Genomic DNA, 57,671 nt, shown 5'->3' on the forward strand with positions numbered 1-57,671 from the left:
CGATCGAGACCGTCGGCGCCAGCGTATCGCCGCCGATCGTGGCGGTGTTACCAGCCGCTCCGGCGTTGCCGGACAGATCGGCATAGCTCCACGCATTGACCTTCACCGAACCGGTCTCGGTGTCGCTGACATCGGGCGTGAAGGTCGCGGTGTAGACATCCCCGCCGGCACCATTGAGCCCGACGTGGACCAAATTGCTCAGCGCGCCGCCATGCACGGTGGTGTCGCCCAGGGCGAAGCCGGACACCGCCTCCGAGAAGGTGAAGGTTGCGACCGAGAGGTCGCCGGCCAGCACCGCGTCGGGATTGAGCGAGACGGAGACGGTCGGCGCCTTGGTATCGCCGGTGAAATTGATCGTGTTGCTGATACCGCCGGCATTGCCGGCCGTGTCGCTGTAGCTCGATGCGTTGACCTTGACCGATCCGGCCTCGATGTTGGTGACATCGGGCGTGAAGGTCGCGGTGTAGATGTCCTGACCGATGCCGTTGACGCCGATATGGACAAGATTACCCAGCGCGCCGCCGCTGACGCTGACATCGCCGAGCGCGAAGCCCGCGACCGCTTCGGAGAAGGTGAAGGTCACCACTGCGGTCTGGCCGGCGAGCAGCGCGCTATGATCTGCCGAAACCGACACCGTCGGCGCCCTGGTATCGCCGGTGAAATTGACCGTGTTGCTCGACGACCCGGAATTGCCGGCGACGTCGCTATAGCTTGAGGCGTTGACCTGCACCGAACCCGCTTCGGTGTTGGTCACGTCAGGTGTGAACGTCGCAGTGTAAACGTCGTGGCCGGAGCCATCGACGCCGACATGGATGAGATTATCAAGCGTGCCGCCGCTGACGCTGACGTCGCCCAGCCCGAAACCGGTGACGGCCTCGGAGAAGCTGAAAGTCACGACCGCAGTATCGCCGGCCGCGAGCGTGCTGTGATCGGCAGTGACCGACACCGTCGGCGCCTTGGTGTCGCCTGAGAAATTGATCGCACTGCTGGCCGCGCCGGCGTTTCCAGCCGCGTCCGTATAGCTAGCCGCGTTGACCTGCACCGAACCCACCTCGGAATTGGTCACGTCAGGCGTAAAGGTCGCGGTGTAGATGTCCTGGTGCGCGGCGTTGAGGCCGACATGGATAAGGTTATCAAGCGTGCCGCCGCTCACCGTCGTGTCCGCAAGCGCGAAGCCCGTGACCGCCTCGGAGAAGGTGAAGGTGACGATCGAACTCTGCCCGGCCAGCAGCGACGTCGAGCTTGCCGCGACCGATACCGTCGGCGCGACCCCGTCGATCACCAGATGCAGATCGGTCGCCGCATGGGTGACGTCGGCGTCCTGGCCGCCGGGATCCTTGATCGTGCCGCCGTTGAGCGACAGGCTCTGCACCTGAAGATCAGAGCTGCTGTCGCCGTCCTGCACCGTGTAGCTGAACACGAGTGCCTGCGAGCCGCTGCCGCTGACATAGGTCGCGGCCTTGCCGTCGCTGAGCAGCAGTTCCGGCGCACCGGTCACGGTCACCGCATTGCTGAAATTGACCGTGATGGTCACCACCTTGCCGGTATTGAGCAGCGTCAGGTGACCGGTCGTGTCCGCGGTCAGCGAAGCAATGCTGGCCTGCGACCTGATCTCGAGGTGCGGCGTGGCCGAACCATCCGAGGCGAGGCTCAGCGAGCCGAAGGTGGCGCCCGCGCCGAAACCCAGATGCAGCGAGGCGAGCGTGCTGCCGCTGCCGCTCTTCACCGTCAATATGCCGTTCGCATAGGCCAGCGTCGCCGTCGCGTCATAGGCGAGATTGCTGAAATCGATGGTATCGCCGCCCGCAAAGCCGGTGATCGACGTGCCGAACGAGGTGCCGGAGAATGCCGCGGCATCGAGCACGAGCTTCTCGGTAGAGCCGCCGGTGAAGGCAATCGCGCCGGTACCCGCCGCACCGCTCGCTGCGAGCTCGAGGATCGAGCCCTTAATGACGGTGCCGCCCGAATAGGTGTTGTGCGCGGACAGCACGAGCCGTCCACCGCCGGTCACTTCCACGTCGCCCGGCGTCGCGCCGTCCGAGATGATGCCGCTCTGGGTGACGGTCTGGCCGGCCGCGACGTTGAAGACCGGATCACCGGCGACGGTGATGTTGCGGGTCTGCGTAAAACCGTCGGTGAAGCTGATGCCGGTGCCGTCGCCGAGCTTCAGCACATTGGTCACCGCGCCGAGATTGACGTTGGCGGAGATCGATACCCGTGTGCCGGCGCCGCTGAGCGTGGTGTTGCCGGTGTAGGTGTTGTTGCCGCCGAGGATGACGGTGCCGCCGCCACTGATCACGAGACCGCCGACGCCCGCATTGGCGCCGGTGCCGCCATTGCCGCTCTGGTCCGCGATATCGTTGGCGACCGTCAGCGTCTGGCCGCTGGCCGGTGCGAAGCTGAGATTGTTGGTGCCCTGGATGAAGATGCCTGAGCCGTATGCCGATCCGCTGGCCTGGCCGGCACCATTGGTGCCGCCCTTGACCGCGTTGAAGCCGGAATCGTTCGAGAGCGAGCCGCCCTTGATGGTCAGCGAGCCGCCTTGCTGAACGAAGACGGTGCCACCAGCGCCAAGGCCGCCACCGCCACCCGCCGTGCCACCACCGCCGCCGAAGCCACCGAGCCCGCTGACGCCACCACCGCCGCCGAAGCCGCCATTGCCGCCATAGCCGCCGCCACCACCGAAGCCACCATTGCCGAACGCCCCGCCGCCACCGCCGTAGCCACCATTGCCGCCGTCGATTGCGTTGCCGCCGCCGACGCCACCGCCGGTACCGTGCGCGCGGTTGTTGTTGCCGAGGAAGCCACCCGCGCCGCCGCCGCCGCCATTGGCGCCGCCCGTTCCGCCATACCAGTAAAGCATGGTCCCGCCTCCGAACGGGATCAGGTAGCCGTCGACGCCTTTGCCGCCCCCCGCGGCGCCGGGAACGATCCCAGCGGCCCCGTTCTGGAATGCAGCGGAGTTCGCACCCTGCGCGTGAAGGCCGATGCCGCCACCGCTGCTGTTGCCGCCCCGGCCGCCCATGCCGCCACCACCGCCGAAGCCGTCGAGGTTGGCGTTGCTCGCGGTGCTGCCGGTTCCGCCATTGCCGCCGATCGCGGCACTGTTGTGAAACACGACATTGTCGAGCGTGGCGCTGCCGTTCGCCGAGACGAACAGCGCACCGCCGAGCCCGGCGCCACCGCCGCCGCCGCCCTGGATGACGCCGCCGCCGGCCGCCACCGTGTTCTGGATGGTCAGGTTCTCGAGATTGACGTTGCCGGCATAAACGAAGAACCCGCGCTGGGCGTTGAGGCCGTCAATCGTGTAAGCGCCGCCGTGACCATCGCTTCCGTTGATGGTGACGCTCGACCCGCTCAAGAGATTGAGCGCGTACAGCTCCGACGAGAGGCTGAAGCTGGCGGTGATGTTGATGGTGTAGTTGGCATTCGGCGCGGCGTTCTGGCCGCCGGAATCCATCTGCAGGATGGCTGCGTTGAGCTCGGTGACGTTCGAGACATTGAAGACGCGCGTCGACACAAGCTGCACGATCGTGCCGCCATTCGCATCCTGCGAAAGCTGGAAGCGGGCGCCGCCGTCGAGCCCGTTCACCGTCAACGTATCCGTCACCGTGCCGTTCGAGACCGTGAGGACGTTGCCGGAAAGGCTGACGGTGTTGAGCGAGGTGTTCTGGGTGTTGTAGTGCAGCCCGGTCAGGTCGATGGACTGGCCGGGATTGAAGTTGGAGATGCTATTGGTGAACGCGTTGCCGGTCAGCGCGGCATCGTCGATCTTCAGCGTGCTGGCGAGTCCTGTCGTGAACGAGATAGTGCCGGTGCCGGCTGCGCCGGCCGTGGTCAGCCATACCGTGCCGGAATAGATCGTCGTGCTGCCATAGCTGTTGGCATGGCTGAGCACGAATGTGCCGCCGCCGTCGATTCCGAGATTGCCGCCGCCACTGATCAGGGCGGTATCGGTGACGGTCGCGCCGGTCCCGACCGTCAAAACCGAGTTGCCGCCGACCACGATCGCGTCGTCAAAGGTTCCGCCCGTCGTCAACCCGAGGTGCCCGCCGCTCAGGTTGAGCGTCCCGGTCAGCCCTGCGAGCTGGCCGAGCCCGAGTTGCAACGTGCCGGCACCCGACAGCGTGAACGTGCCGGAGCCGCTGATCGCGCCGGCGTCGGCAATCGTGCCGGACGAGATGTCGAAGGTGCCGCCATTGGCGGTGACCTGGATGTCGTGCGTGAAGCTGTAGCCGCCGGTCGTGGTCAGCGTGCCGCCGTTGAGGATCAGTGCGCCGGCCGATCCGCCGATATTGTTGTCGGCGGTGATCGAGAGCGTATTGCCGGCATCGATCTGGGTGCCGCCGACATAGCTGTTGGCGCCGGTCAGCGTCAGCGTGCCGCCGCCGGAAATCTGCAACTTGCCGGTCGTGCCGGCACCGCTGATTCCCTTCTCGTCCGCAATCGTGTCCGCGATCGTCAGCGTGGTGACGGTCTGCAGTCCCTCGAAGACCGTGGAAACGGTGTGCGTCGGCGTGACGACCATCGTGCCCTGGATGAAGATGTCGCCATAGGCCGAGCCGCTGCTCGCGCCATTCGCGCCAGTGCCGCCGGTCTCGGTGGCACCGGACAGGGTGCCGCCGATCACGGTCAGCTTGCCGCCTTGCTGGACGAAGATATCGCCGCCGGCGCCGAGGCCGCCGCCACCGCCGCCGGCGAGCGAGCCATTGCCCGCGCCGAAGCCGCCGCTGCCGGGCGTGCCGTTCGACCCGCCGCCGCCACCGCCGAAGCCGCCATTGCCGCCGGTGTGCGCGTAGCCGCTGCCATTGCCGGATCCGCCGCCACCGCCGGCGAACCCGCCATTGCCGCCGCCATAAATGCCGCCGCCGCCACCGCCACCGACGCCACCTGCACCGCCGAAGCCGATCAGCGTGCCCGAAGGGCCGCCGCCGACCGAGTTGCCGCCACCGATGCCTCCGCCGCCGCCGCCGACGCCGCCGGCACCACCGCCACCATTTGCGCCGCCGGAGGCATGCGCGCCGTAGCCGATGCCGCCATAATTGTCGGCGCTCTGTCCGCCGCCTGGACCGACGACGGTCGCCGGCGTGCCGCTCGAGCCCTGCGCGCCTGTTGAAGGATGCTGGCTATCAGAGCCGGCTTCGCTGTAACCGTTCGCGCCGTTGCCGTGGTCGCCATAATAGTCGTGACCGCCGAAACCGCCGCCACCGCCGCCGCCGCCATTGCCACTGCCGCCGTCGGCACCGATGCCGCCGCCACCGCCACCGCCACCGGCAGGATCGACCGCACCGCCATCGCCGCCCTTCGCGGTGTTACTGCCGAAATTGACATTGTCGAGCGTGACGTCGGCGTTCTGCCCGACGAACAGGCCGCCGCCGAGGCCTGCACCGCCGCCGCCACCGCCGACCCCGCCATTGCCGCCGCTCGCAACCGCATTGACGATGGTGAGATTCTTGAACGTCACCTTGCCTGAGGTGACGACAAAGCCCTGATAGCCGCGCGCGTCGATGACGTCGCTGTAGTCCTGCCCGCCGAGCTGATTATTGTAGTCGGAGTTGCCGTCGAAGGTGAGCGTCGAACCGTTCATCAGGTTGATGGCCGGCAGATCGTCGAGCAGCTGCAATGTGCGCGCGCCTGACGAGAGCGAGAAGTTGATGACGTAATCGGTGTTCGCCGCAGCGAAGCCGCCGCCGACGCTGATCGCCGAGATCGCGTTGTAGAGCTGGGTGTAATCATGGAGGGGATCGCTGGTCGTCAGCGTGAGAACAACTGGGTTCGACACAAGGACCTCGGCAATAGGATTGAGCGATCGCAATCGATCGCTGTTTCTAAAAATTGCCGAATAGTTATCGTGCGCCGCAAATCATTGGCAATAATAACGAATTCTCATTCCGCGCACGGAGTTGAGATGGTCAATGGGTAAGGTTGACGGGCGCGCGGACCGCGTCGCGCGCGATTGGATGGCCATTTTCGTCACGGCAAGGGACATGCGAGGTGTGTTTGTCCCGTCGCGGCCACGCATCGATGTGAAACCAGCGGCGCGTGCATGCGCGCGATGAGAAGCGCTCGGAAAATTTGTTCGCTGAATCAAGGTGCCCAACGGGTGTCGTTTCGCTTGTGGCTCCGCGACGATCTTTCCGTCAGACTGCCTCTGTTGGCGGCCGCCGCTCGGAACGGAGCGCGCCGGAGTGAAGAGTGCAAGCATGACGCCTCCACATATTCGAGCATGGCAACGCCGTCCGCGGACGGTGACGATGACAGCATGCGCGCTCGCAATCGTCGCATGCATCGAACCTGCCGAAGCGGCCGGATGCAATTTCGAGATTCAAGGCGAAGGGCGCGTCGCCGTCGTGGTCGATGCACGCAGCTTCCGGCTCGACGACGGCCGTGAGGTCCGGCTTGCCGGCATCGAGGTGGCGGACAGGACGAACGCCATGGCAGCGCTGTCGGCACGGCTGGTCGGCCGCGAGGTGACGCTGCGCGGGCAGGACGACACGCCGGACCGCTACGGCCGGCAGCCGGCCTACGCCTTCGTCGAAGGTGAGGGGCTGCCCGTGCAGACCGAACTGCTGCGTCAGGGCCTCGCGCTGGTGTCGCCCGAGGTCGCCGACAAGGACTGCGCCGCGGCGCTGATGGCGGCGGAGGGCGAGGCACGGGTGGCCCGATCGGGAACCTGGGCCGAGGCCAGTGTCATAAAAAACGCCGAAAGTCCGGACGATATTTTGGCCGGGATCGGGCGTTTTATGGTGGTCGAGGGCAGGGTTTTGTCGGTGCGCCAGGCCGGGGCGACGACCTACCTGAATTTCGGCCGAAACTGGACTCGGGACTTTGCTCTGACTATTTCAAGGCGCATAGTCCCTGCGTTCGAGGCGGCCGGGCTTGCGCCCAAGTCTCTGGAAAATCGTAGGATTCGTGTACGAGGCTGGGTGGAAGCACGACGTGGGCCGCGAATCGAACTGCTCCGGGTGGGGCAGATTGAAGTGCTCGGCGGGAACTAGGGGGCCTTTGGCCACACCCCGGCCGACTCACGGGACAATTTGCGAGTTTTGGACGTGATGGTGCGCGCAGGACGGCGTGAAAATGGGACTGGCCGCCGGCTTTCGGCTGCGCCGGTGCTCGTCTGCGCCGCCCTGACGCTGTCGGCCTGCGGCAATGTCGGCCGATTCGAGCAGGTCACCCCGACTGCGGCGGCGGCGCCGGTGAAGCCGAACCGGGTGGTGCAGCAGACGCCCAACAGCGAGCGCGAGCATGAGCGCATCCTGTCGTCCTATGGCGGCGCCTATGACGACCCGAAGCTCGAGGCGCTGATCAGCAAGACCGTCGAGCGGCTGGTCGCCGCTTCCGAGCGGCCCGACCAGGCCTACAAGGTGACGATCCTCAACTCCGGCGCGGTCAACGCCTTCGCGCTGCCGACCGGCCAGCTCTACGTCACGCGCGGCCTGATCGCGCTCGCCAGCGACACCTCGGAGCTCTCCTCGGTGCTGAGCCACGAGATGGCGCATGTGCTGGCCAAGCACGCCGCGATGCGCGAGGACCAGGCGCGCCAGGCGGCGGTGGTGACGCGCGTCGTCACCGACATGAGCACCGATCCCGATCTCACGGCGCTTGCGCTCGCCAAGACCAAGCTGACACTGGCGAGCTTCTCGCGGCAGCAGGAGTTCGAGGCCGACGGCATCGGCGTCGGCATCGCCGCCCGCGCGCATTTCGATCCCTACGGCGCGGCGCGTTTCCTGACCGCGATGGAGCGCAATGCCGCGCTCAAGATCGGCAAGACCGCGCTCGATCCGCGCGCGCAGGATTTCACCTCGTCGCATCCGGCGACGCCGGAGCGCATCAACAATGCGCAGACCACCGCGCGGCAATATTCATCGCCGGAGAGCAACGATCGCGACCGCGAGACCTATCTCGCCGCGATCGACAACATCGTCTACGGCGAGGATCCCAGCGAAGGCTTCGTCCGCGGCCGCCGCTTCCTGCATCCGAAGCTCGGCTTCACCTTCACCGCGCCCGATAATTTCACGCTCGACAACACCGCGCAGGCGGTGATCGGCGTGCGCGAAGGCGGCAGCCAGGCGATGCGCTTCGACGTGGTGCGGGTGCCGGCCGAGCAGTCGCTCGGCGACTATCTGAATTCCGGCTGGATGGAGGGCGTCGAGAAGTCCTCGACCGAGGACCTCACCATCAACGGCTTTCCGGCGGCATCGGCCACCGCGCATGGCGACCAGTGGCAGTTCAAGGTCTATGCGCTGCGCTTCGGCAGCGACGTCTATCGCTTCATCTTCGCCGCCAAGCAGAAATCCACCGAGAGCGAGCGCAACGCGCGCGAGACCGTCAATTCATTCCGTCGCCTGACGCTCGACGAGATCCAGGCCGCGCGCCCGCTGCGCATCAAGGTGATCAACGTGCAGCCCGGCGACACCGTGGAATCGCTGTCGCACCGCATGGCCGGCGTCGATCATCCGGCCGAGCGCTTCCGCGTGCTCAATGGCCTCGACGCCCACGCCCAGGTCAAACCGCGCGACCGCGTCAAGATCGTGGTGGATTGATCGTCTCCCGGGAAACGTAGCCCGTAGCCCGGATGAAGCGCAGCGCAATCCGGGGACGTGCGTCCGCGAAGAGAAGATCCCGGATTACGCTGCGCTCCATCCGGGCTACAAGCAACCTTACTTCGCCCTCTCCTTGAGGAAGGCGATGATGTCGGCGCGATCCCTGGGATCCTGAACCTCGTAGAACATCTTGGTGCCCGGGACCATCGCGTCCGGACCGGTCAGCCATTTGTCGAGATTCTCCTCGGTCCACACGATCTTCGAATTCTTCAGTGCCGGCGAATAATTATAGCCCGCGACCGAACCGGCGAGGCGGCCCACCACGCCCTTGTGCATCGGGCCGACGTCGTTCTTCTCGATCGAATGGCAATCGCCGCAGCCCTGGTACAGCGTGGCGCCGCGTGCCGGATCGCCCGCCGCGCGGGCGCTGTTCAGCGCGAGCAGGATCGCGATAGCCGCCATCGCGGCGATTTTGGCCTGCCGCGGCGCCAGCGCGCCGGCGATCGAACGAATGCTCATTCCGGGTCTCCTGTTTGCCACCACAACAGGAGCCGCCGCGCTGCCATTCTATTCCCTGCCGCCCGGCCGTCATTGCACTGGACGCCGGCCGCTGGGATCGCCGACAATCATGCCTCGTGTTGAAGTTTTTTGCCGCCCCCGCGGAATAATTGCGCGGCCCCGTCGATCTTGATTGCGGCTGCCACCTCCGCAGCCGCGCCGCGCTATTGGAGCATCCCCAGTGTTTCAGACCAGGTTCGGCGCCGTCGCTCGACTTGCCGAACTCGGGTGCGTGCTTGCTGCGCTCACACTCGCAGCAGCCACCGCCGCGCGCGCGGACGGCTGTCCCAAACCGAGCGACGAAATTGCGACCGACCGGCCCGACGTCACCAATTCCAGTATCGTCGTGCCGGTCGGGAGCCTGCAGAACGAGAACGGCGTCAATCTGACCGGCCGCGACGGTGGCCGCAGCATCGACGGCAGCAACAGCCGCTGGCGGCTCGGGATTGCGCCCTGCCTCGAAGTACTGGTCGACCTGCCGAGCTATGTCGGCACGCTGAAATCGCCGGGCGCCTCCGGCTTCTCCGACATCGCGCCAGGAATCAAATGGCAGATCAGCCCGGTGCCCGGGAAGATCGACCTCTCGATCACCGCCGGCGTCGCGTTGCCGACCGGTGCTGCGGCCATCGCCGGCCACGGCGCGCAGCCCTACATCCAGCTGCCATGGTCATGGGAGCTGCACGACGGCTGGGGCGTCAGCGGCATGTTCACGGAATTCTTCCGTCCGGCCGAACTGACCGGCCAGCACATGTCGGAGGCGACGTTCGTGATCGAGAAGAAACTGACCGAGCGGATCAGCGTGTTCACCGAATATGTCGGCGACTATCCCGACGGCGCGCGGCCGACCCAGCTGGTCAATTCCGGCGGCATGTACCGGCTCACGCCGACCCAGCAGCTCGACCTTCACGTCGCGTTCGGGCTCAACCGCAACTCGCCGAACTACGTTGTCGGCTTAGGCTATTCGTTTCGCGTCGATGGATTATTCCGCTAGCCTGAGATTCGTAGCCCGGATGGAGCGCAGCGCAATCCGGGGGCAGAACTGTCCGCGGTCAAGGTGGCCCCGGATTTCGCTTCGCTCCATCCGGGCTACAAGACGAGGGAAACTGCGCCAGCAGTCTAATTCACTTCCGCTTCGCGCAGGCCGCTGAGCCACAGCGCCAGCAGCGTCCACACCGCCCCCGACAACAGGTACGCGCCGGCCGAGATCAGGCCGAAATGCGTCGCCAGCAACAGCGCGGCGAGCGGCGCGAAGCCGGCGCCGAACAGCCAGGCGAAATCCGAGGTGAGCGCGGAAGCCGTGTAGCGATAGTTGCGCGCGAAGTTCGAGGCGATCGCGCCCGACGACTGGCCGAACGACAGGCCGAGCAGCACGAAGCCGAGCACCATGTAGACGGTCTCACCGAACGCGCCGGCGTCGAGCAGCTGCGGGGCAAAGCCGCTATAGACCGCGATCGCGACCGCCGAGCCCAGCAGCAGCGGCTTGCGCCCGACGCGATCGGCGATCATGCCGGAGGCGACGATCGCCGCGACGCCGACCATGGCGCCGATCATCTCGATGATCAGGAAGCGCACCGGGCTTTCCTTGGTGAACAGGAACACCCAGGACAGCGGAAACACCGTGACCATGTGAAACAGGGCGAAGCTCGCCAGCGGCGCGAACGCGCCGAGCAGGATGTTGCGGCCTTCCTGCGCGACGGTCTCGCCGACCCGCGCCGGCTCGAGGTCGCGGCTTTCGAACAGTTCGGAATATTCATCGGTCGCCACCATGCGCAGCCGCGCGAACAGCGCCACCACGTTGATGGCGAAGGCGACGAAGAACGGATAGCGCCAGCCCCAATCGAAGAAATCATCCGCCGACAGGTTGCCGGCGAAAAACGCGAACAGCGCGCTCGCCACGATCAGCCCGAGCGGCGCGCCGAGTTGCGGCACCATCGCGTACCAGCCGCGCTTGTTCGCCGGCGAATTCATCGCGAGCAGCGAGGCGAGGCCGTCCCACGCGCCGCCCCAGGCGATGCCCTGCAGGACGCGCGCGGCGGCGAGCAGCCAGATCGCCGCAACGCCGATCGTATCGTAGCCGGGCAGGAAGGCGAGCGCGACCGTCGCGGTGCCGAGCAGGAACAGCGCGGTGACGAGCTTGGCGCCCTTGCCGTGGCGGCGGTCGACCGCCATGAAGATCACGGTGCCGAGCGGCCGCGCGGCGAAGGCCAGCGCGAAGATGCCGAAGGAATAGAGCGTGCCGGTCAATTCATTGGCGAACGGGAACACCAGCTTCGGGAATACGATCACCGAGGCGATCGCGTAGACGAAGAAGTCGAAGAACTCCGAGGTCCGTCCGATGATGACGCCGATGGCGATTTCGCCGGGTTTCGCCTGCCCGTGACCTGATGCGGTCGGGGTGCCGTGAGCCATTGCTGGGGCCTGTGCCATCGCCGGAAAACCGTCCTTTGGAGCCTGATCCGGGAAACCGAAGACCGGTTTTCCGAACCAATCATGCTCGAACAAAATGAGGCCACGGGCAGACGTTGCCACGCGGTCCACCTCACCTTCTGACGGTCTATCCCGCAGTGCAACATTGGACAAATTGTCCAATGTCAACTTTGCTGCATCGCAGCTACCCCTTGGCCGAACTCATAAAATTCAAGTGGGGTGAGCCGTGCGCGCCTTGAAATTATTGGCCTTATTGCCGTTCGCGGCGCTGCTGGGCGGGTGCGATTTCGTCGTCCTGGCTCCTGCCGGCGACATCGCCGCCCAGCAGCGCGACCTCGTCGTGATCTCCACCGTCCTGATGCTGATCATCGTGCTTCCGGTGATGGCGCTGACCGTGTTCTTCGCCTGGCGCTACCGCCAGTCCAACAGCCAGGCGCCCTACGAGCCGGACTGGGATCACTCCACCCAACTCGAGCTGGTGATCTGGTCGGCACCGCTGCTGATCATCATCTGCCTCGGTGCGCTGACCTGGATGGGCACCCATCTGCTCGATCCCTACCGCTCGCTCGGCCGCATCGCCGCCGACAAGCCGATCGAGAGCAAGGACGCCCCGCTCAATGTCGAGGTGGTCGCGCTCGACTGGAAGTGGCTGTTCATCTACCCGGATTACGGCGTCGCCGCCGTCAACGAGCTCGCGGCTCCGGTCGATCGCCCGATCCGCTTCCGCATCACGGCCTCCTCCGTGATGAACTCGTTCTACATCCCAGCCCTCGCCGGCCAGATCTACGCCATGCCGGGGATGGAGACCAAGCTGCACGCGGTCGCCAACAAGCCCGGCACCTTCCGCGGCTTCTCGGCCAATTACAGCGGTGCCGGCTTCTCCGGCATGCATTTCGATTTCAAGAGCCTGTCGAACGCCGATTTCGACAAGTGGATCGCGACCGCCAAGGCCAGCGCCAACATGCTCGGCCGCACCGATTATCTCCAGCTCGAACGTCCGAGCGAGAACGATCCGGTCCGGCTCTATCGCTCGGTCGATCGCGATCTCTACAAGGCGATCCTCAACATGTGCGTCGAGCCTGGCAAGATGTGCATGAGCGAGATGATGGCGATCGACGCCAAGGGCGGCTTGGGACGCGAAGGCTTCAACAACACGCTGCCGCTGACTTACGACAAATACGCCCGCCGCGGCGCGCCGCTCGGCTCCGAGCCGACCTTCGTCGCCGGCATCTGCTCGATGGACGAGATCAAGGATGCGCCGTCGCGCGAGGTCACCGCGCCGCTCGATCTGACGCCGCTGCGCGGCTTCGGGCTGCAGCGCCCGCCGTTCTCGCCGGCTCACCCGTCATCGACATCCCTGCTGCTCGGCCAGCGTCCGAAATCAGAGTCCTGAGGAGGACCGCATGAATCCCGATCTCGTCAAGATGATCTTCGGCCGCCTCAATCTCGAAGCGCTGCCGATCCATGAGCCGATCCTGGTCGGCACCTTCGCGGTGGTCGCAACCGGCGGGCTGGCGCTGTTCGCCCTCGTCACCTACTTCCGGCTCTGGAGCTATCTGTGGCGCGAATGGTTCACCACCGTGGACCACAAGCGCATCGGCATCATGTACATGATCCTCGGCATCGTGATGCTGCTGCGCGGCTTCGCCGACGCGCTGATGATGCGATTGCAGCAGGCGATCGCCTTCAACGGCTCCGACGGCTACCTCCCCGCCCATCACTACGACCAGGTCTTCACCGCCCACGGCGTGATCATGATCTTCTTCGTGGCGATGCCGCTGGTCACCGGTCTGATGAACTACGTGGTGCCGCTGCAGATCGGCGCCCGCGACGTCTCGTTCCCCTTCCTTAACAATTTCAGCTTCTGGATGACAGTCGGCGGCGCCGTGCTGGTGATGATGTCGCTGTTCGTCGGCGAATTCGCCCGCACCGGCTGGCTCGCCTACCCGCCGCTGTCGAACATCGGCTACAGTCCCGACGTCGGCGTCGACTATTACATATGGGGACTCCAGGTCGCCGGCGTCGGCACCACGCTATCGGGCATCAACCTGGTCTGCACCATCGTCAAGCTGCGCGCGCCCGGCATGACGATGATGAAGATGCCGGTGTTCACCTGGACCTCGCTCTGCACCAACGTCCTGATCGTCGCCTCCTTCCCGGTGCTGACCGCGGTGCTGGCGCTGCTGTCGCTCGACCGTTACGTCGGCACCAACTTCTTCACGAACGATTTCGGCGGCAACCCGATGATGTACGTGAACCTGATCTGGATCTGGGGCCATCCCGAGGTCTACATCCTGGTGCTGCCGGCGTTCGGCATCTTCTCGGAGGTGACCGCGACGTTCTCCGGCAAGCGGCTGTTCGGCTACACCTCGATGGTCTACGCCACCGTCGTCATCACCATCCTGTCCTACCTGGTCTGGCTGCACCACTTCTTTACGATGGGCTCCGGCGCCAGCGTCAACTCGTTCTTCGGCATCACCACCATGATCATCTCGATCCCGACGGGCGCGAAGATGTTCAACTGGCTGTTCACGATGTATCGCGGCCGCATCCGCTTCGAGCTGCCGATGATGTGGACGGTGGCGTTCATGCTGACCTTCGTGATCGGCGGCATGACCGGCGTGCTGCTCGCGGTGCCTCCGGCGGATTTCGTGCTGCATAACAGCCTGTTCCTGATCGCGCATTTCCACAACGTGATCATCGGCGGCGTGCTGTTCGGCCTGTTCGCCGGCATCAACTACTGGTTCCCGAAGGCGTTCGGCTTCAGGCTCGATCCGTTCTGGGGCAAGCTGTCGTTCTGGTTCTGGGTCTCCGGATTCTACTTCGCCTTCGTGCCGCTCTATGTGCTCGGCCTGATGGGCGTGACCCGAAGGCTCCGCGTGTTCGACGATCCGTCCTTGCAGATCTGGTTCGTGATCGCGGCGTTCGGCGCCTTCCTGATCCTGCTCGGCATCGGTGCGATGCTGGTGCAGTTCGCGGTCAGCATCCTCCGGCGCGAGCAGCTCAAGGACACCACCGGCGATCCCTGGAACGCGCGCACGCTGGAATGGGCGACCTCCTCGCCGCCGCCGGACTACAACTTCGCCTTCACGCCCGTGGTCTACGACAACGACGCCTGGTGGGACATGAAGCGCCGCGGCTACAGGCGCCCGCTGACCGGCTTCAAGCCGATCCACATGCCGTCCAACACCGGCACCGGCGTCATCCTCGCCGGGTTCGCGACGGTGATGGGGTTCGCGCTGATCTGGTACATCTGGTGGCTCGCCGCCGTCAGCTTCGTTGCGCTGCTCGCGGTCGCGATCGGCCACACCTTCAACTATCACCGCGACTTCCACATCCCGGCGGATGAGGTGGTGCGGACTGAAGACGCGCGGACACGCGTTCTTGCCGCGGGAGCCCAGTCATGAGCGTAGCGACGACCATCACCACTCAAGACTCCGAGCCCGTCTTCCACGTCGTCGACGAGCACGATCATCCGGAAGGCGCCAGCACCATGCTGGGCTTCTGGATCTACCTGATGAGCGACTGCCTCATCTTCGCGATGCTGTTTGCGACCTATGGCGTGCTCGGCGGCAGCTATGCCGCCGGCCCGTCGCCGAAGGACCTGTTCGACCTCAAGCTGGTCGCGCTCAACACCACGATGCTGCTGCTCTCCTCGATCACCTACGGCTTCGCCATGCTGACGATGGAGAAATCGAAGATCGGCCAGACCCAGCTCTGGCTCGCGATCACCGGACTGTTCGGCCTCGCCTTCCTCGGCATCGAGCTCACCGAGTTCGCCCACATGATCCATGAGGGCGCCACGCCGCAGCGCAGCGCCTTCCTGTCGTCGTTCTTCACGCTGGTCGGCACCCACGGCCTGCACGTCACCTTCGGCCTGGTCTGGCTGGTGACGCTGATGGTGCAGACCGCGCGGTTCGGCCTCACCACCGCCAACCGGCGCCGGCTGATGTGCCTGTCGATGTTCTGGCACTTCCTCGACGTGGTCTGGATCGGCGTCTTCACCTTCGTCTACCTCCTGGGAATGCTGCGATGACAACAAAAGCTCACGCCGAAGCTCATGCCCTCGAAGCCAATGCCGGACACGGCCATGACGATCATGGCGGCGCCGCTCACGGCTCGCTGAAGAGCTATCTGATCGGCTTCGGCCTTTCGGTCGTCCTCACCGCCATCCCGTTCTGGCTGGTGATGACCGGCACCATCGCCGACAAGGCGGTCACCGCCCTGATCGTGCTGGTGCTGGCGGCGGTGCAGATCGTGGTTCACATGATCTACTTCCTGCACATGAACACGCGGTCCGAGAACGGCTGGACCATGATGGCGATGATCTTCACCGTGGTCATGGTGGTGATCGCGCTGACCGGCTCGCTGTGGGTCATGCATCACCTCAACATCAACATGATGCCGATCCACGACATGAGCCAGATGCCGTGACGGTGCGATCTGCCAGACCACCGCTGGTGCTGCTCACGCTCGGCATGCTGGGCGTGGTGCTGCTGAGCGCGCTCGGCGTCTGGCAGATCGAACGCCGGACCTGGAAGCTGGCGCTGATCGAACGGGTCGAGCAGCGCATGCATGCGGCAGCGGTCGCGCCGCCGCCGCCATCGTCATGGCCGGCGGTGACGGCCGCCAGCGACGAATATCGCCGCGTCACCGTGCGCGGCACGTTCCTCAATGCCGACGAGACGCTGGTGCAGGCCGTGACGGCCGAAGGTCCCGGCTTCTGGGTGCTGACGCCGCTGCAGATGGCCGACGGAACCACGGTGCTGGTCAATCGCGGCTTCGTTCCGCCCGAGAAGCGCGATCCCGCCACACGGCGCGACGGCGCCCCGCAGGGGCCGGGTCAATGTCACCGGGTTGTTGCGGATTTCGGAGCCGAAGGGCGGTTTCCTGCGCAGCAACGACCCTGCGGCGGGCCGCTGGTATTCGCGCGACGTCGCCGGGATCGCCGCCGCGCACGGATTGTCGCACGTCGCCCCCTATTTCATCGATGCCGATGCGACGCCGAATCCCGGCGGCAGCCCCCTCGGCGGGCTCACGATCGTGCGGTTTCCCAACAACCACCTAATTTACGCGCTGACATGGTTTGCGCTGGCCTTTATGCTGGCGGGCGCGCTCCTGCGCATCGTCGGCAGGAGCCGCGCCGGCGCCTCCGATCCAGGGTGGAGTTCAAGACGCGCCGCCGTGCGCCGCTTGGTCGGCGCAGCCCGCAACCTGTCTCGCGACCCAGGCCCAGATGCTCGAGCGCACATCGGATCCGCATGAGGAAAATGCCGCGACCGGCACGGCTGTGATGCCGTCTGCTGCAGGCGCGGCCACCGGCATCCCGTTCGATCTCGCAAGCCCCGCCGACATCGCCACCAACCGCAAGAACATGGCCCTGCTGGTCCAGCTGCGCTGGATCGCCGTGATTGGCCAGATCGCCACCATCGGCTTCGTCCAGTTCTGGATGGGCATCGCGCTGCCGCTGCTGCCGCTCGCCGCCGTGATCTCCGGGCTCGTCGCGCTCAATGTCGTCAGCCTGCTGTGGCTGCGCTACCGCGCCGACATCAACAACCGCGAGCTTTTAGTCGCGCTGGCGCTCGACGTCGCGGCGCTGACCGCCCTGCTCTATCTCAGCGGCGGCGCGACCAATCCCTTCACCTCACTCTATCTGCTGCAGGTGACGCTCGGCGCGGTGCTGCTCGATGCGCCCTCGACCTGGTCGCTGGTGGCGCTGGTCTGCATGAACTTCGCCTGGCTGACCAGCTACTACCGGCCGCTGGAGCTGCCGCAGCAGGGCTTCGCCGATGCCTTCAACCTGTATATCGCCGGCACCTTCATCGGCCTCGTGCTCGACGCCGTGCTGCTCGTGGTGTTCATGACCCGGATCAACCGCAATCTGCGCGACCGCGACTTGCGCCTCGCGGCGATGCGCCAGCATGCCACCGAGCAGGATCATATCGTCCGGATCGGCCTGTTGGCTTCCGGCGCCGCGCATGAGCTCGGCACGCCGCTCGCCTCGCTCTCGGTCATCCTGGGCGACTGGCGCCGGATGCCGGCGCTCGCCTCCGACCCCGAACTGTCGCAGGACCTCGGCGAGATGGAGATCTCGGTGCAGCGCTGCAAGTCGATCGTGACCGGCATCCTGCTCTCAGCCGGCGAAGCCCGCGGCGAAGGCTCCTCGCCGACCACCGTCGCGGCATTCCTGAGCACGTTGGTCGAGGAGTGGCGGACGACGCGGCCATCGGCCACGCTGTATTTCCGCAACGCGTTCGGCACCGATCTTGCGATCGTGTCCGACACCGCGCTCAAGCAGGCGATCTTCAACGTGCTCGACAATGCCGCCGAGGTTTCGCGCGACTGGATCGAGCTGATGGCCGAGCGCAACGCCGACACGCTGGTGCTGTCGGTGAACGATCGCGGTCCGGGCTTCTCGCGCGAGATGCTTTCTCATATCGGCAAGCCGTATCAATCGACCAAGGGCAGCCCCGGCAGCGGCCTCGGCCTGTTCCTGGTCGTCAATGTGGTGCGCAAGCTCGGCGGCGTGGTGGCGGCGCGCAACCGGCCGGACATCGGCGCCACAGTCAGGCTCGAGCTGCCGCTCGCGACGCTTGCGATCGGAGACCATCTTGACGGATGAACGCCAGCTTCTGATCGTCGAGGACGATTCCGGCTTTGCCCGCACCCTGAAGCGCTCGTTCGAGCGCCGCGGCTACGGCGTCGCCGTATCCGCCTCGCTCGACGAGGTCCGTGAGCTACTCGAGCAGCAATCGCCCGGCTATGCCGTCGTCGACCTCAAGCTCGCCGGCGGCGCCTCGGGTCTTGCCTGCGTCGAAGCGCTGCATGCGCATGACCCGGAGATGCTGATCGTGGTGCTGACCGGATTTGCCAGCATCGCCACCGCGGTCGAGGCGATCAAGCTCGGCGCCTGCCACTACCTCGCAAAGCCGTCGAACACCGACGACATCGAGGCCGCATTCCAGAAAGCCGCCGGCAACGCCGCCATCGAGGTCGGCGCACGGCCGACCTCGATCAAGACGCTGGAATGGGAGCGCATCCACCAGACCCTGATCGAAACCGACTTCAACATCTCCGAAGCCGCCCGCCGCCTCGGCATGCATCGCCGGACATTGGCGCGAAAGCTCGAGAAGCAGCGGGTGAAGTAGCCATAGGCGAAAGTTTCTGACCGTCACCCTGAGGTGCTCGCCTCTTCGGCGAGCCTCGAAGGGCGACGGCCCCACTTCTTCCGCGAGCACCGGGATATATCCGCAGGACGATGCTGGTCAGGATCGTTTACGTAGCGTCGAGCGCCGTGGCCGTTTGCTCCGCTATCGTATGGCGACGCAGCGCTCGTCTTGAGTACAAGTGCCGCAGCAGGAGAGCAGTCAGTGTCACCGAGACGCTACCGGCGGGCCAGAAAGACCCCTAGCAGGAATGCAACGGCAAGTGATTGAAGTGGGGCGGCCTTGGTCGCCTCGCCCAGGTGATGCAGCCACCGGTCTCGTTGCGGCAAAGGTTCAAATACGCTGTGCTCAGCCATCTGACGGATCGCCTCTGACGCCTGCTCGATGCGTTGCTCAGGGCTCGTCGTAAAAGCAATGGAGGTTTCGTCAGTCATCACCATCAACGTTCCTTAATTCCGGACTGTTCCTCCATTCCTTCACCAAGTGACGCGCTCAGTCATTCCCGAAGAATTTCGCGAACGGACGGGGCGGGGAATCATCATCTTCAGATGCCATGATCGGAACGTCACGGCGGTCTACCTGTTTCAGGAGCACCGGAGCTTCACGGCGTTGGTCGCCTTGCTCGATGCGCCGCTGCTGACGTCTCGCCTGCTCGGACGCGATACGCTTCGCCTTGCGTTCAGCATACCGCTTGCGCCGCTCCCGTTCTTCCGCTGCAGGCTTCCTCGCCTCAGCCGCATCCGCCTGCTTCTCGACAGGCGCCTGGACGTCCTTCACCGGCTCTGGCTGCACCTGCGACGGCGGGGGTGGCGCGGCGGCTACTGCAGCGGCGGCCTCGCGCTGGCTCGCTGGCTGCGGTGCGAGCGCGGCTTCTGTCGTCGATGGCAGCACCACGCGTGCTGGTTCCGCGGCCGCCGGCGAAGAGACGCGCGTCTGGGGACCGGCGGGATCCTTGAGCGCCGAATTTGCCATCAGCAGCCCACCACCGAATCCGGCACCGAGGATGATGAAGGTTGTTCCGACGCCCGCGAAGAAAATGACTGCCTTTGATGCCATGGTCCGCTCTCCTCCAATGGCGAGCGAACGCGCGAAAGGTAGCGGCGTTCCGTTCGGGATAAACCGGCAATGAGGTGGGCGACATTTTGCCAAAAAACAAAAAGCCCGGTCTCGCGACCGGGCTTTGGTTTCAATCCGTCGAACCCTTTCAGGCGGCTTCGTCCTCGACGGCGGTGTCGTCGCCATCGCTGTCGGCATCCTCGCCGTCGGCATCGCCCTCGCCTTCACCCTCGGCTTCCGCCTTGGCGCCGCGGCGCGGGCTCTTGGCGAGCTGGCCTTCGATCTCCTTGATCGCTTCGGTCTCGGTCGAGTGCTGCACCACCGCGATCTCGCGCGACAGCCGGTCGAGCGCCGCTTCATACAGCTGGCGTTCGGAGTAGGACTGCTCGGGCTGCGATTCCGAACGGTAGAGGTCGCGGACCACCTCGGCGATCGCGACGATGTCGCCCGAATTGATCTTCGCTTCGTATTCCTGGGCGCGGCGCGACCACATGGTGCGCTTGACGCGGGCGCGGCCCTTCAGGGTCTCCAGCGCCTTCTTGACCAGCGCCGGCTCCGACAGCTTGCGCATGCCGACATTGGCGACCTTCGCCGTCGGGACGCGCAGCGTCATCTTGTCCTTCATGAAATTGATCACGAACAGCTCGAGCTTGGCGCCCGCGATCTCCTGCTCCTCGATGGCCAGGATCTGGCCGACGCCGTGAGCGGGATAGACGACGAATTCATTGGCCTTGAAGCCCTGGCGCTGGGTCACGACCTTCTTCGGCTCCTCGACGCGCGGTGCGGCGGCCGGCTTGGCGGCAACCTTCGGAGCAGCGGCGGGGGCGGCAGCCTTCGGGGCGGCCGGCTTCGGCGCAGCGGCAGTTTTGGGGGCGACCTTCGCAGCAGCGGGCTTCGCAGCTGCCGCTTTCGCGGCAGTCTTGGCAGTCTTTTCTGGCATCACGCTTCTTTTGTTCTTTGAGGACTTTGCAGCCGCGGCCTTCTTGGCGCCTTTCACAGGCGCCTTGGCACGGCCCTTGGTTGCGCTGCGAGCAACGACAGCGGCTTTCTTCGTCGTCTTTGAAGCACTCTTTTTACGCGTTTTCTGTGACACAGCCTGCGCGCGGAAACTGCCACGCCCCTGTTCGATGTTGCGGGAACCTCGAAGCCACAAGGTACGCATGGCAGGGGGTTCTTGGCCTGTAATGTGTCAGATATAGCACATTTTCCGCAAAAATCAATGGTTTACGCCCGATTCCGGGCATAACAGGGCATCCTCAGGTCATATGTCCGTCATTAGGGTTAAATTGGAGCGCCGCGGCGAGCCAAAGCCCGCCCTTATCGGGGTAATCCGGAAGATTGCTCGCGAACGCCAGCGAATCAGTCGCCGCTGCCCGGATTCGGAGAAAAATATTTCTCGAACTTGCCTTCCTTGCCTTCCCACTCCTTGGCGTCCTCGGGCGAGTCCTTCTTCTGGGTGATGTTCGGCCAGCTCTTGGCGTAGTCGCGGTTGACCTCGAGCCACTTCTCCAGCCCCGGCTCGGTGTCCGGCTTGATGGCGTCTGCCGGGCATTCCGGCTCGCACACGCCGCAATCGATGCATTCGTCGGGATGGATGACCAGCATGTTCTCGCCCTCGTAGAAGCAATCGACGGGGCAGACCTCGACGCAGTCGGTATATTTGCACTTGATGCAGGCTTCAGTGACGACGTAGGTCATCCAAAACTCCGGAACGATCGATTTTTCTGGGGTTGCGTAGCGCAGGAATACCGGGGCCGCAAGGGAAGCGGTCCCCGAAAAATGCCAGTGTTCTCACGTAACTGCCCGCCCAAATCGGAATAGCAAGCGCTAGATAACTACTCCTTGCCGGCTTGCAAATTGCCGGCCTGCAAATCCTCATACAGCACCCGCGCTGAAATCGCATCTCCGCGCCGCTCGGCGAAGGCGATCACCTTCAGCACGCGGACGCTGTTGTCGAGCGCGACGGTGACGACATCGCCCGCCTTCACCGCATGGCCCGGCGATTTCTCGCGCGTGCCGTTGATGCGGACATGCCCTGATGCGACGAGTTCAGCCGCGCTGGTGCGGGCCTTCACCAGGCGCGCGTGCCACAGCCATTTGTCGAGGCGCTGTCGATCCAAAAGCTAGACCAAGGGTTGGACTATTCCTTCCGGCCGGCGAGCTGCTCTTTCAGCGCAGCGAGCTTTGCGAATGGCGAATTCGGATCGATCGGCCGGTCACGCTCGCGCGGCGCGCTCGAGGCGTAGGGCCGATGCGACGGGCCGCTGTCGCGCTTGTCACGGCCGCCCTTGCCGAAATCGCGGCCGCCGCGGTCACGATCGCCGCGCTCGCCCTTGCGATCGCCGCCGCCGAACTTGTTGTCGCGGCGCCGCTCATTGTCGCGATCGCGGCCTTTGCCTTCGAAGCGCTCGCGGCGCGGGCCCTTGTTGTCTTTGTTGTCGCGGGCCTGCGCGCCCTCAGTGGGTGCGGCCGACGGATCCGCCGGCGCGCCGGGGCGCGGGGTGCGGAAATCCTGGTGACGGCGCGGACGGCGATGCTGCTCGCGCTTGGCCTCGCCCTCGCTGCCACCCTCCGCGGCCTGCGCGCCCTCGGCGGGCTTGCCCTGATGGCGGCCGCGGTTGCGATCGTGACCGCGATGATGCGGACGGCGCTCGTCGGAACGGCCACCGGGACGCCAGACTTCGACCAGCTGCGGCTCGGCCGGCGTCTCCACGGCGGCGGCAGCGGCCTCGGCGACAGCTTCAGCGGGCGCAGCGTCGACGCTTGCGGTCTCCGCAGGCGCTTCGGCAACGGCTTCTGCCGGCGTGTCTGCCGCGGCTTCCACCGCAGGCGCAGGCTCGGCCGCCGCTTCAGCAGCCCGTTCTTCAGCAGCAGCAACTGGCTCCGCGGCCGGCGCATCCACCGGCGCGGCGCGCTCGGCCGCCGCATCCTGATGGGTCTCGACCACGACCGGCGTCGCCTCGCTGGCAGCGACCTCGGCAAAGCCGACATCGGGCAGCAGCGCAGCCGACGGCGCCGGATCGCCGGACACCGGCTGATGATCGACCGCAGCCTCCGCCGCATCGGCAGCGACTTCGGCGGCGGCATCGACCGGTGCATCCACAGCGGCCTCGGACGTCGCCTCGACCGGCGGCGTCTCGGCGGCAACGGTCTCGGTGGTCTCGGCCGGCGCAGCCTCGACCGGCTTCGGCGGCAACGGCGGCCGGCGGTCCATGCGGTAGCCGAGCGCGCGCAGGATCGAGGCAAAATCCTCGCCGGCAGATCCCGTCAGCGAGGTCATCGCCTGGGTCACGACGAACCCGCGGCCGTCGAACGCACCGGCGGGCTTCTCACCCGGCGAGGTCTCGCGCCAGGCCAGCGCCGGCCGGATCAGATCGGCCAGCCGCTCCAGGATGTCGACGCGCACCGCGCGCTCGCCGCACTGGCGATAGCCGAGCACGCGATATCCGTCGCGCGGCAAGGTCTTGTCGACCGGGAACGAAGTGCGGCCGCTCGACGCCAGATGCTGCACGTTCGACAGCGCCGCCATGTCGACATTGCTTTGCTTCTCGGCCCACAGCAGCGAGGCCAGCGAGCGCGCCGCGGGCTTCAGTAGCTGCGGGAAATAGATGTGATAGGCGCCGAACCGCACGCCGTATTTGCGCAGCGCCGCGCGCGACGGCTGGTCGAGATCCTTCATCTCGGCCGCGATCTTGCTGCGCTCGAGCACGCCGAGCGCCTCGACCAGCTGGAACGCGATGCCGCGGGCGATGCCCTGCAGATCCTCGGCCTTGGCGAGCTCGAACAGCGGCCCGAGCAGCTTTTCGATATGCGTCTTGAGCCAGAGGTCGAGCCTGGTCTGCACCGCCTCGCGCGAGGCGCCGGTCAGCCGCTCGTCGGAAATGATGCGCAGGCGCGGATGCAGCGCGTCGTCGGCCGCGACCAGCTTCGCCACCGCATCGCCGGTCCAGCGGATGGTGCCGTCGGAGGTCAGCACGAACTGCTCGTCGGGGGCAGCGCCCAGTTTCTCGGCCCGCGCATCGATCTCGCGCGCCAGCACCTGCTGGGCGGCGGCTTGCAGCGCCTTGGCGTCGCTGCCGGCCTCGGCCGCATCGGGTGCGAAGGTGAAACCATCGAGCCGGCCAATCACGTGGCCTTCCACGATCACTTCACCGGTCTTGCCAATTTCCGTATTCAAAACTGAGTTCTCCCGCAGGCGGCGCATCAATACACTGGTCCGCCTGTCAACGAAACGCTCCGTGAGCCGTTCATGCAGCGCATCGGATAATTTATTTTCGAGGTCGCGCGTGATCCCCTGCCAGTGGTCCGGGTCGTAGAGCCAGTCGGGCCGGTTGGCAACAAAGGTCCAGGTCCTGATTTGCGCGATCCGGCCCGATAGCGTGTCGATATCGCCGTCGGTCCGGTTGGCCTGGTCGACCTGGGCGGCAAACCATGCGTCAGGGATACGCCCCTTTTGCATCAGGAAGCCATACAGCGTGGTCACGAGTTCGGCATGGGCGGCCGGCGACAGCTTTCGGTAGTCCGGAACCTGGCAGGCCTCCCACAGCCGCTCCACCGCCTTGGGCCCATGCGCCCATTCGCGCACCTCGGCGTCGCGTGCGACATGTTCGAGCACCCGCAAATCCTCGGCCACCGGGGCCCGCGTCAGTGCCTCATGATTAGGCGTCAGCGCCAGCGACACCTGCAACGCGCCGAGCGAGGAGAAATCCAGCCTGGCGTTGCGCCATTGCAGCATCTTGACGCTGTCGAAGGTGTGGTTCTGCAGCGCGTTGACGAGCTCCGGCTCGAACGGCGCGCAGCGTCCCGTCGTGCCGAAAGTGCCGTTGCGGGTGGCGCGGCCGGCGCGGCCGGCGATCTGCGCGAATTCGGCCGGCGTCAGCCGGCGGAACTGATAGCCGTCATATTTGCGGTCGGAGGCGAAGGCGACGTGATCGACGTCGAGATTGAGCCCCATGCCGACCGCATCGGTCGCAACGAGATAATCGACATCGCCGTTCTGGAACATCGCGACCTGCGCATTGCGCGTGCGGGGCGAGAGCGAGCCCAGCACCACGGCCGCGCCGCCATGCTGGCGGCGGATCAATTCGGCGATCGCGTAGACTTCATCCGCGGAGAACGCGACGATCGCCGTGCGGCGCGGCTGCCGCGTGATCTTGCGGTCGCCGGCGAATTCGAGCTGCGACAATCTCGGCCGCGTGATGATCGAGGCGCCCGGCAGCAGCCGCTCGATCATCGGCCGCATCGTCGCAGCGCCCAGCAGCAGCGTCTCGTCGCGGCCGCGGCGGTTGAGGATGCGATCGGTGAAGACATGCCCGCGCTCGAGATCGGCGGCGATCTGGATCTCGTCGACCGCGAGAAACGAGACGTCGAGATCGCGCGGCATCGCTTCCACGGTCGAGACCCAGAAGCGCGGCGCCTTCGGCTTGATCTTCTCTTCGCCGGTGATCAGCGCGACATTGTCGACGCCGGCGCGATCGACGATCTTGTTGTAGACCTCGCGCGCCAAGAGCCGCAGCGGCAGCCCGATCAGGCCCGATGAATGCGCCAGCATGCGCTCGATCGCCAGATGCGTCTTGCCGGTGTTGGTCGGCCCCAGCACCGCAGTGACACCCGCACCGGGCACGCGGTCATTTCCGAACGAAGTTGAGAAAACCATTTTTTGCAGGTGTTTCTTGAAGTCAGGTGTTTCTTGAAGTGTTGGAGAAACGCTCAATCCGTCATCCCGAGAGCTTGTGACGCACTGGCTTGCTCGGTGTCATCACCCGCGCATGCGGGTGATCCAGTATTCCAGAGACGGTCGTGCTTGAGCCGATAGGCCGCGGCGTACTGGGTCGCCCGGTCCCGTCTTCGCCAAGGCTTCGACGAGGCCATGACTCCCTGGCGCGCCGAAGCTTTAGCGAAGGCGGCAAGCCGGGCGACGACAACGGTGGATGAGGACAAAGCTTCACATCCTCTCAGGGTGACGGTTTGGCAGTGTGTTTCGCACCGGCAGAGTGTTTCGCAAAATCTGTCTCACAATGCGACGCTTGCTGCGTCGCCCTTAAGCTTCGGAACGACTTGAGAACGAATCGCGGCCGAATCGCTGACTCCGTTCCGGGCCTGAAACGTTCACCGCAACATCTCGGGTAGACCCCACGGCGGCGGCACTAGATCAAGTTTGAACGGGCTCCACAAGCAGGGGATATGCGGACTGAATTCCTTAAATTCCAGAGGCGGCCGAGTCGAATCAGAAGCGGGCAAGAGTCAACTGGATTCAGTCAACTGGATTCCGGTGACGTTTGTTGCATGCCGCGGCGCTCGCGAAGCCCTCGAAAGCACCCTCTCCCCTTGTGGGAGAGGGTGGCGCCGAAGGCGCCGGGTGAGGGGTCTGTCTCCGCGGAGAGAACCCCTCATCCGGCGTGGACTGCGTCCACGCCACCTTCTCCCACAAGGGGAGAAGGGAAGAGGCCCCTACTGCGTCTTCGCCACGCGCGGCGGCGCGGCTGTGGTGACGAACGAGGTCGCTTCCAGCATGGCCTGGCCGAGCGGGGTCGGGATCGTCATGCGGAACGGCACCAAGAGGCGGGTGCCGGCGATCGGCACGAAGGCGATCTCGATGTTGCGCTGGGCGGCGAGATATTTGATCACGGGGCGATCCGGGATGTAGCCCGAGATCGGCACGAAATAGAGCGCGCAGACCAGCGCCGGGCCGTGATAGCCGCGCTCGGCCTTGACGATCTCGACCCGCTTGAAATCGAGCTTGAGATCGTAGCGCATGCGGCCGTCGAACACGCCGGCGCCGGTGCGGCAGACATCCGGGCTCATCAATTCGGCATTGCCGGGCGCGCGCAGGAACGCGCCGGTCATCGGATCGAACACGTTCTTCTTTTGCGCCTCGGTCACCGGCAGGCGGTCGGCATCAACCGGCGGCTCCGGCTCGATCGCGGATTCCTTGATGCCGCCACCCGCCAGCACCATCCGGATCGTCTCCGACTTCTTCGAGGTGGTGGTGGTCGCGGTGTAGGACGAGGCCGCCAATGTCCCGTTGACGACCCGGCCCTGCGAGGCGCCCGAGCCGCTGCCGCCGGAAAACGCCTTCAACAGCCCCGCGGTGCCGCCCTGGGCGGTGGCCGAGAAGGTGTCGTCGCCGATTTCGATGGTCCAGGTGCCCTTGCCGACCGGAATACCGGCCAGGGTCGCCTCATACTGGGCGTCGAGCCGACCCTGCGCGCTGGCGCGCTCGGCACAAAACAGCAAAAGGGCACCGGCGCACAGGCCGAGGAGCCGGCCGAGCGGGGGCAAAATGGCAATGGCGGTCGTCACTTAACCTACCTGACGGTCCTGCTATCGGCGCTTGGTCCGTTGTCCACTTGCTAAGGCACATCGGCCGGACAACACGCGCGTCTTGTATGGAACCAAGACTTGCAGCCGAATACGCCCTTTATATGGTTGCCATTTCAGCCGTTAAGTGGCTGGAACGGCTTATGAACCGGCATTCCCCGATACCGCCATGCGGCGATATAATCTTGACGCTCGGGTGATCCGCCTCTATACACCCGCGGTTCCTGGAAAATGGACGCGAATTCAAAACCCCCGCGCGGGCCGTGCGATTGCACGCCTGGCAGAGCGGCGGGGATGCAATAAGGATTTTGTAAGATGTCCCGGCGCTGCGAACTGACGGCCAAGGGCCCCCAGACGGGCCACAAGGTGAGCCACTCCAACATCAAGACCAAGCGGCGCTTCCTGCCGAACCTGGCCAACGTGACCTTCATCTCGGATGCGCTCGGCCGCAACGTGCGCCTGCGCGTCTCGACCAATGCGCTGAAGAGCGTCGACCACAATGGCGGCCTCGACGCCTACCTGCTCAAGGCCAAGGCCGACGTCCTCTCGCCCCGCGCCCTCGAACTGAAGCGCGCGATCGAGAAGAAGGTCGGCAAGCCGGCCCCGGTGAAGAAGGCGAGCTGAGCGAGAACTGCGAGAGCGGAATTCGCGGAGAGTTTTGAACGGCCGGGTCGGATGACCCGGCCGTTTTTGTTTTGTGCCCTTAATAGGCCGAGTTCAGTAGCTCACTTGACAAACCAATCGGCTGATTGTCAATTTCTATTCATTCAACTCCAGCTAGTGACGATTTATGCCGCTATTCGCTGATTGGTGCGAATGCAGCACCAATTCTTCTGACCAAAAACACCTCCTCGAATACAAAGAGAAGGCCGGTGGCCGGGCCACCATTTCTTCGGCCTTACCCAAAATACTGCGATCTCACTACGATGACGTCGCCCGAATAGCTGACGACGTCGCACAGCTTGGTTATGCCAAGGCGGCGGCACTTCTCGCCGAGAGAATGCCTCGGTCAACGAGAGCACGATCGGGCGAGTTTGGAGAGATACTTGCTACTGAACTTGTAGAAGAAGATCTCGGTTACGAGGTGCCGATTCGACGGCTACGCTATAAAGACGGTCGTGAAATGGCTCTTCGTGGGGACGACTTTATTGGCATCGCAATTGACGCAGACGAACACCTTCATTTTGCGAAGGGTGAATCGAAGAGCCGCGAGACCCTAGGAAAAGCAACGATAGCGGAGGCTCGCTCGGTATTGTCGCGAGACCAAGGTCGCCCAACCCCGACCTCTATTCTATTCGTCGCGGATCGACTGATGGATCGAGGCGGTGAGCAGGAAAATCTCGGCAGGCTGATTCGAAATGAAATTGGCAATCGAGCCACACCCCCTGATCGAATCGAGCACATATGGGTCATGCAGGCACGGGCGCGGCTAGTCTGGAACAAATCCACTGCGACCCAACGGCGTAGCCAATTTGCTATGGGTGTTGGGTTGGACTCTGGATTGGTACTGGATGCCTTGGCGAAAGAGCTGACGACCCTTTTGGACAGCGCAGACTGGGCAGCTATGACGGGTAATTCTTCTGATCTGGCTATCTCGCTGACCGCGATGGCCAAACGAGTACTGACTATCCGACCTTTTATCCCCGATGCAGAACTTCCTGCAAATTGGACCGATATACTATGGTTTTGGCTCCAGGGGACTGATGTAGCAAGCATTGGCCTTGATAACATGCGCGTTGTTGAAGAGGCATTTGTCTACCGCCTCACGTGGGCGATTGAAGCAATTCGAATGAAGCGCCGGGCAGAAGGCGGGCAATCCGAATATATTGAGGGTAGCGCAGCAGCCTGTCTCGAGACAGGCCTACCCCACAGTTCGATGGCTATCTTGGTACGAGCGGGTTTGCCTTCGCGGATCGCGGCACAGAAGGCCATTGAGCAGACTCGTGCGACATTCTCGAATCTCACCGAGTTACACGTCTGGCTTTCCTCGAATGAGATCGTAGTCCTGTCGTCAGATCCAGATTTTCCTACGCCCGAGACTTCGGGCATTTGGAACCGCTTCCGTTCAGATGCACTCGCGACTCCTATTCAACGATGGAACAGCCAATCGTGGCGGATGCAAACAACTCCACCAGCTTGGTTTGACGTTAACCAACCCGCACGCATTCGTGTCGAGGAGACTACCAAGCGTGTTTCAATTACCACTGCTGATTATCGCGAGATCGTACGTATTCAGCAGACACTAAGCGATCCGGCTCCGTCGTTATTTCACGTGCATTACTCGGCGGACAAGAAATCGGCAGACATCCAACGCGTCGGCAGGGGAACCGCGAGTTGGAAGACGGGCTGATGCGTAACATCGCCCTTGTCCATCTCTGGCTGTGGTCTTCGACTACAAGCCTCACCACGGTTTTCAATGCGACCCCGTCCAGTCCTCGCGAAGAAAACGCTACTCTTCTCCGATCCCGCAACTCACGGTACAAGCATCGCATCCTGCCTCCTCAGACAGGAGCTCATCGCGACCGTTACGGACATTGGGGCGGGATTGCGATGGACGCGAGCGGTGCGCGAGATGAGCGCGCCACGTCGCGGGCGGCAAAGGCGTGTGGTCCTAACGCCCGAGTTGAAGGTGCGCGAAGTAGATTTTTCTTTGTGTGATTACGCACGAAGTAAGATCATCCATCGCGTCGCAAAAGGGGAGATGATTTTTCGTTCCGGCGTTCGCTGAAGCTTCCGGCTTCGCTAAACTACGGCGCGACGGGTCCGCCAGAGCCACTTCCGCTGACAACTGCCGCGAATGACAGCGGTGTCATCGCTCGCCACAGCGCGAATCTATGTTGATGCCTTCTAAGCGAGTGAAGAAACGCTTAACGCCCGCGCCTTAACCAACGTAGAAACCCTATAAATAAAGGCAAAAGCGGCTTGTCGCGCGGGTTAATCACAACATCACTGCGCATCATCACGAGCGCATGAGGCGCATGCAAAACGCCATGATCTCTTCCAGATGTTAGTGTGCAAACAAGCGCGCCCGACGCGTTTCCGATTCGATGTGGCCGCATCGTCTCGAAGACCGTGAGGGACATCACGGCCGGTACAACTGATTGTGAGGCATGCGCGCCGCACTCTTGGGAAGAAGCCTGGCCGTTCTTATGTCACGTCCAAAGAAGACCCCGATAAAGGAATTGATCAATGCAAGTTCGCGCAGCCGATCCGCGCGGAAGACTGGTGCCTGCGATCGCAACCGCCGCCGTGGCGGTGCTCGCGACAGCCGCCCTCGTCGTCCTCGAATTTCACCCGCCCAGGAACGTGCGAACGGGTGAGCCCGGGATGATCACCTCCGCCGCCGCCAGCCGCGCCGGCGCCACCGTGCTGCCGACCGATCCGGTGACGACCGGCAGCGTGCGGTATCGCTGAGGAGCGCGCTCTATCCATCATCGTCGTCCCGGCCGAGTGCGCAATTGCGCACAGGGGCCGGGACCCATTACCCCAGCTGTGTATTGGTTAGATCGCTGGGGCGGCATTCCGCTTAACGGCAAATATTAGTGGTTATGGGTCCCGGCCTTCGCCGGGACGACGGTAATAATTTCCCATCCCGCCGCATTTTCGCATCCCTGCCCCGGCGTCTCGCCGCAAGCCTGCCTGCCCCGACCTCACGTAAGCTTAGCCCGCGCGAACAACAAAAAACGCACAGGGAGGCTCACGATGATCTGGAAGGCCATTACGGCAGCCGCAGCGCTTGCGCTGGCGACGCAGGCGCACGCCGCCGAGAAGAAATACGGCACGGGCGCCAGCGACACCGAGATCAAGCTCGGGCAGACCTCGCCATTCTCCGGCGCGGCGTCGGCCTACAGCGTGATCGCGAAGACGCAAGGAGCCTACTTCAGGATGATCAACGACCAGGGCGGCGTGAACGGGCGCAAGATCAATCTGATCACGCTCGACGACGGCTACTCGCCGCCGAAGACGGTGGAGCAGACCCGCAAGCTGGTGGAGCAGGAGGAGGTCGCCGCGATCCTCAATCCGCTGGGCACGCCGACCGGGCTTGCGGTGCGCAAATATCTCAACGACAAGAAGGTGCCGCAGCTGTTCGTCGGCGCCGGCGCCACGCTGTGGGGCGACTATGCGCATTATCCGTGGTCGATCGGCTTCCAGCCGTCGTACCAGGCCGAGACCGCGGTCTACGCCAAATATGTGCTGACCCAAAAGCCCGACGCGAAGATCGCGCTGTTCTACCAGAACGACGACGCCGGCAAGGATTACGGCAACGGCTTCAAGAAGGGGCTGGGCCCGGAGAACACCGCGAAGATGGTGGTGGCGGAGACGACCTATGAATCGACCGATCCGACGGTCGACAGCCAGATCGTGAAGCTGAAGGCCTCCGGCGCCAACGTGCTGTTCATGCACGCGATCCCCAAGCAGGCGGCGCAGGCGATCAAGAAGATCGGCGAGATCGGCTGGAAGCCCGACCTGTTCTTCCTCGCGGCGACCTCGACCTCGGTGTCCTCGGTGCTGAAGCCGGCCGGCTTCGACTACTCCAAGGACATCATCTCGTCCTACTCGCTGAAGGATCCCAACGATCCGCAGTGGAAAGACGATCCGGACGTGATCGCCTGGCAGGAGTTCATGAAGAGATATTTCCCGGACGGCAATCTGCAGGACCAGCTGATCGTCTACGGCTATGTGGTGGCGGAGGCAACGGTGCAGGTGCTCAAGCAGTGCGGCGACGACCTCACCCACGAGAACATCATGAAGCAGGCCGCCAATCTCGACATCGCGCTGCCGATGTTCCTGCCCGGCATCAAGGTGAAGACCTCGCCGACCGACTACTTCCCGGTGGAAGCGATGCGGCTGCAGAAGTTCAACGGCGAGACCTGGCAGCTGTTCGGCGATACGATCGGGAATGATTGAGGGGGGATCCCCTCCAGTTCGTCGTCCCGGCGAAGGCCCATCGGCGTTAAAATAGGCTTGTGTGGCGGAATCGTTTGTGATTCCAGCATGGAATGACACACGAATCGCTGGTGAATGGCGACTGGGCGGGCGTCGTGACCCGGCTCGGTGGGGCAGAAGCACTCAATCGCACGGCACGTGAGACGAAGGCTTTCGTGCGTCCGCGCGAGATTAGGAGTGCGGTGGATTTGCTGCGGCTGATCCTGGCTTATTGTTTGAGTGAGCGGGGACTTCGCTCGACGGCGGCATGGGCGACATCGGTCGGCCTTGTCGACATTTCCTGCGTGGCGTTGCTGTATCGTTTGCGTCAGTGCGGAGATTGGCTGGCGCTGCTGGTGGGTCAGGCGCTTGCTGCCGCTGCCCCGAAGGCAAGCCGAGGTCGCTTGATCCGGATCATCGATGCTACCACGGTGCCGAAGAAAGCGCTGGATGCCAGGAAGAAGAACGAGGTGTGGCGCATTCACAGCGCGTTCGATCTTCCGCAGGAACGATTTGGCCACTTCGAACTGACCGATCAGCAAGAAGGCGAGACGCTCGACCGGATCCCGGTGGTTGCGGGCGAAATCCGTCTTGCCGATCGGGCCTATTTGCAGCCGGAACGCATGGCACGGCTGATCGAGGCCGGCGCAGACTTCGTCATTCGGGCTGGTTGGAAGAGCGCGCGCTGGCTCGATTGCAAAGGCTGTGCGCTGGACCTCATGGCTGAGCTGCGCAAGGCGGCGGAACGAGGCCTCATCGATTGTCCGATTTGGATCAAACCCAAGCACGGCGCGCCGCTCGCCGTGCGTCTGGTCGCCATCAAGAAGCCGCAACAGGCTGCTGCCGAGGCACGACGCAAGGCGCACCGGACCGCACAGAAGGGAGGCCATCAGCTCTCCAAGCAAACGCTTGAGGCCGCCGATTGGGTCATCCTGGTCACCTCACTTGCTCCGGATGACTTCACCGCGGATGATGTTCTCGCCCTCTATCGCCTGCGCTGGCGGATCGAACTGGGCTTCAAGCGACTGAAGAGCCTGATCGGCCTGAAGGGGCCGCCGGGAACTGACGAACGAACGGCCCGACCTCACATCCTCGCTCATCTGCTGGTTATTCTCTTGCTCGAGCCGCTTGTCGACGAACTCGAGGACTCTCCCCGCTTGGCGGACGCCGCCTGACCCGCCCCGGCGCGTGGCGCTTGCTCCGCCAACTCGTCGCCTCACTCCTGCAGGCGATCATTCCGCAGCCGACAATGGCTCGCCTTCGCCGATCTCTCTCCACTCTTCGCCGACACCTCCGCGAGCCCCCGAGGAAAAAGCGCCGCTATCAAACCATGTATCCACTACCTTAACGCACATGGGCGAAGGCCGGGACCCATTACCACCGCCGTTCGTTGTTGCAGCAGGCTGCGGCCCCAGCGCCGCGCCAAACATCCATTCGGGGTAATGGGTCCCGGCCTTCGCCGGGACGACGACGGCGGTTAGCTCCCCGTCAACAACGGCGAAATGACTCGCCCTTGGGGCGCGCACACACGCATTCCAGATTTCGGAATATTGGAAATGTACCCTTGAGTTGCCCGACGCGTCAAGCCGCCTGGTCGAAGGTCCCTGGCTACCGCCGGCTCCCTTTGCATGGGGTTGTTCTCGCTGTTTTGGTATCGGCCCCTCCGCCGGGCGGCGTTACACCCCCTTCTCCAGCAACAGCCTGAAATCCGCCCGCGCCCGCTGCGCCTCGGCGCGGGCGGCGTCCGACGCATCGCCGAGACCGAAATAGCCGTGGATGAGCCCCTCGCCGGTGTGATACGCGACCGGCACCCCGGCCGCCCGCAGCGCCATGGCATAGGCATGGCCCTCGTCGCGCAGCGGGTCGAACCAGGCGGTCGTGACCACCGCCGGCGCGACACCGGCGAGGCTCTTCGCGCGCAGCGGCGAGACGCGCCAGTCGGCGGCATCGGCCTTGTCGGCGAGATAATGCCCCGCGAACCACTGCATCGTCGCGCGCGTCAGGAAGTAGCCTTCCGCATTCTCATCGCGCGACGGGAATTTGGCGTTCTCGGCCGCGTCGGCATAATGGCCGACCACGTCGGTGACGGGATAGACCAGCAATTGCCCGGCGAGCCTGATGCCGGCGTCGCGGCAGGCCAGCGCCGCGGTCGCGGCGAGGTTGCCGCCCGCGGAATCGCCGGCGACGCCGATGCGCGAGAGATCGCCGCCGAACTCACTGAGCCGCGCGATCACGTCGCGGATCGCGGCGAACGCATCCTCGAATGCGCCGGGAAAGCGCGTCTCCGGCGGGCGGCGGTAGTCGACCGAGATCACGACCGCGCCGGTCTCGATCACCAGGTTGCGGGCCTGGCGGTCATGGGTTTCGAGATCGCCGGCGACCCAGCCGCCGCCGTGGAAGAAGATCACGGTCGGCGCGGTGCCGCTGCCGTTCCGGTAGAGCCGCGCGCCGAGCTTGCCGGCGGCGCCCTGCACTTCGATATCCCTGAAAACATCGACCGGCGGCGGCGGCACTGCCTTGCGCGCCTCGGCCAGCGCGCGCAGCTGCTCGCGGCAGCTCTGCGGCGTCATGGTCGAGGGATCGCGCAGCGGCAGCAGCGGGATGATTTTTTCGATGACGGGGTCGAGGGGAAGAACCATGGCTGTGCTTTCTCGGGAGCAGTTGCCGACCATCTGACAACATGCTCCCGGAAAGCACAACCATCATGCCGAGACTAGGCCAACGGCTCAAGCGAAAGGCTCACGCAACGTGTTGCTGACGCGCCTCCGGCTCGGCCTCAGCCGCGTTGGTCGTCTCATCCGCCTGCGGCGCCGGCACGGGCGCAGCGGCCGCAAGTTCCTTGGCCAAAGCGGTGGCGCCGACATAGTCGGTCTTGCCGGTGCCGAGCAGCGGCACCTTGTCGACCACGCGGATGTCGGCCGGCACCGCGAGCTCGGAGGCGCCGGTGCTCTTGGCCTGGCGCTGCATCGCGGATCGGTCGGCGTCCTTTTGCGTGGTGAGCAGCACGATGCGCTCGCCCTTGCGCTGATCGGGCAGCGTCACCGCGACCGACATCGCCTGCGGCCACAGCGCAGTCGCCATGGTCTCCACCGCGGATAGCGAGACCATCTCACCGGCGATCTTGGCGAATCGCTTGGCGCGGCCCTTGATCGCGATGAAGCCCTGCGCGTCGACCGTGACGATGTCGCCGGTGTCGTGCCAGCCCTCGGGCAGCGGCTCCAGCACGCCGGGATTCTCGGCACGGAGATAGCCGATCATCACGTTCGGGCCCTTCACCGACAGCCGGCCGCCTTCGGCGATGCCCGGGACCGGATCGAGGCGGTACTGCATCAGCGGCGAAATCCGGCCGACGGTGCCCTGGCGGTTGGCCATCGGCGTGTTCATTGCCAGCACCGGCGCGGTCTCGGTGACGCCATAGCCCTCGAGGATGCGGATGCCGTAGCGCTCCATGTAGTAGATCTGCCTTGTGCGCTCCTTCACCGCTTCCGCACCCGCAATCACCAGCCGCAGCGTGCGGAAGTCGTAGGCATGCGCCGAGCGGGCGTAGCCGGTGAGGAAGGTGTCGGTACCGAACAGGATGGTGGCGCCGGTCTGGTAGATCAGCTCGGGTACGATCCGGTAATGCAGCGGCGACGGATACATGAAGATCGGAATGCCGCCGAGGATCGGCATCATCATGCCGCCCGTGAGACCAAACGAGTGGAACACCGGCAGGACGTTGAACACCTTGTCGTTGGCGTTGGCATCGACCCGCGCCAGCGCCTGCGCCGCGTTGGCGAGGATGTTGCGGTGGGACAGCACGACGCCCTTCGGCGTGCCTTCCGAACCCGAGGTGAACAGGATGACCGCGGGATCGCTGGCATTGCGGGCGACGCGGGGCGCGATGCCGGCGCGGAAGCCCGCGATCTTGTCGGTGAGGCTGATGCCGCCGCGCACGTCTTCGAGATAGATCACGCGGGCCTGGCCGGCCATCGCCGCGATCAACCTGTCGAGCTTGCCCTTCTCGATGAAGGCCTGCGAGGTCAGCACGGTCTTCACCTGCGCCGCCTTCATCGCGGCCAGCACGTTGATCGGGCCGGCCGAGAAGTTGAGCATCGCGGGCACCCGGCCGATGGTCTGCAGCGCCATGAACACGACGGCGACGCCGGCCGAGTTCGGCAGCAGAACGCCGACATTCTCGCCCACCGAAGTGCCCTGCTCGAGCTTGCGGCTCAAGACCTGCGCGCCGAGGATCAGCTTGCGATAGGTCAGCTTGGTGCCGAGCGCGTCTTCAATGATCGGCTTGCCGGTGTCGCGGTCGCGATAGGCGTGGCCGAGGCCCTCGAACAGCGTCTGGTCGAGCATCGCGTTCTGCACCATGGCGTCGATCATGACGTCCTGCAACGCTGCGCCGGCAGCATTGCGGCGCGCCTTGCCGCGCAGCGACTGGTCGACCGGCAGCTTGACCGGCGGCAGGATCGAGATCGTCACCTTGGGAAACCAGGAGCGCTTGATCTCGCCGTTCTTGAGATAACTGAGATGCGAGCGCTGCGCGCCCTCGATGCGAACCGGCACGACGACCGCGTCAGCCTTGTCGGCGATCATCGCGGTGCCGTCATAGACCTTCATCAGCGAGCCGGAGACCGTGATGCGCCCTTCCGGGAAGATCACCACCGGCTCACCGGCGGCGACCAGCTTGATCAGGTCGCGCGCGGCCAGCGGCTTCGACGGATCCATCGTGTAGTGCTTGATCATCTTCAGGAACGGCTTGGCCCACCACGCCTTGGCGATGCCGGTGTCGACCGCGAAGCTCGCATCGATCGGCAAGGTGGCGTGCAGCAGCGGGCCGTCGACCAGGCTGACGTGGTTGGGCGCGATCAGCATCCGGGTGCCTGCAGGCGGCAGGTTCTCCATGCCGCGCACCTCGAGCCGGAACATCGCGCGGAACAGCAGCGCGCCGAAATCGCGCACGCCCTCCTTGCCCCACTTGTTCAGCACGAACCAGACGCTGCCGAAGCTCGCGATGCCAAGGCCGAAGAAGATCCAGGCGATCGGCAGTCCGACGGCCTGCAGGGCGCCGACGAACACCGCGCCGGCGACCATGAAGCCGGCCTGCAGGATGTTGCCGGCGGCGATGATGCGGGCACGCTCGGACGGCGCGGTCCAGGCCTGCACGGCGGCAAACGCCGGCACCACGAACAGGCCGCCGCCGATGGCGAACAGGAAGAAGTCGGCCAGCATGCGGAAGCCACCGAGCGAGGTGGCGAACGCAGCCGCGGTGACGTCCTTGCCGAGCGAGGTGGTGGCGATCGCAAGTGCGAGGTCGAGGCCGATCACGCCCATCACGATGGCACCGATCGGCACCAGCGCGATATTCGGGCGGACGTGGCTCAGTTGGGCTGCGAACAGCGAGCCGGCGGCAATGCCGATCGCGAACACGGCGAGGCACAGCGTGACTACGCCTTCGGTGCCGCCGACGCCTTCCTTGATCAGCGCGGGCAGCAGCGACAGCACGATCGCGCCGACCATCCAGAACCACGACACGATCACCATGCCGTCCCACAGCCGCGGCTCGGCATAGAGCGACTTCAACAGCCGCACGGTCGAGGTCCAGGGATTCCTGGTGATCGGCAGATCAGGCGCGGACGGCTGCGTGACCGGGATGCGCGAGGCAAATCCCCAGGACAAGATCGACAGGCCCACAACGGCGGCGCAGATCCAGCCCATGTGGCTGGCGCCCGCGACGAACAGGCCACCCGCGATGGTGCCGATCAGGATCGCCATGAAGGTGGCGCCCTCGACCAGCGCGTTGCCAGTGGCGAGTTCGGACACCGACAGCTGGTCGGGCAGTACGGCATATTTCACCGGGCCGAACAGCGCGGCGACGGTGCCGAACAGCGCCAGCGCGATGAACAGCAGCGGGATCGAATGGGTGAAGAAGCCGGCGGCGGCAAACGCCGCGGCGAAGATCTCGAAGAACTTCAGGCGGCGCGCAACGATGGATTTGACATAGCGGTCGGCGAGCTCGCCGCCGAGCGCCGACAGCACGAAGAACGGGAAGATGAACACCGCGCCCGCGAGCTGAACCAGCGCCGGCCCCTGCTCGTTGGCGATGCCGTACAGCAGCATGATCACCAGCGCGTTCTTCAGCACGTTGTCGTTCAATGCCGAGCAGAACTGCGACCAGAACAGCGGCGCGAAGCGGCGGGACGTCATCAATTCCTTGATCATGACCGGTTCCTTGGGTTAGCGCGCAGGGCGCTGGCAGGTCTGCGAATTCGGGTGGCAGAGAATGCTGAGCGTGGTGAAAATGACGGAGATGCCGCAGCCTTTAGTCTGTTCCGCAACGTATCGGTTCGAATCGGGGCGGATCGGCCGCACCGGAACGCCGGGACAATGCCCGGCAGAAATGTACGAGACCTTATCCAGAGTTGTGGCCGGTCGACGGCGAAACGGACTCGCGAGGGACATGGTGAGTGCTTTGTTGAGGTTTCGGCGACAATTGCGGCCCGGACCCGTCAGGTCAGTTCACCCAAGCCGCGGAACGGCGACCAGCGGCAGCTGCGCTGCTTGCAACGACCACCGGTGGCCATCGCCGTGCGCGGCGCGCGCCGGTCGGCGCGCCGCTGCTCCAGGACGCCTGCGACATCGCAGGCACGGGCGATCCGCTCGATCGGCGCCATCGCCAGGGCGAGGATGCCGCGGCCAAGGCCCTTCACGAGCTCGATCGCGTCATCGACAAGGGTGGTGGTCAGTTGAAGTGCTAGGGTCTGCATTTGAGTGGCCTCCTATGCCAACTTGAGCAACGCTCAAATTAGTAGCTCGAAAATGAACATTGTTCAAGAAGAATCGCGGCGGGATCGGAAAAAACTTCAGCGGCGCACTCTGCTGATCGAGATCGCGCGCCGGGTCATCTCGACTAAAGGTCTGAGATCATTGAAGGTTCGTGACGTTGCCGAAGCCGCCGGCTGCTCCATCGGCAGCGTCTATAACGAGTTCGGCGACTTCGATGGCCTGATCCTGACCGTGAACCGGGAGACCGTTCAGGCCCTGACCGCACGGCTCAAGGCGGTCCCGACAGACGATCCGCTGCGCCAGCTGCACGGGCTCGCCGACGCCTATCTCGGCTTCGCCACCGAGCACGCCAATCTGCTCCGCTCGCTGTTCGAGCACCGGATGGAGGACGACCGGCCGTTTCCGGAAGATATCCTGACCATGGTGATGGAGGCCTTCGCGCTGATGCATGCACCGCTGGTGCGGCTATTGCCCGATCGCGATTCCAGCGACGTCGCGCTGCTGTCGCGGATGATGTTCTCAGCGGTCCACGGCATCATCTCACTGGGCCTCGAGGAGCGCATGGTCGCGGTGCCGCCGGAGCAGCTGCGCGAGCGCCTTGCGCAGTTCGTCGACACGCACCTTGCCGGACTCGGCGTATCGCGCGGCGACTAGCTACGCGCGCGCCCGCGCGATGGTGCCGGCGACGATCTGCATGGCGACGCCGAGCACCCAGCCGGCCATGATGGCTGCGGTCCAGCCGATATCCGGTTCGCTGCGCAGCACGACGACGCCGACCGAAAAGAACGCAACCATCGTCGCCAGGAACGTGCCGATCGCGCCGAGCAGCTCCGCCGCGTCGATCTTCCGCGTCGATGCGGCATCCTTCGGATGGAACAGCTTTGGCGGTGTATCGATGCCGAGATAGAAGCCGATCGCGCCGCCGAGCATCATGATCAGCAGGAACGCCTGCGAGGTCAGCGCCGATACGCTCGATCCGACATGGATGGCGACGAACAGACCGCTCGCAGCTCCCGCCAGGGCAAGGCCGAAGCGCTCCAGGACATGGGCAAATTTTCTGACGCGGCTGCGCATTGCTCTGCCTCATCAATGAATTGCACCGCTGTCAGGCTAGGCCTTTTCGCAGCATCGCGATAGTCGCTCGCCACTCACATGACTGCGACCAGGCGGCGCTTCGCGGTTGCTGCAGGCCGCAGCAACCGTAACGAACCGCGCGACGTATTCCATCTGTGCGCGACGCCGACTGCCCGCCACAACCTGAAGCACGGGGCAGCGTTGCCGCTGCCTCGCATCGCTCAGGTCTACGCCGCGCGGCCGACCGAGGCATCGAGATGCTTCAGCTTCGGCAGCACCTCGTGCTTCAGCAGCCGCAGCGAGTTGTGCCAGGCCTCGGGCTTGTGCTTGTAATCGAAGCCGAACACCAGCAGCACGCCGAAACCGCCGACCTCCCGGTAGATTGTCTCGATCTTCTCGGTAACCGTCGCGGGCGAGCCGACGATCCAGTTGTTGCGGGCGCAATACTCGACCGTGACGTCGCTGTCCGGCACGTCGGGCGAAGCTTTCAGATAATCCTTGAAACCAAAATGACCGAGCAGCGGCAGGAAGTACTCGCTCATCATCCGGCCCATCATGTCGCCGGTCGAGAGCTTCCAGGCCTCCTCATCGGTATCGGCCACGAACACCTCGCGCACCAGCCGCCAGTCCTTGCGGCTCGGCTTGCGGCCGGTCTTGGCGGCGCCGGCTTCCACCGACTCCCAGTGGCTGCCGACATAGGCCGGGTTGAGGTTGAGACTCATCGGGATGAAGCCGCGCTCCCCGGCGAGCTTGAGCGTGTCGGAGTTCTTCGATAGCCCCGCAACGCCGATCGGCGGATGCGGGCCCTGCAACGGCTTGATGTGGGGTTTGAGGAAATCGAACATCGTGTCCGGCTTGGTCACCGTCCAGAACTTGCCCTTGTGGGTCCACGGCCCCGGCTCCGACCACATCTTCAGGATGATCTCGAGCGCCTCGCGGGTCATGTCGCGGTTCTGGCCCGACATGCCGTCGACATTGAACATCGCCCAGTCGCTCGGCAGCCCCGAAGCCGCGACGCCGAAATTGAGCCGACCGTTCGAGAGATGGTCGAGCATCGCGACGCGGTTGGCGAGCTCGGCCGGGTGATGATACGGCAGCAGGAAGCCGCCGGGCCCGATGCGCAGATTCTTGGTCTGCAGCAGCGCCTGCGCCACCAAGAGATCAGGCGACGGGTGCGGCTCCCACGGCGCGGTGTGATGCTCGCCGATCCAGGCTTCCTGATAGCCGAGCTCGTCGAGCCAGCGCAGCGTTTGCAGATCCCAGTCGTGGCCCTCCTTCAATCCGCACTCCGGCGGATGCGACGGCATCGCGAAGTATCCGAGTTCCATGGGTTTCCTCTCTTTGTTCGAAGCGTGTCTTGCGCACGCGCGCAGAGAGTAGCTGCCCCGGCTGCGGCAGGACAATGGCCAGATGAATCACATCGTCATTCCGGGGCAATGCGCAGCATTGAACCCGGAATCTCGAGATTCCGGGTCTGGTGCTGACGCACCATCCCGGAATGACGAGGGAGTAATCCTAGCGCGCCCCGAACGTGGTCTTGCCGAACAGCGCCTTCTGCGTCGAAGGCTGCGAGCGCCAATATTGCGGCGGCGCGCTCACCTCGCCGCCGAGCTCGGCAGCGGCATGCCAGCCCCAGCGCGGGTCGTAGAGCATGCCGCGGGCGAGCGCGACCATGTCGGCCTTGCCGGTGGAGACGATCTCCTCCGCCTGCCTGGCTTCCGTGATCAGGCCGACCGCCATCGTGGTGACGCCGGTCGCCTCCTTCACCGCCTGTGCCGCCGGCACCTGGTAGCCCGGACCGAGCGGAATCTTCTGCAGCGGCGAGACGCCGCCGGACGAGACATCCATCCAGTCGACGCCGCGCTTTTTCAATTCCTTTGCAAATTCGATGGTCTGCGCGAGGTCCCAGGCGCCTTCGACCCAGTCGGTCGCCGACACCCGCATGCCGATCGGCTTGTGATCCGGGAATACGGCGCGCACCGCGTCGAACACTTCCAGCGGGAAGCGCATGCGGTTCTCGAGCGAGCCGCCATAGCGGTCGGTCCGCTTGTTGGCGATCGGCGACAAGAACTGGTGCAGCAGATAACCGTGCGCGCCGTGCAATTCGAGCGCGTCGATGCCGAGGCGGTCGGCGCGCTTCGCCGACGCGACAAAGGCCTCGCGAATGCGCTTCAGACCGGCATCGTCGAGCGCCACCGGCGCCGCCTCGCTCTCCTTGTGCGGGACAGCGGACGGCCCGACCGTCTGCCAGCCGCCCTCGGCGATCGGGATCAGTTGCCCGCCCTCCCAGGGCCGCTGGCTCGAGGCCTTGCGGCCGGCATGCGCGAGCTGCATCGCGACCGCGGCCTTCGAGTGCTTGCGCACCGAGGCCAGGATCGGCTTCAGTGCCGCCTCGTTGGCATCGCTATAGAGGCCGAGGCAACCCGGCGTGATCCGCCCGATATCCTCGACATGGGTGGCCTCGATGCAGAACATCGCGGCGCCCGATAGCGCCAGCATGTTGATGTGGGTGAAGTGCCAATCATTGGCGGAGCCATCGTCGGCCGAATACTGACACATCGGCGAGACCATGATGCGATTGGAGAGCTTGAGGCTGCGCAGTTCGATCGGGGAAAACAGGGCGCTCATGCGGGGACATCCGGGATCGGGTAAAGGGCCCGGCTAAGATAGAGGGCGCGGCCGAGATCACCAACTGTCGGGGACGTCGGGCAGGCTACGACGCAGATCAGCAATGCGATAGCGCCGCCCCTTGGAGGCGCGGCACCTCACTCCAGCAGCGTGAACTGCAGCAGCAGGTTGCGCTGGATCAGCGAGAAATTGTCGTCGGAGATCATGGTCAGCACGGTCTCGCCCTCGTCGGTGACATGGGCGTCGATGCCTTCCATGTTGTCGATCTCGTTGCCGAGATCGGCGTTGAAGATCGCAGGTCCGTCGACCACGGCGCCGGGCGCGATGTCGGACAGCGCGAGGCGGCGGATGCGGATGCCGACGCCGCCGAGCCAGGAGAATTTCCGCTCCAGGATCAACAGATCGCCTGACGGCAGCAACACCGCGTCGCTGATATCGAAATTCTCGGTGCGACGAACGCTGAACTGGCCCGGCGTCCTGCCGCCGACCAGAAAGGCGATCAAATTGCCGCTCGCGTCGAGCCCGCGCTCCGAGAACGCGATCAGCGTGCCTGCTAACGGCTGGGCCTTCGACAAGGCCTTGGGCACGAAGACCAGCGCCTCCAGCCCCTTGTTGTTGGGAAGCTTGCGCGCCGCCGGCGGCAGCGGCACCACCTCGCCGCGCGAGCGGGTAAACCCCTTGGCGAAATCGTAGCGCAGCACCTGGTTGACCCGCTCGAGCCCGACATAGGCAAACGAGCCGTCGAGCGCGAGCGATTCCGAATCGTACCAGCCACGAGTCGCGGTGATCGGCCTGCCGTCGGCACCTAACAGCGGCGCAGCCTCGACATCGTCCAGCCCGGCCATGTCGCGGCCGCGATAGACGATGCGGCCGGTGAACCAGGTCCCCTGGTCGCTGACCGCGATGAAGCGCTCGCCCTTGGCATCGAGCCGCAGCGCGGAGAGGCCGCCGAAGCCGGAGAATGACGAGGTCAGAATAAGACCGCTGCGATATTCCAGCGCGCCGAACTTGACCCGCGCGCGATCGCGGATATCGAACGACGGCAACGGCCGCGCGTTGACTTCGATCGCGACGGGCTCGTCGACGCGATGCCGGCCCGGCCTGCCTGATGGTCCCGGCGTCAGCGGCGGCTGGGTCGCGCTCTGTGCCAAGGCAAGATGCGGCAGCGCGGCGGCCGACAGCCCCGCCGCCACACCTCTCAGGATATGGCGACGGCTAGGGAGTGAGCGCATGTCTCACGAGTGCAGGCGGCGCCGGCTGCCCGGTGCAGGCGCCGAGCCGTGGGTCTCGCTGAACAGCTCGGCGAGCTTTTCGGTGATCGCGCCGCCGAGCTCTTCGGCATCGACGATGGTGACGGCGCGACGATAGTAGCGCGTGACGTCATGACCGATGCCGATCGCGATCAATTCGACCGGCGAGCGGGTCTCGATCTCCTCGATGATGTGGCGCAGATGCCGCTCGAGGTAATTGCCGGGATTGACCGACAGCGTGGAATCGTCCACCGGCGCGCCGTCGGAGATCATCATCAGGATGCGGCGCTGCTCGGGACGCGCAAGCAGACGCTTGTGCGCCCAGTCGAGCGCCTCGCCGTCGATGTTCTCCTTGAGCAGGCCTTCGCGCATCATCAGGCCGAGATTCTTCCGCGCACGACGCCATGGTGCGTCGGCCGATTTGTAGATGATGTGCCTGAGATCGTTGAGGCGGCCGGGATTGGCCGGCTTGCCCGCGGCAAGCCACGCCTCGCGCGACTGCCCGCCCTTCCAGGCGCGGGTGGTGAAGCCCAGAATCTCGACCTTGACGCCACAACGCTCCAGCGTGCGCGCCAGGATGTCGGCGCAGGTGGCGGCAACGGTGATCGGACGGCCGCGCATCGAGCCTGAGTTGTCGAGCAGCAGCGTCACCACGGTGTCGCGGAAGGTCGCCTCCTTCTCATGCATGAAGGACAGCGGGTGATAGGGATCGGTGACGACGCGCGACAGCCGCGCCGGATCGAGGATGCCTTCCTCGAGATCGAAATCCCAGGCGCGGTTCTGCTGCGCCATCAGGCGGCGCTGCAGACGGTTGGCGAGCCGCGCCACGATGCCCTGCAGATGCGCGAGCTGCTTGTCGAGATAGGAGCGCAGCCGCTCCAGCTCGTCGTGGTCGCAGAGATCCTCGGCCGCGATCACCTCGTCGAACTTCGGCGCAAATGCATGATATTCCGGACCGCGCGGCTCGTTCTGACCGCGCGAATTCGGCCGCGTCGCCTCGCCAGGCGTCTCGTCGTCGCCGAGTTCGCCGTCGTCGAACGTATCCGACGTCGAGGCCTGCGCGCTCTCCATCGCGCTTTCGCTCATCTCGTCCGCGGTGGTCTGCGCCTGGTCGGCGCTCATCTCCTGCGCGGCGTCGGAATCGGGCGAGCCCTCGGCGCCGGACTGATCGTTCTCGCCGTCCTGGTTCTCGTCCTGGTCCTCGTCGTCGTCGGAATCCATGTTGCGATCGTCGCCGAGATCGAGCGCCGACAAGAGATCGTGGACGAGGTCGCCGAATCTCGCCTGGTCCTCGGCGAAGCGGCTGAGCTTGTCGAGCCGCGAGCCGATCTTGTCCTCGAGCGTCGGACGCCAGAGATCGACCATCTTCTTGGCGGCCGCGGGCGGCGCCAAGCCGGTGAGGCGCTCGCGCACCAGCATCGCCAGCGCGTCCGACAGCGGCGCATCGGCGCGGTCGGTGATCTCGTCATACTTGCCGCGATGGAAATGATCGTCGAGCATCGCGGTGAGGTTCTTGGCGACACCCGCCATCCGGCGCGAGCCGAGCGCCTCGACGCGCGCCTGCTCGACCGCCTCGAACACACCGCGCGCCTGCGGATTGCCCGGCATCAGCTTGCGATGCACCTTGGGATCATGACAGGCGATCTTGAGCGCGATCGAATCGGCGTGGCCGCGCACGATCGCGGCATCGCGCTTGGTCATCTTGCGCGCCGGCTCCGGCAGCCGCGCCTTGCCGGGCGCGAGCCCGGGACGCTCGGCGGCGAAGGAGACTTCGAGCTCCGGCTTCTTGGCGATCGCCTTCAGGCACGCCGACACCGAGCGCTTGAACGGCTCGGTCGGCGCTTCCTTCGATCCGGGACGGAATTTGATGTTGGAGGTTGTCATAGCGATTTCGTAAACCAGTGGCGCGTGACGCCGCCGGGATACCCCTCAATCGAACCGAACTCTTTATATCCGTTGGCGCGGTAGAAGCCCGGCGCCTGGAAGCTCATCGTATCCAGATAGGATCGCGTCGCTCCGAAGCGCCGCGCCTCGTCTTCAATCGCCTTGATCAGCTTCGCGCCAAAACCCTTGTTGCGAAACTTCTGCTCCATCCAGAACAACTGGATGAACAACACCGCGGTCCAGACCTCGCCGACGATGCCGCCGACGATCTCGTCGCCGTGCCGCAGCGAGATGGCGAAGCGCTTGTACTTCTGCTTCCCCATCTTCTCGTTGTTGTAGCGGAGCAATCCGCCGAGCACCGCCTTCTTCGTCTGTGTGACTGTGCGCTCGACGGAGATGTTCGGCATGGACTAGCTGAGCGCCACGTTGACCGAGGATTCCGCCAGCTCGACGTTGAAGCAGCGCTGGTAGAACTCGGCGACCAGCGGCCGCTCCAGCTCGTCACACTTGTTGAGGAAGGTGACGCGGAACGCGAAGCCGATGTCGTTGAAGATGTCGGCGTTCTCGGCCCAGGTGATCACCGTGCGCGGGCTCATCACCGTCGACAAATCGCCGTTGGCGAACGCATTGCGGGTGAGATCCGCGAGCCGCACCATCTTGTTGACGATGTCGCGGCCTTCCTGGGTGCGATAGTGCTTCGCCTTGGCCAGCACGATCTCCACCTCCTCGTCATGGGCGAGGTAGTTCAGCGTGGTGACGATCGACCAGCGGTCCATCTGGCCCTGGTTGATCTGCTGGGTGCCGTGATAGAGGCCCGAGGTGTCGCCGAGGCCGACCGTGTTGGCGGTCGAGAACAGGCGGAACGCCGGATGCGGCTTGATCACCTTGTTCTGGTCGAGCAGCGTCAGGCGGCCCGAGACTTCCAGCACGCGCTGGATCACGAACATCACGTCCGGGCGGCCGGCGTCGTATTCGTCGAACACCAGCGCGATGTTGTGCTGCAGCGCCCAGGGCAGGATGCCGTCACGGAATTCGGTGACCTGCTTGCCTTCCTTGACCACGATGGCGTCCTTGCCGACCAGATCGATACGGCTGATGTGGCTGTCGAGGTTGACGCGGACGCAGGGCCAGTTGAGGCGGGCCGCAACCTGCTCGATGTGGGTCGACTTGCCGGTGCCGTGATAGCCGGTGACCATCACCCGGCGGTTCTTGGCGAAGCCGGCGAGGATCGCGAGCGTGGTGGCGCGGTCGAAGCGATAGTCCGGATCGGTCTCCGGCACATGCGGGTCGACTTCCGAATAGGCCGGAACTTCCAGATCGCTATCGATCCCGAAGACCTGCCGGACCGACACCTTCATGTCGGGCAAGCCGACGGGTTCTTGTTCTTTGGTCTGGACGGCGGTCGTCATTCATCCTCCGAGGTCCCGGGCATTCCCGAAACCAGATTGTAGGTCATTTGGCTGCGGATGGGGTGCTACGCACAAGCCTAGCAGAGAGCAACGGCTGGCAGAAGCCCGCGGGCAAATCAAAGTTTCATTGGTCTATCATAAAGATAGGAACGAAACTCGATTTTTGGAAGGCTGCCCTGCAAATCCCGCCGTACTTTCGCCGCAGCGCCACGGCGGCCTGCCCGGCCGGGCACTTTTCAGCCCGGCGGGGAGTTGTTAGCTCTCGAAGCCGTTTTATCACCGCCGCATGGGATTTTTGTGACTTCATTCCTTGACCCCCTGATCGCCTTCGTCTCGGCCCATGCCTGGCTCGCCTATCTGACGCTGTTTCTGGCCGCCCTGCTGGAAGCTGTCCCGGTGGTCGGCTCGCTGGTGCCAGGTTCGACCATCATCCTGGCGCTGAGCGCGCTGGTGCCGGGCGGCGAATTGAAGCTGGTGCCAGTTCTGGCCGCCGCGGCCTGCGGCGCCATGCTCGGCGACGGCACCGCCTATCTGATCGGCTACCGCAGCCAGCGCGAGATCCTCTCCGCCTGGCCGCTCTCCAACTATCCGCGGGTGGTCGCGCAGAGCGAAGCCTTCTTCAACCGCTGGGGGGTGCTCGCGGTTTTCTTCGCCCGGTTCGTGCCGCCGATTCGCGCCTTCGTGCCGATCACCGCCGGCGCGCTCGACATGCCGCCTCAGCGCTTCTACGCGGTCAACATCCCCGCAATCCTGCTCTGGGCGCCGGCGCATGTGCTGCCCGGCGTGCTCGCGGTCACTGCGCTGCACGACTATGCCGGCCTGCCGCATCATCAACATGTCGGCAAGCATCTCTGGATGTTTGCGGTCGCGGGCGGCGCGGTCATCCTGGCGCTTGCGATCTGGACCATTCGCCGCCGCCACGGCGGCGGCCTGATCGAACCGTCCAAGCCGGCAGAATAGCTTTTATTTGAGCATGATCTGCTCGGAAAACCGGCCTCCACTTTTCCGGATCATGCTCTAGATACTATTGATCGAAGCGGCCCGCCCGGGTGCCGGTCCGACATAGCGCGCGCGGGGCCTGATCAGCTTGCCGAGTTGAAGCTGCTCGCTGGCATGCGCAATCCAGCCGACACTGCGGGCCATCGCAAACAGCGCGAGCTCGCTGCCTGCGGGCATCCGCAGCGCATGCACCAGTACCGCCAGCGCATAGTCGATGTTGACGAATTCGCCAGTCGCCTCCGCGATCCGCTCCGGCACCTCCCTGGTGAATTTGCGCGGCGCGCCGGCCCGCGTCAGCGCTTCGAGCAGCGAGATCGCGCGCGGATCGCCCTTCTTGTAGACGCCGTGTCCGAAGCCGGCGAAGCGCTCGCCGAGCGCGACCCGCTCGCGAACCACCGGCGCGACGTCATCGTCGATCATCGTCCTGACCAGGCGCGAGGCGAGCACGCCGGCGCCGCCATGCATCGGCCCCTTCAGCGCAACGAGACCTGCGATCACGGCGTCATATAGATTGAGTCCGGTCGACGCCGCGCAGCGCGCGGTGAAGGTCGAGGCATTCAATTCGTGATCGGCGAGCAGCACCAGCGCGCGGCGAATCAGATCCGGTGCGTGCTTGTTGTCGGGCGTCCAGACCCGCGCCACCTGCTGGTGCAGCGGCTCGGCCGATGGCGAAGCGTTCAGCATGGTCGCGACCAAGAGCCGCAAAATGCGGCCGCCGACCATGGCGCGGCCGTCGGGCGCGCGGGTGAAGGCGCCGGGATCGGCACTTGCCGCCAGCGCCAACACCGCGACCGTGCGGTCGATCGGCTGGGCGCGCCGCGCGGCCTCAGCGATCGCGCGCATCTCGTCCGAGACATGCGGACAATTGTCCGAGGCAAACGGATCGACGTCGGTGACATCCCAGAGCAGCGTCGCGGTGTGCTCCAGCGTATCCCGCTCGGCAAGATCGACGCAGTTCACGCCGCGATAGATCGGGCCCTGCTCGGTGATGGTCGCGATTGCCGAATCCATCACCGGCAAATCGGCATCGAAATTGCGAAAGCCGCGCGGCTCCGGCGACGGCACGCGGCGTCCCTTCAGGCCCCTGATGTCCTCGGCGCGGTAGCGGTGGCTGCGCGAATCCGGCGACGGCTCGGAGCGGATCAGGCCACGGCTGACATAGGCGTAGAGGGTCGCCGGCGAGATCGCGAGCTCGGCGGCGGCCTCGCGGGCGGAGAGGTAGAGCTCGGCGGATTTTTTCATATTGATTTATATAATCAAGATTGATCAACTCGTCGAGAGGCCCGACCTTCGAGGCGTGAAGCAAGGAGATCGGGTCATGAACATGATTGTCACCAAGAGCCAGATCGGTCTGGACGGCGTTCCGGCCGCCGAGACCGTGTTGAGCCATGTCGACGGCGAGCGCGGCGAATTGATCATCGCCGGCGAGCACGTCGCGAGCCTCGCCGGCACGTCGAGCTTCGAGGCCGTCACGGCGCGGCTGTGGAACGGCGCCACCGGCAAGTCGCTGAGCGAGGCCAATGTCCGCTCAAGTCTCGGCGCCGCCCGCGAACGCGCATTCGCTCGCCTGCCGGACCTGCTGCCGGCAACCCGCGGCATGTCTGTTGTCGACGGCTTCCGTGCCGCGATCGCCGGCCTGCGCGGCGAGAACGGGCTGGAGCACGAGGCGACCATTGTCGGCGCCTTCCCGGTGATCGCGGGTGCGCTGGTGCAGCAAGCCAAGGGACACGCCCCGATCGCGCCCGATCCGAATGTCAGCCACGCCGCCGACACGCTGCACATGCTGCTGGGCCGCAAGGCCGCGCCGCGCGAGATCACAGCCCTCGACGCCTATCTCGTCACGGTCTGCGATCACGGCATGAATGCGTCGACCTTCACGACACGGGTGATCGCATCGACCCAGGCCGATCTGTTCGCGGCCATCACCGGCGGCTATTGCGCGCTGACCGGCCCGCTGCATGGCGGCGCGCCGGAGCCGGTACTGGAGATGCTGGATGCGATCGGCACACGCGAGCGAATCAAGCCCTGGGTCGACGGCGCGCTGGCGCATGGCGAACGGCTGATGGGCTTCGGCCATCGCGTCTACCGCGTGCGCGACCCGCGCGCCGATGTGCTGAAGGTCGCGATCGAACGCCTGGAGGCCAACGGCGCCGACCTGCCGTTTGCAGCAGAGGTCGAGGCCTATATCCGCGAGGCGCTGCGGAAGAAGAATCCGCAGCGGCCGCTCGAGACCAATGTCGAGTTCTTCACCGCGATCCTGCTCGACGGGCTGGAAATCCCGCGGCAGGCCTTCACGCCGATCTTCGCGGTGGCCCGCGCCGCCGGCTGGACCGCGCACGCGCTGGAGCAGCGCCGCACCGGCCGCCTGATCCGGCCGAGTTCGTCCTATGTCGGGGCGGTGCCGAAGGGCTGAGAGCCAACCGCGAACCGTAGCCCGGATGGAGCGCAGCGAAATCCGGGAGCGGTGTGACCGCGGTTAGAGGGGGCCCGGATTACGCTTCGCTTCATCCGGGCTACAAAACCGCACCGTTGGACGTCGGCGGAGCCACCCACTCACAGGGGCGGCGACGGTGATGGCTTACGCCTCGCGCACCACGGTCTTCAGATAATTATACGCCTTGATGATCTCGATCAGGCGATCCTCGGTGGAGCGGTCGCCGCCATTGGCGTCGGGGTGGTGCTGCTTGACCAGCGCCTTGTACTTCGACTTGACGTCGTCCAGCGTCGCGCCGGCACCGAGCCCCATCACCATCAGTGCCTTGCGCTCGGCGTTCATGACCTTGCGGGTCTCGGGCTTGGGCTCCGCGCCGCCCGGGCCGGGCCGCCAACGGCCGCGGCCGTTGAGCTCGGAGAACACGTGGAACGGATCGGAGGCGGCATCGAGACCGCTCTCCTTCTTGCCGTTGTTGGCGCCCATCTTCCAGGTCGGCCGATGACCGGTCAGCGCGTCCTTCTGGTAGCGCGCGACGTCGTCAGGATTCATGCCCTGGAAGAAGTTGTAGGACTGGTTGTATTCGCGGACGTGGTCGAGACAGAAGTGCCAATACTCGCGCGAATTCTCGCGGCCCTTCGGGGCGCGGTGCGCACCCTTGTTCTGGCAACCCGCCCACTCGCAGGTCACGGCCTGCTCGCCGGCCTGCGCCTGGCGCTTCGCACTCACCTTGGTCGGTTTGATGCGAATGGAGTCGAAGAATTTTGATGAATCGATCGGCATGTTCTCTTTGACTACGCAATGCACAAATCTTCAAGTCTTGACATTGCGCAGACCTCGTTTCCCGCTAGCACCATTGACGAAAAGCCGTCGCGAACCTAACTCCGCCGCCATGAGCACCAAAGACGCTATCATAAACAAGTTGCGTGAAGCTTTCTTGCCGGAAAGCCTCGACGTCGCCGATGAGTCACATCTGCATGAAGGCCACGCCGGCCACAGGCCAGGCGGGGAGACGCATTTCAGGGTATATATTGTGTCTCCGGCCTTCGAAGGGAAGAGCCGGATCGAACGCCATCGCATGATAAATGCGACGCTGGCGCCGGAACTCGCCGGCTCGGTGCATGCGCTGGCGATCCATGCCCACGGCCCCGGGGAAAAGCCGCGCTAGCTCGCGCTTGCCGCAAGACGAAGCAGCGGTTTTCCGTTATGAGGATGATACCTCCGGCGATGGACCTGTTCCGGATGCGAGCAGGGAAACTACGGGTCGCCACGCATGCTATGGGGCCGTTGATGATCCCTTGCTGGCCACGTCTCCGCTCGATCGTCACCGCTGCCGGCCTGCTCCTGATCTGTGCGATGCGCCCGGCCTCGGCGCTGGATATGCCGAGCCCGTTCGTCCAGGAGGTGCTGATCAAGAGCATCCTGGTGTCGCTCAACGATGCGGTGGCCGCCAACAACTTCACCGTATTCCACGCCAAGATATCGAAACCGTTCCGCGACCAGTTTTCGCCGGACAAGCTGAAGACCATCTTCAAGGACCTGGTCGACAAGCACGCGGTGTTCGACGCCGTGGTCGCCAAGCCGGTCACGCTCGATGAGGACGCCAAGATCGACGACAAGGGCGTGTTGCGGCTGAAGGGCCATTTCGACACCACGCCCAAGCAGGTGAAGTACCAGCTCGGCTTCATCCCCTCCGACGGCGCGTGGAAGCTGTCGGGCATCTCGATTGATATCGAGTAGCCTCCGGGGCAATCGCCAAACCGTCATCCTGAGAGCTTGTGACGGATTCGGCTCCTGCGGAGTTTTTGGCGGCTGTTCGTCGCAGCAATTGGCAGGTTTGAGTTCGAGTTCGGCGATGACCCGTTGTTTAGGCTCTGGAGAGGCGGTTGCCTTGCAGGATGCTGTTCGCGAGGGCGTACCAGAGCACGACGGCACGGACCTTTTCGATGCCGCGCACGGTCAATTGCCGCAGGTCCCAATTGCGCCAGCGGGCATGGATGCACTCGCAGATCGACCGGGACCTGTATCGGGCCTTGCCCTCTTCGCTCGCCATTCGCGCACGCCAGGCCAACACCCCCGGACCGTCGCCGCGCCGCGGTAGATAGGGATCGGTACCGTGCTTGGATTGAGTGGGCGGACAAAAGATATCGATGCCCTCGGCATAGGCCCATTCGATGTCCTCGGCACTGCCAAAGCCGCCATCGACGAGATGGTCCTTGGGCAACCCTCCGGGCCGCGCACGCTGCCGCTCCAGCATGGGGCGCATCAGGCCGCGATCGGATCCGATGTTGCAAATTCTGGTGTCGACGACGATCTGCTCCCCGGCCACGCTCGTCACCTGCACGTTGTAGGCGGGGCGGAAGCCGCCGTTCGCCATCTTCATGACCCGTGCATAGGCGTCCGTCGTGGAGGCCCGCGGCTCCTTCGGCGTCTTGCCGTTGCCGCGACTTTCTTCGCGCTCCTTGCGCTGCTGCTTGATCTCGGCGAGCGCCGTCTGCGCCGCCTTCACCCGCGCGCTGCGTTCCCGCGCGGCCCGCTCCTTGGCTGCCCGGGCACGCTTATTGCTGGCGTCCGAGCGTGTGTCGACCTCGCGCTTGAGGTCTTCCACCACGGCCTCAGCCTGCGCCAAATGCTTATCCAGCGTCGCCTCGCGCCGGAACGAGGCCGCCCCGGCGCTGGCCCGGACCCGCATGCCATCCTGCGCCAAGGTCTCCAGATCGACGAGACCGGCCTTTGCCAACGCTGCCAGATGCTCACTGAGCAGTCGGTCAAGCAGATCGGCGTTGCCGACCCGGAAGTCCGCCAGCAGGTGATAGTTCACCGACACCCCGCCGCACAGCCAGCGATAGGCATCGTGGCTCTCGCACAGCCGCTCCAACGCCCGCGCGCTGCCAACGCCTTCGCTGGCGGCATAGAGCCACAGCGCCAGCAAAAGCCGGGGCGAGGTCGCGGGGTGACCGGGACGATCGCCGCGAGCCTTGATCCGGTCCTCCAACTCACTCAGATCAAGCTCTTCGACATAAGACCAAATCAGCCGCACCGGATGGTCTTCCCCGATCAGGCTCTCAATATCAACCGCTCGCAGCGCAATCTGGTCGCGCTGGGGCTCACGCAGCCGCGGAGCGCCGGGCAAGCCCGCTTCGGCTGGTGGCTTCGCCTGCTCCGGCAGGTCCCCAAACAACTCATCGGCAGCCAACATCACCTCCCGCGAATCCATCATCGCCAGAGAATCACACCGCGCCGGCTTTCGGCTATAATGCTCGCTGAAACCCCAAAAAAATCACACCCTCTGAGGTGCGAGCGGAGCGAGCCTCGAAGGATGCACGGCCACCAGCCGGGCCGTCGACCCTTCGAGACGCCGCTGCGCGGCTGCTCAGGGTGACGGAGAGAGGCTTGCGTGTGCTGTGCCCGCCTAGAACGCTGTCCCTGCCCGCTTCGGCTTCTTCTCCTCCAGCTCGGCCTCGCGCGGCACGGCTGTGATGCGCAGCGCGGTGATGCGGTTGCGCTCGCGGCGGAGCACGCGGAAACGGAAGCCGTGGAAGGTGAAGCTCTGGCCGCGCTCGGGGATCGAGCGCGCCTCGTGGATCACGAGGCCGGCGACCGTGGTCGCCTCCTCGTCCGGCAGGCGCCAGTCCATCGCGCGGTTGAGGTCGCGGATCGGCACCGAGCCGTCGACCACGACCGAGCCGTCCGGCTGGGCGCGGACACCGGCGACGACGACGTCGTGCTCGTCGGAGATGTCGCCGACGATCTCCTCCAGGATGTCCTCCAGCGTCACCATGCCTTCGACCTCGCCATACTCGTCGACCACGAGGGCGAAGTGGGTCTTGCGGCGGCGGAACGCCTTCAACTGCTCGGAGACCGGGCGCATCTCCGGCACGAACCAGGGCGGCAGCGCGATCGCCGAGGCATCGATCGCGGACATGTCGCCCTCATTGGCGCGGATCGCGCGCAGCAGGTCCTTGGCGTGCAACACACCGACGATGTTCTCGGGCTTCTCCCGCCACAGCGGGATGCGGGTATATTCGCTGGCCAGCACCTCGCGCACCAGCTCCTCGGGCGGCAGGTCGGCGTTGACCATGGTCATCTCGGTGCGATGGACCATCACGTCGGAGACCTGCAACTCGCTGAGGTCCAGCAAACCTCCGAGCATGTCGCGGTCCTGCTTCTCGACCTTGCCCTCGTGATGCAAGAGATCGACCGCGCCGCGCAGACGTTCGGTCGGCGACAGCACCGCCTGATGCGCGCCGACCTTGATGCCGAGCAGCTTCATCAGCGCCAGCACGATGGCCTCGATGATGGTGAGCAACGGCCCCAGCACGAAGATCGTCAGCCGCATCGGCCGCGCGACCAAGAGCGAGATGCGGTCGGGCGCGTTGATCGCGATGGTCTTGGGCAGCACCTCGGCGAATACCACGACCATTACAGTCATCACAGCGGTGGCATAGAGCACGCCGACATCGCCGAACCAGGCGGTGAACACGCCCGTTGCCAGCGCCGAGGCGCCGATATTGGCAATGTTGTTGCCGAGCAGCAGCGCGCCGATCATCCGCTCGCGCATGTTGAACAGTTTCGAGACCACTCCGGCATCGGTGTTGCCCTGCTTCGACAGCCGCAGCATGCTGGCGCGCGAGGCGCCGGTCAGCGCCGTCTCACTCGCCGCGAAGAACGCCGAGATCAAGAGACAGAGCAACACGATCGAGAAGGTCAACCATCCCACTGAAATGATCCGTGGCTAGAGCATGATCCGGAAAAGTGTGCAGCGCTTTTCCGAAAAGATCATGCTCGAATCAAACAGACAGAGCGGGGTGACGATTCGAAGAAGAGTCATCCCGCTCTAGGCCTTGAGCTTGGCTTGCAGGAAGTCGCGCACCGGCTGCGGCTCGACATTGTTGGCAATCACGGCGCGGCCGACCGCTTCCAGCAGAATGAAAGTGAGCTTGCCGCGCTTGACCTTCTTGTCCTGCGCCATCAGCGCCAGCAATGCGTCGGCATCGGCAAGGCCTTCCTGCGTGAAGCCTGCGATGTCCTGCAGGTGTGTCGGCAATCCTACCGCGGAAAGATGACGCGCGATGCGGGCCGCATCGTCGGGCGAAATCATGCCGAGCTGCGCCGAGAATTCCGCCGCCAGCACCATGCCGACCGAAACGCCCTCGCCGTGGAACAGGCGGTCCGAGAAGCCGGTCGCGGCTTCCAGCGCATGGCCGAAAGTGTGGCCGAGATTGAGCAGCGCACGTTCGCCGGTCTCGCGCTCGTCGCGGGAGACGACGCCGGCCTTGGCGCGGCAGGAGGTGGCGATCGCGTGCTCGCGCCCGGCGCCGCCCGCGAAGATGTCGGCGTGATTCTTCTCCAGCCAGGCGAAGAACGCTTCGTCGCCGAGGATGCCGTATTTCGCGACCTCGGCGTAGCCGGCGCGGAACTGGCGCGGCGACAGCGTATCGAGCACCGAGGTGTCGGCGATGACCAGCACCGGCTGATGGAAGGCACCGATCAAATTCTTGCCCTGCGGCGAGTTGATGCCGGTCTTGCCGCCGACCGAGGAATCGACCTGCGCCAGCAGCGAGGTCGGCACCTGCACGAAATCGACGCCGCGGCGCAGGATCGCGGCCGCGAAGCCGGCAAGATCGCCGACCACGCCGCCGCCCAGCGCGATCACCAGATCGTTGCGCTCGATCTTCGCCGCGATCAGCGCCTCGCTGACCTGCGTCAGCGTCGCGTAGCTCTTCGAGCCCTCGCCCTCCTCGACGACGATCCGCGATGTCGGCACGCCCGCGGCCTTAAGCGACGCTTCGGTCGGCTCCAGCCAGTGCTTGGCGACGGTGCGGTCGGTGACAATAGCGGTGCGCACGCCGGGCCGCAGCGCCGCGACGCGTTCGCCGAGCGAGGCCAGCACGTCGCGGCCGATGACGATGTCATAGGCACGGTCGCCGAGCGCGACGTCGACGGTAACGGAGGCGGAGTGTTTCAAGGGCGCAGTCATGAGGTGGCGTTCAATCCATCAGGTGGCGGCCCGCCGGCCGGACGCACGCCGCACAGATGCGCATGCAGGGCCGCGAGGCATTCGTCGACGATGCGATCGTGCGGCACGTCGCGCGAGGCAATCGTCAGGTCGGCATTCCTGTAGACCGGCTCGCGCTCGCTGAGCAGCCGGTTGACGGTCGCTTCCGGGTCGGCGGTCTGCAGCAGCGGACGGTCGGCGCGGCGGCGGACCCGGCGCATGATGATATCACTGTCGGCCTTGAGCCAGATCGAGATCGCGCGGTCGCGGATCCGGTTGCGGGTCTCATCGCGCATGAAGGCGCCGCCGCCGGTGGCCAGTACGACCGGGCCGCTGTCGAGGATGCGGGCGATCACCCGCGCCTCGCCGTCGCGGAAATAGGGCTCGCCATGGGTTTCGAAGATCTCCGGGATCGTCATGCGGGCCGCCGCCTCGATCTCGGTGTCGGCATCGGCAAAGGGCAGCTTGAGCCGCGCCGCCATCCGCCGGCCGATGGTCGACTTGCCGGCCCCCATCATGCCGACCAGCACGATCGACCGCAGCCCCAGCGCGGCCGCGATATCGGCCTCCAGGGTCGGGTGGGTGGGCGCCGGTACGGCTGCGTCGGACATCAAAAAGCTCGGATATTGGGACGAATTGTTTGGAATTCGAGCCACCTATACTACCCCCGGCGATACCGTTACCAGCGACTCTTGCAACCGCGCGGGGAACATGTTGGATGATTTCATTGGTTAATTCGCCGCCCGAGTCGCCTCTATGCCCAGCCTGTTCCGCTTCCTGACGGTCGTCGCCGTGATTTTCGGGATCGGGTACGGCATCGTCTTCGCGCTGGCGAATTTCGTGCAGCCGAAACCGCGGGAAATGACCGTGACCATTCCGCCGGATAAGTTCCTCAAGAAATAGCCGCTATGATTTCGGCATGCCCGTAGCAGCCAAGATTCCCGCCAAGCCCCAAGCCGGGACACCCGCCAAGTCCTCCGACGCCAAACTGACCGCGTTGTTCCTCGATATGCTCGCCGCGGAACAGGGCGCAGGCCGCAACACGCTCGACGCCTACCGGCGCGACCTCACCGATTTCTCCGGTTACCTCGCCCATGCCGGCGCCGATTTCAGCACTGCCGACACCGAGGCGCTGCGCGGCTACCTCGCTGACCTCGATACCAGGGGCTTCAAGTCGACCAGCGTGGCGCGGCGGCTGTCGGCGATGCGGCATCTCTACCGCTTC

The 57,671-nt window shown here is 65.0% G+C and carries 46 protein-coding genes and 2 pseudogenes (2 of these 48 cut by a window edge); 22 read left to right on the forward strand and 26 right to left on the reverse strand.

What is annotated here, in order from left to right; translation table 11 throughout:
* Positions 1 to 5,782, reverse strand: partial view of an Ig-like domain-containing protein gene (locus tag ACVMB0_RS05770; RefSeq protein ID WP_461345587.1) — the 5' portion only. The gene continues 1,709 nt to the left of window position 1, outside the view; the window shows 5,782 of its 7,491 coding nt (coding positions 1–5,782); it begins with the start codon at positions 5,780 to 5,782; the stop codon falls past the left edge of the window.
* Positions 5,783 to 6,254: 472 nt separating this feature from the next.
* Between ACVMB0_RS05770 and ACVMB0_RS05775 the strand changes: the two genes are divergently transcribed.
* Together ACVMB0_RS05775 and ACVMB0_RS05780 are read left to right on the forward strand one after the other, a co-directional pair.
* Complete coding sequence (locus ACVMB0_RS05775; RefSeq protein WP_461345588.1) at positions 6,255 to 6,998, forward strand: thermonuclease family protein; 744 nt, start codon at positions 6,255 to 6,257, stop codon at positions 6,996 to 6,998.
* 57 nt (positions 6,999 to 7,055) lie between these two features.
* Entirely contained in the window at positions 7,056 to 8,546 is a 1,491-nt protein-coding gene (locus tag ACVMB0_RS05780; RefSeq protein ID WP_456756390.1) for a M48 family metalloprotease, read from the forward strand.
* Positions 8,547 to 8,663: 117 nt separating this feature from the next.
* Here the strand turns inward: ACVMB0_RS05780 and ACVMB0_RS05785 are convergent, their stop codons facing one another.
* Positions 8,664 to 9,065, reverse strand: a complete 402-nt coding sequence (locus ACVMB0_RS05785; RefSeq protein WP_461345589.1) for a c-type cytochrome — start codon at positions 9,063 to 9,065, stop codon at positions 8,664 to 8,666.
* A 220-nt stretch (positions 9,066 to 9,285) separates the two neighbouring features.
* On the opposite strand from ACVMB0_RS05785, the gene ACVMB0_RS05790 reads away from it, so the two are divergent.
* Positions 9,286 to 10,095 (forward strand): transporter, encoded by an 810-nt coding sequence (locus ACVMB0_RS05790; protein WP_461345590.1) that lies wholly within the window; start codon positions 9,286 to 9,288, stop codon positions 10,093 to 10,095.
* A gap of 125 nt (positions 10,096 to 10,220) precedes the next feature.
* Here the strand turns inward: ACVMB0_RS05790 and ACVMB0_RS05795 are convergent, their stop codons facing one another.
* Entirely contained in the window at positions 10,221 to 11,513 is a 1,293-nt protein-coding gene (locus ACVMB0_RS05795; RefSeq protein ID WP_461345591.1) for an MFS transporter, read from the reverse strand.
* A 244-nt stretch (positions 11,514 to 11,757) separates the two neighbouring features.
* Between ACVMB0_RS05795 and cyoA the strand changes: the two genes are divergently transcribed.
* From cyoA to ACVMB0_RS05830, 7 genes and pseudogenes are all read left to right on the forward strand, one after another.
* Positions 11,758 to 12,924, forward strand: a complete 1,167-nt coding sequence (gene cyoA / locus ACVMB0_RS05800; RefSeq protein ID WP_461345592.1) for a ubiquinol oxidase subunit II — start codon at positions 11,758 to 11,760, stop codon at positions 12,922 to 12,924.
* 10 nt (positions 12,925 to 12,934) lie between these two features.
* Positions 12,935 to 14,938, forward strand: a complete 2,004-nt coding sequence (cyoB, locus tag ACVMB0_RS05805; RefSeq protein ID WP_461345593.1) for a cytochrome o ubiquinol oxidase subunit I — start codon at positions 12,935 to 12,937, stop codon at positions 14,936 to 14,938.
* Entirely contained in the window at positions 14,935 to 15,567 is a 633-nt protein-coding gene (gene cyoC / locus ACVMB0_RS05810) for a cytochrome o ubiquinol oxidase subunit III (protein ID WP_456751745.1), read from the forward strand. Before cyoB ends, cyoC begins: the two co-directional genes overlap by 4 nt.
* Positions 15,564 to 15,965, forward strand: a complete 402-nt coding sequence (gene cyoD / locus ACVMB0_RS05815) for a cytochrome o ubiquinol oxidase subunit IV (protein ID WP_456751744.1) — start codon at positions 15,564 to 15,566, stop codon at positions 15,963 to 15,965. Before cyoC ends, cyoD begins: the two co-directional genes overlap by 4 nt.
* Positions 15,966 to 16,009: 44 nt before the next feature.
* Positions 16,010 to 16,796: pseudogene (locus tag ACVMB0_RS05820) on the forward strand (SURF1 family protein).
* A 28-nt stretch (positions 16,797 to 16,824) separates the two neighbouring features.
* Positions 16,825 to 18,153 carry an ATP-binding protein gene (locus tag ACVMB0_RS05825; RefSeq protein WP_461349602.1) on the forward strand — a complete coding sequence of 443 codons (1,329 nt, stop codon included), beginning with the start codon at positions 16,825 to 16,827 and terminating at the stop codon, positions 18,151 to 18,153.
* Positions 18,143 to 18,679 (forward strand): response regulator transcription factor, encoded by a 537-nt coding sequence (locus tag ACVMB0_RS05830; RefSeq protein WP_461345594.1) that lies wholly within the window; start codon positions 18,143 to 18,145, stop codon positions 18,677 to 18,679. Before ACVMB0_RS05825 ends, ACVMB0_RS05830 begins: the two co-directional genes overlap by 11 nt.
* A gap of 236 nt (positions 18,680 to 18,915) precedes the next feature.
* Here ACVMB0_RS05830 and ACVMB0_RS05835 read toward each other — a convergent pair whose 3' ends face one another.
* The 7 genes from ACVMB0_RS05835 to ACVMB0_RS05865 form a co-directional block, all read right to left on the reverse strand.
* Entirely contained in the window at positions 18,916 to 19,131 is a 216-nt protein-coding gene (locus ACVMB0_RS05835) for a hypothetical protein (protein ID WP_461345595.1), read from the reverse strand.
* A gap of 58 nt (positions 19,132 to 19,189) precedes the next feature.
* Positions 19,190 to 19,753 carry a hypothetical protein gene (locus ACVMB0_RS05840; RefSeq protein WP_461345596.1) on the reverse strand — a complete coding sequence of 188 codons (564 nt, stop codon included), beginning with the start codon at positions 19,751 to 19,753 and terminating at the stop codon, positions 19,190 to 19,192.
* A 148-nt stretch (positions 19,754 to 19,901) separates the two neighbouring features.
* The gene (locus ACVMB0_RS05845) at positions 19,902 to 20,915 is read right to left on the reverse strand and encodes a CarD family transcriptional regulator (RefSeq protein ID WP_456751738.1); all 1,014 of its coding nucleotides are present in this window, start codon (positions 20,913 to 20,915) and stop codon (positions 19,902 to 19,904) included.
* A 197-nt stretch (positions 20,916 to 21,112) separates the two neighbouring features.
* Positions 21,113 to 21,451: a ferredoxin FdxA gene (gene fdxA / locus ACVMB0_RS05850; protein WP_016844914.1), complete on the reverse strand. Its 339-nt coding sequence runs from the start codon at positions 21,449 to 21,451 to the stop codon at positions 21,113 to 21,115.
* Positions 21,452 to 21,588: 137 nt separating this feature from the next.
* A complete protein-coding gene (locus ACVMB0_RS05855) occupies positions 21,589 to 21,873 on the reverse strand; it encodes an RNA-binding S4 domain-containing protein (RefSeq protein ID WP_461345597.1) in 285 nt (94 codons plus the stop codon).
* A 20-nt stretch (positions 21,874 to 21,893) separates the two neighbouring features.
* A complete protein-coding gene (locus ACVMB0_RS05860) occupies positions 21,894 to 25,409 on the reverse strand; it encodes a helicase-related protein (protein ID WP_461345598.1) in 3,516 nt (1,171 codons plus the stop codon).
* A 794-nt stretch (positions 25,410 to 26,203) separates the two neighbouring features.
* Positions 26,204 to 27,034 carry a DUF3108 domain-containing protein gene (locus ACVMB0_RS05865; protein WP_461349603.1) on the reverse strand — a complete coding sequence of 277 codons (831 nt, stop codon included), beginning with the start codon at positions 27,032 to 27,034 and terminating at the stop codon, positions 26,204 to 26,206.
* A 354-nt stretch (positions 27,035 to 27,388) separates the two neighbouring features.
* Here ACVMB0_RS05865 and rpmB point away from each other — a divergent pair, with 354 nt between their 5' ends.
* The 5 genes from rpmB to ACVMB0_RS05890 all read left to right on the forward strand — a co-directional run bounded on the left by rpmB (position 27,389) and on the right by ACVMB0_RS05890 (position 33,174).
* Complete coding sequence (gene rpmB / locus ACVMB0_RS05870) at positions 27,389 to 27,697, forward strand: 50S ribosomal protein L28 (protein WP_050423898.1); 309 nt, start codon at positions 27,389 to 27,391, stop codon at positions 27,695 to 27,697.
* 166 nt (positions 27,698 to 27,863) lie between these two features.
* Complete coding sequence (locus ACVMB0_RS05875; protein ID WP_461345599.1) at positions 27,864 to 29,423, forward strand: Hachiman antiphage defense system protein HamA; 1,560 nt, start codon at positions 27,864 to 27,866, stop codon at positions 29,421 to 29,423.
* A gap of 839 nt (positions 29,424 to 30,262) precedes the next feature.
* Entirely contained in the window at positions 30,263 to 30,487 is a 225-nt protein-coding gene (locus ACVMB0_RS05880) for a hypothetical protein (RefSeq protein ID WP_456751733.1), read from the forward strand.
* Positions 30,488 to 30,775: 288 nt separating this feature from the next.
* Positions 30,776 to 31,981, forward strand: a complete 1,206-nt coding sequence (locus tag ACVMB0_RS05885) for an ABC transporter substrate-binding protein (protein WP_461345600.1) — start codon at positions 30,776 to 30,778, stop codon at positions 31,979 to 31,981.
* Positions 31,982 to 32,091: 110 nt separating this feature from the next.
* Positions 32,092 to 33,174 (forward strand): IS4 family transposase, encoded by a 1,083-nt coding sequence (locus tag ACVMB0_RS05890; RefSeq protein ID WP_461345437.1) that lies wholly within the window; start codon positions 32,092 to 32,094, stop codon positions 33,172 to 33,174.
* A gap of 501 nt (positions 33,175 to 33,675) precedes the next feature.
* Here the strand turns inward: ACVMB0_RS05890 and ACVMB0_RS05895 are convergent.
* The 3 genes from ACVMB0_RS05895 to ACVMB0_RS05905 form a co-directional block, all read right to left on the reverse strand.
* Positions 33,676 to 34,638: an alpha/beta hydrolase gene (locus tag ACVMB0_RS05895; RefSeq protein ID WP_461345601.1), complete on the reverse strand. Its 963-nt coding sequence runs from the start codon at positions 34,636 to 34,638 to the stop codon at positions 33,676 to 33,678.
* A gap of 100 nt (positions 34,639 to 34,738) precedes the next feature.
* Complete coding sequence (locus ACVMB0_RS05900; protein ID WP_461345602.1) at positions 34,739 to 38,209, reverse strand: acyl-[ACP]--phospholipid O-acyltransferase; 3,471 nt, start codon at positions 38,207 to 38,209, stop codon at positions 34,739 to 34,741.
* A gap of 287 nt (positions 38,210 to 38,496) precedes the next feature.
* Positions 38,497 to 38,754 (reverse strand): hypothetical protein, encoded by a 258-nt coding sequence (locus tag ACVMB0_RS05905; protein ID WP_461345603.1) that lies wholly within the window; start codon positions 38,752 to 38,754, stop codon positions 38,497 to 38,499.
* Between the two features lie 52 nt (positions 38,755 to 38,806).
* Between ACVMB0_RS05905 and ACVMB0_RS05910 the strand changes: the two genes are divergently transcribed.
* A complete protein-coding gene (locus tag ACVMB0_RS05910) occupies positions 38,807 to 39,427 on the forward strand; it encodes a TetR/AcrR family transcriptional regulator (RefSeq protein WP_461349604.1) in 621 nt (206 codons plus the stop codon).
* Here ACVMB0_RS05910 and ACVMB0_RS05915 read toward each other — a convergent pair whose 3' ends face one another.
* From ACVMB0_RS05915 to cobS, 7 genes are all read right to left on the reverse strand, one after another.
* Positions 39,428 to 39,847, reverse strand: coding sequence for a hypothetical protein (locus tag ACVMB0_RS05915; RefSeq protein ID WP_456751727.1), 420 nt, complete (start codon positions 39,845 to 39,847; stop codon positions 39,428 to 39,430).
* 227 nt (positions 39,848 to 40,074) lie between these two features.
* Positions 40,075 to 41,175 carry an LLM class flavin-dependent oxidoreductase gene (locus ACVMB0_RS05920; protein ID WP_461345604.1) on the reverse strand — a complete coding sequence of 367 codons (1,101 nt, stop codon included), beginning with the start codon at positions 41,173 to 41,175 and terminating at the stop codon, positions 40,075 to 40,077.
* 187 nt (positions 41,176 to 41,362) lie between these two features.
* On the reverse strand, positions 41,363 to 42,475 hold the full coding sequence (locus tag ACVMB0_RS05925) for an NADH:flavin oxidoreductase/NADH oxidase (RefSeq protein ID WP_461345605.1): 1,113 nt from the start codon (positions 42,473 to 42,475) through the stop codon (positions 41,363 to 41,365).
* A gap of 137 nt (positions 42,476 to 42,612) precedes the next feature.
* Positions 42,613 to 43,707 carry an esterase-like activity of phytase family protein gene (locus tag ACVMB0_RS05930; protein ID WP_461345606.1) on the reverse strand — a complete coding sequence of 365 codons (1,095 nt, stop codon included), beginning with the start codon at positions 43,705 to 43,707 and terminating at the stop codon, positions 42,613 to 42,615.
* A gap of 3 nt (positions 43,708 to 43,710) precedes the next feature.
* The gene (gene cobT, locus ACVMB0_RS05935; protein ID WP_456751723.1) at positions 43,711 to 45,609 is read right to left on the reverse strand and encodes a cobaltochelatase subunit CobT; all 1,899 of its coding nucleotides are present in this window, start codon (positions 45,607 to 45,609) and stop codon (positions 43,711 to 43,713) included.
* Positions 45,606 to 46,016, reverse strand: a complete 411-nt coding sequence (locus ACVMB0_RS05940) for a GNAT family N-acetyltransferase (RefSeq protein ID WP_461345607.1) — start codon at positions 46,014 to 46,016, stop codon at positions 45,606 to 45,608. The genes cobT and ACVMB0_RS05940 overlap by 4 nt, the downstream gene beginning before the upstream one ends.
* A gap of 3 nt (positions 46,017 to 46,019) precedes the next feature.
* Positions 46,020 to 47,018 (reverse strand): cobaltochelatase subunit CobS, encoded by a 999-nt coding sequence (gene cobS / locus ACVMB0_RS05945; RefSeq protein WP_456751721.1) that lies wholly within the window; start codon positions 47,016 to 47,018, stop codon positions 46,020 to 46,022.
* Between the two features lie 297 nt (positions 47,019 to 47,315).
* Here cobS and ACVMB0_RS05950 point away from each other — a divergent pair, with 297 nt between their 5' ends.
* Positions 47,316 to 47,978, forward strand: coding sequence for a DedA family protein (locus tag ACVMB0_RS05950; protein ID WP_456751720.1), 663 nt, complete (start codon positions 47,316 to 47,318; stop codon positions 47,976 to 47,978).
* A 57-nt stretch (positions 47,979 to 48,035) separates the two neighbouring features.
* On the opposite strand, the gene ACVMB0_RS05955 is transcribed toward ACVMB0_RS05950, so the two are convergent.
* A complete protein-coding gene (locus ACVMB0_RS05955) occupies positions 48,036 to 49,259 on the reverse strand; it encodes a citrate synthase (protein ID WP_461345608.1) in 1,224 nt (407 codons plus the stop codon).
* Between the two features lie 76 nt (positions 49,260 to 49,335).
* Between ACVMB0_RS05955 and ACVMB0_RS05960 the strand changes: the two genes are divergently transcribed.
* Positions 49,336 to 50,430, forward strand: coding sequence for a citrate synthase/methylcitrate synthase (locus tag ACVMB0_RS05960; RefSeq protein ID WP_461345609.1), 1,095 nt, complete (start codon positions 49,336 to 49,338; stop codon positions 50,428 to 50,430).
* Positions 50,431 to 50,595: 165 nt separating this feature from the next.
* Here ACVMB0_RS05960 and ACVMB0_RS05965 read toward each other — a convergent pair whose 3' ends face one another.
* Complete coding sequence (locus ACVMB0_RS05965; protein WP_456751717.1) at positions 50,596 to 51,231, reverse strand: J domain-containing protein; 636 nt, start codon at positions 51,229 to 51,231, stop codon at positions 50,596 to 50,598.
* Between the two features lie 109 nt (positions 51,232 to 51,340).
* Between ACVMB0_RS05965 and ACVMB0_RS05970 the strand changes: the two genes are divergently transcribed.
* The gene (locus ACVMB0_RS05970; RefSeq protein ID WP_461345610.1) at positions 51,341 to 51,616 is read left to right on the forward strand and encodes a BolA family protein; all 276 of its coding nucleotides are present in this window, start codon (positions 51,341 to 51,343) and stop codon (positions 51,614 to 51,616) included.
* A 122-nt stretch (positions 51,617 to 51,738) separates the two neighbouring features.
* A complete protein-coding gene (locus ACVMB0_RS05975) occupies positions 51,739 to 52,188 on the forward strand; it encodes a hypothetical protein (protein ID WP_461345611.1) in 450 nt (149 codons plus the stop codon).
* A gap of 127 nt (positions 52,189 to 52,315) precedes the next feature.
* Here ACVMB0_RS05975 and ACVMB0_RS05980 read toward each other — a convergent pair whose 3' ends face one another.
* From ACVMB0_RS05980 to ACVMB0_RS05995, 4 genes are all read right to left on the reverse strand, one after another.
* Positions 52,316 to 53,647 carry an IS1182 family transposase gene (locus tag ACVMB0_RS05980; protein WP_461349605.1) on the reverse strand — a complete coding sequence of 444 codons (1,332 nt, stop codon included), beginning with the start codon at positions 53,645 to 53,647 and terminating at the stop codon, positions 52,316 to 52,318.
* A gap of 213 nt (positions 53,648 to 53,860) precedes the next feature.
* On the reverse strand, positions 53,861 to 55,168 hold the full coding sequence (locus ACVMB0_RS05985) for an HlyC/CorC family transporter (protein ID WP_461345612.1): 1,308 nt from the start codon (positions 55,166 to 55,168) through the stop codon (positions 53,861 to 53,863).
* Positions 55,169 to 55,285: 117 nt separating this feature from the next.
* Positions 55,286 to 56,428, reverse strand: coding sequence for a 3-dehydroquinate synthase (aroB, locus tag ACVMB0_RS05990; protein ID WP_461345613.1), 1,143 nt, complete (start codon positions 56,426 to 56,428; stop codon positions 55,286 to 55,288).
* Positions 56,425 to 57,057, reverse strand: a complete 633-nt coding sequence (locus tag ACVMB0_RS05995; RefSeq protein ID WP_461345614.1) for a shikimate kinase — start codon at positions 57,055 to 57,057, stop codon at positions 56,425 to 56,427. Before ACVMB0_RS05995 ends, aroB begins: the two co-directional genes overlap by 4 nt.
* Positions 57,058 to 57,202: 145 nt before the next feature.
* Between ACVMB0_RS05995 and ACVMB0_RS06000 the strand changes: the two genes are divergently transcribed.
* Both ACVMB0_RS06000 and xerD read left to right on the forward strand, forming a co-directional pair.
* On the forward strand, positions 57,203 to 57,349 hold the full coding sequence (locus ACVMB0_RS06000) for a hypothetical protein (RefSeq protein WP_021081569.1): 147 nt from the start codon (positions 57,203 to 57,205) through the stop codon (positions 57,347 to 57,349).
* A 16-nt stretch (positions 57,350 to 57,365) separates the two neighbouring features.
* Positions 57,366 to 57,671, forward strand: a pseudogene (xerD, locus tag ACVMB0_RS06005) (site-specific tyrosine recombinase XerD) (it continues 700 nt past the right edge of the window).

The organism is Bradyrhizobium sp. USDA 4451, assembly GCF_054822585.1.

What these genes read in the sequence shown, in the direction of transcription:
- ACVMB0_RS05840 (WP_461345596.1), bottom strand. Translation starts at nt 19,753, where the DNA reads ATGGCATCAAAGGCAGTCATTTTCTTCGCGGGCGTCGGAACAACCTTC.
- ACVMB0_RS05880 (WP_456751733.1), top strand. Translation starts at nt 30,263, where the DNA reads ATGCAAGTTCGCGCAGCCGATCCGCGCGGAAGACTGGTGCCTGCGATC.
- ACVMB0_RS05980 (WP_461349605.1), bottom strand. Translation starts at nt 53,647, where the DNA reads ATGTTGGCTGCCGATGAGTTGTTTGGGGACCTGCCGGAGCAGGCGAAG.
- ACVMB0_RS05975 (WP_461345611.1), top strand. Translation starts at nt 51,739, where the DNA reads ATGATCCCTTGCTGGCCACGTCTCCGCTCGATCGTCACCGCTGCCGGC.
- cobT (WP_456751723.1), bottom strand. Translation starts at nt 45,609, where the DNA reads ATGACAACCTCCAACATCAAATTCCGTCCCGGATCGAAGGAAGCGCCG.
- rpmB (WP_050423898.1), top strand. Translation starts at nt 27,389, where the DNA reads ATGTCCCGGCGCTGCGAACTGACGGCCAAGGGCCCCCAGACGGGCCAC.
- cyoD (WP_456751744.1), top strand. Translation starts at nt 15,564, where the DNA reads ATGACAACAAAAGCTCACGCCGAAGCTCATGCCCTCGAAGCCAATGCC.
- ACVMB0_RS05845 (WP_456751738.1), bottom strand. Translation starts at nt 20,915, where the DNA reads ATGCGTACCTTGTGGCTTCGAGGTTCCCGCAACATCGAACAGGGGCGT.
- aroB (WP_461345613.1), bottom strand. Translation starts at nt 56,428, where the DNA reads ATGACTGCGCCCTTGAAACACTCCGCCTCCGTTACCGTCGACGTCGCG.
- ACVMB0_RS05785 (WP_461345589.1), bottom strand. Translation starts at nt 9,065, where the DNA reads ATGAGCATTCGTTCGATCGCCGGCGCGCTGGCGCCGCGGCAGGCCAAA.
- fdxA (WP_016844914.1), bottom strand. Translation starts at nt 21,451, where the DNA reads ATGACCTACGTCGTCACTGAAGCCTGCATCAAGTGCAAATATACCGAC.
- ACVMB0_RS05885 (WP_461345600.1), top strand. Translation starts at nt 30,776, where the DNA reads ATGATCTGGAAGGCCATTACGGCAGCCGCAGCGCTTGCGCTGGCGACG.
- ACVMB0_RS05905 (WP_461345603.1), bottom strand. Translation starts at nt 38,754, where the DNA reads ATGCAGACCCTAGCACTTCAACTGACCACCACCCTTGTCGATGACGCG.
- ACVMB0_RS05930 (WP_461345606.1), bottom strand. Translation starts at nt 43,707, where the DNA reads ATGCGCTCACTCCCTAGCCGTCGCCATATCCTGAGAGGTGTGGCGGCG.
- ACVMB0_RS05900 (WP_461345602.1), bottom strand. Translation starts at nt 38,209, where the DNA reads ATGATCAAGGAATTGATGACGTCCCGCCGCTTCGCGCCGCTGTTCTGG.
- ACVMB0_RS05780 (WP_456756390.1), top strand. Translation starts at nt 7,056, where the DNA reads ATGGTGCGCGCAGGACGGCGTGAAAATGGGACTGGCCGCCGGCTTTCG.
- ACVMB0_RS05920 (WP_461345604.1), bottom strand. Translation starts at nt 41,175, where the DNA reads ATGGAACTCGGATACTTCGCGATGCCGTCGCATCCGCCGGAGTGCGGA.
- ACVMB0_RS05895 (WP_461345601.1), bottom strand. Translation starts at nt 34,638, where the DNA reads ATGGTTCTTCCCCTCGACCCCGTCATCGAAAAAATCATCCCGCTGCTG.
- cobS (WP_456751721.1), bottom strand. Translation starts at nt 47,018, where the DNA reads ATGACGACCGCCGTCCAGACCAAAGAACAAGAACCCGTCGGCTTGCCC.
- ACVMB0_RS05875 (WP_461345599.1), top strand. Translation starts at nt 27,864, where the DNA reads ATGCCGCTATTCGCTGATTGGTGCGAATGCAGCACCAATTCTTCTGAC.
- ACVMB0_RS05970 (WP_461345610.1), top strand. Translation starts at nt 51,341, where the DNA reads ATGAGCACCAAAGACGCTATCATAAACAAGTTGCGTGAAGCTTTCTTG.
- ACVMB0_RS05795 (WP_461345591.1), bottom strand. Translation starts at nt 11,513, where the DNA reads ATGGCTCACGGCACCCCGACCGCATCAGGTCACGGGCAGGCGAAACCC.
- cyoC (WP_456751745.1), top strand. Translation starts at nt 14,935, where the DNA reads ATGAGCGTAGCGACGACCATCACCACTCAAGACTCCGAGCCCGTCTTC.
- ACVMB0_RS05995 (WP_461345614.1), bottom strand. Translation starts at nt 57,057, where the DNA reads ATGTCCGACGCAGCCGTACCGGCGCCCACCCACCCGACCCTGGAGGCC.
- ACVMB0_RS06000 (WP_021081569.1), top strand. Translation starts at nt 57,203, where the DNA reads ATGCCCAGCCTGTTCCGCTTCCTGACGGTCGTCGCCGTGATTTTCGGG.
- ACVMB0_RS05860 (WP_461345598.1), bottom strand. Translation starts at nt 25,409, where the DNA reads ATGGTTTTCTCAACTTCGTTCGGAAATGACCGCGTGCCCGGTGCGGGT.
- ACVMB0_RS05910 (WP_461349604.1), top strand. Translation starts at nt 38,807, where the DNA reads ATGAACATTGTTCAAGAAGAATCGCGGCGGGATCGGAAAAAACTTCAG.
- cyoB (WP_461345593.1), top strand. Translation starts at nt 12,935, where the DNA reads ATGAATCCCGATCTCGTCAAGATGATCTTCGGCCGCCTCAATCTCGAA.
- ACVMB0_RS05825 (WP_461349602.1), top strand. Translation starts at nt 16,825, where the DNA reads ATGCCGTCTGCTGCAGGCGCGGCCACCGGCATCCCGTTCGATCTCGCA.
- ACVMB0_RS05940 (WP_461345607.1), bottom strand. Translation starts at nt 46,016, where the DNA reads ATGCCGAACATCTCCGTCGAGCGCACAGTCACACAGACGAAGAAGGCG.
- ACVMB0_RS05925 (WP_461345605.1), bottom strand. Translation starts at nt 42,475, where the DNA reads ATGAGCGCCCTGTTTTCCCCGATCGAACTGCGCAGCCTCAAGCTCTCC.
- ACVMB0_RS05955 (WP_461345608.1), bottom strand. Translation starts at nt 49,259, where the DNA reads ATGAAAAAATCCGCCGAGCTCTACCTCTCCGCCCGCGAGGCCGCCGCC.
- ACVMB0_RS05965 (WP_456751717.1), bottom strand. Translation starts at nt 51,231, where the DNA reads ATGCCGATCGATTCATCAAAATTCTTCGACTCCATTCGCATCAAACCG.
- ACVMB0_RS05775 (WP_461345588.1), top strand. Translation starts at nt 6,255, where the DNA reads ATGACAGCATGCGCGCTCGCAATCGTCGCATGCATCGAACCTGCCGAA.
- ACVMB0_RS05835 (WP_461345595.1), bottom strand. Translation starts at nt 19,131, where the DNA reads ATGACTGACGAAACCTCCATTGCTTTTACGACGAGCCCTGAGCAACGC.
- ACVMB0_RS05960 (WP_461345609.1), top strand. Translation starts at nt 49,336, where the DNA reads ATGAACATGATTGTCACCAAGAGCCAGATCGGTCTGGACGGCGTTCCG.
- ACVMB0_RS05915 (WP_456751727.1), bottom strand. Translation starts at nt 39,847, where the DNA reads ATGCGCAGCCGCGTCAGAAAATTTGCCCATGTCCTGGAGCGCTTCGGC.